This is a genomic window from Synechococcus sp. RC10B2 (genome assembly GCF_047502635.1).
In genome coordinates, this window is the sequence record NZ_JANSHO010000076.1 from 1 (window position 1) to 51,232 (window position 51,232).

Here is a 51,232-nt window from a genome sequence, read left to right on the forward strand (position 1 = left end):
GTGGGTGTTTTTTGGGGTTGTGTACGGCTGCGAGGGGGGCTTGGTGGTGGTGGTTCTTGTGTTGATTTGTGTGCGGATAGGTTTTGTTTGTAGATTTGAGGGGTAGGTTTCCGTGCCCTCGGAAAAAAAACCTACCCCTTTAAGGAACCTTAAGGAGGGGGTCTTCAACTGCTGTTTTTTTGATAACTTTGGCTTTGCGATTGGTATAAAACTTACCCCAGCGTCAGGCGTCCGCCTTGCACGACGACTTCGTAGCGTTGGGGCGCGCCGCCTGTGGCGTGAATCATCGCGGGCACATGCGGCGCAAGCAGCAACAGTAGGCTCCGCTCCACAACGCGCTCCAACTCGCGTGCGCCGTACTGCTCGTTGAAGCCTTGCTCCACCAGCCACTCGACCGCCTCGTCGCTGACGACGAGTTCGATATTGCGCTTGCGGTACACCTCGATGATTTGCTTGAGCAGGCGGTCGCGCACGATTTGGCGCACCGTCTCGCGCTGCAGCGGGCGGAACACGCAAATCGCGTCCACACGGTTGATAAACTCGGGCGCGAAGCGCTGCGCGAACGCCTTGCGCCAGTCTTCGAGGCTTGGCTGCTCGCGCAAAAAACCGACCTCCGTTTCGGGCTGCAGGTTCGAAGTCATCACAATCACGGTGTCAGCGAACGACACGCGCCTGCCCTGCGCATCGATGATGTAGCCGTCGTCGAAGATTTGCAGGAACAGCTTGTGAATCTCGGCGTGTGCCTTCTCGATTTCGTCCAGCAGCACAACGCAGAAGGGGTTCTCGGCGACGAAATCGAGCAGGGGCGCGCCGCGCTCGAAGCCGATGTAGCCGAACTCCGCGCCCAGCAGCCGCGCGGCGGTGTGCGCCTCGTAAAACTGGTTCATGTCCAGGCGCAGCATCTTGTCGCGCGAGCCGAAAAAGTATTCTGCCAGCGCACGCGCCGTCTCAGTCTTGCCGACGCCTGTGGGTCCCGCGAACAGGAACACCCCGTTGGGACGCTCAGGACGCAGGTCTAAGCGGCGGATTTTGAGGCTGAACACGCGCACCAGCGTCTCGATGGCGTCGTCCTGCCCCATCACGCGCGACTTGAGGAACGATTCCAGCCCTTGCAGCGATTCGAGCATCGCCGCCTCGCCCCCGCCAATCGGCAGCCCCGTGACGACGCCCGCCGTTTCCCACACCATGCGCGGCTCGATATACGCAACGCCCTGCGCCCGCGCCCTGCCCGCGATGTGATCCATCAGCAGAATCGCCTTGTCGGGGAACGGGCGGTGCTGGATATGCTCGTCGGCGACCTGCACAATCAACTGTAGCGTCTCGTTGGGGAATGCCAGCCTGTGCTGCTGCTCGAACAGGCTCGCCAGTTGCACAAGCACCTGGAGGGTCTCCTCGCGCGTCATCGGGCGCACCTCGATGGGCTGGAAGCGTTTCAGCAGGTCGGGCGCGCGATGCACATAGCGGCGGAACATCTCCAGGCTGCTCACCGCGCCGATGATGGGCACGCGCCGCGCAATCAGCGCGGAGAGGAACTCCATGCGCAGCATCTCAATCGGCGGCGTGGGCGCGCTCAAAAAGCTCTCGAACGCCTCGATATACAAAATCGCGTTCAGTTGCGTTGCCTCGTCGATGAGTTTGCCCATCAGTTCGGGGTTATCGAACAGCTGCGGCAGCATGACAAGGGGGCGTTTGCGCAGCGGGTCAGGCGCGGTGTCGTCAGCGATATGCTCGGCGACGCCCTGCACGACCGCGCGCCGTCCGACGCCCTCCAGCCCGACCAGCACGGCATAGGGGTTCACAGGGCGACACAGCGTCTCGGTCAGCAGCGCGATCTCCGCCTCGCGCCCGACCACGCGCGGCAGCGCGCCCTGACGCGCCTGCTCGGTCAGGTTCGCGCCGATTTGTAAAATCGCAGGCGGCGCAGGGAACACACTCTCGCGCGGGATCAGCCCCGACAGCAGCGCAATCGCCTTCAGCAAGTGCATCTCGTCTACCTGCGGACGCTGCTCCCGCTCCGCAATCCGAATTGCCAGCTCGATGACCGACTCGTAGGGTACGGCAATCGACGAGTTGGAGTTCTGCAACTCTCGCTGGACAGCCTCCGTGAGGGCATCGAGGTCGATTTTCGGCAGCAGTTGCTGTACGATAGGGGCGTGCGTTTTGAGAATCGCCAGCAGCAGGTGGCGTGCGTCGGGCGCGTGTCCGCCTGCCAGCAGCACCGCCTCTTCCACGAGGTGGTGGACGGCTTCCGTCAGGTGGTCGTCGGGCAGCAGTTGGCGTTCCATCGTCTACTCCCAGCGGTGGTAGGCGGGGTGTCCAGGCTTGACGGCGACGAATGTGCCGCGACAGGTCGCGCACACCTCGCCTTGGGCAATCAGTTCGCCTTCCACGACGACCTTGCTGCCCTGCGTCTCTATGGGGCGCGCGCGCAGATGCACAGGCGCGTCCACGGGCGTCGGACGCAGCATGCGAATTGTGTACTCTGCCGTGACGGTCGCAGGCGGACGCTCCAGCCCCTGCACAGTCATCAGGTGGTACGCCGCCGTCCAGTTGCAGTGGCAGTCCAGCAGCGTACCGATGACCCCGCCGTTGAGCGCGCCTTCGAACGCTTGGTGGTGCGGTTGCGGCTGCCACTCGGCGACCAGTTCGCCGCCCTCGCCCACGAAACTGCGGATGTGCAGCCCGTGCGGGTTCGCGGGACCGCAGCCGTAGCAGATGCTGTTCGGCGCGTAGGTCTCTTGCAGGCTCTTGTCCACGCGCGTAGAGTTCGGCGGGCGGCGCGCGACTCCTGCTGCCTCACTGCTTGCGTATTGCCCACAGCCGCGCGGTGTGGCGTCCGCTCGTGCGCCAGCCCTCCGAGTACGCCACGACGCGCATGCCGTCTGGCAGCAGGCTGGGCAGTTCGTCGGGTTGCGCCACGCGCGTGTCCGACGCAGGCTTGCCGAAGCGGGCGCGATGCGTCGCGGTGAACGCCTCCACCAGCAGCGCGCCGCCTGGCTTCAGCCACGCGCAGGCGCGGGCTATCAACGCGCGCGCGTAGAAGTAAAACAACAAAATGCAGTCAAACTTCCCGTCGGGCTGCCAGTCGCTCTTTTCCAAGTCGGCGCAGACCCACTGAATGGGCGGGCTGTCGGGCGCATAGCGATGCTGCAGGTCGCGCCCGCGCTGCAGGGCTTCGGGCAGGCGGTCTACCGCGACCACCTGCCAGCCCTGCGCCGCCAGATAGACCGCCTCGCGCCCGCTGCCGCAGCCCAAGTCGAGGGCGCGAAGGTGCTGTGAGAGCGACCCCCTCCGTTGGTTCCCCCTGCCCGCAGGGGGAACCGACCCCCCGCGCGGTTCCCCTCGCGAAGCGGGATTAGCCACGCCCGCACTCGGTTCCCCTCGCGAAGTGGGGGGAACCTGAAGGAGGGGGGCAATCCTGAACTCTGCCTGCGTAGCCGTTTCCCAAGCATACAGAACGGTCTCCAACCACTCATTCGGTTCCCACAGCCGATAGCGCGCCGTTGGGTCGGCGTCTGGCGGCGGCGCAGGTACAAGCCGCGCGCGCCTGCCTCGCGCGTGCAGCCACCCCAGCGCGTAGTACGCCTCCTGCGAGTCAGCGACCACCCACACCTCGCGCACAGGCGGGGGTAACTCATGCGTGCGCCGTTCCAGTTCCGCCAGCGGGATATGCACCGCGCCTGCGTATTCGCCCGCCACACTCAAGTAGCGCGTCGGCAGCAGTTCCATCGTCGATAGAGTACCCCCGCAGGTATACTTGCGTCGATGCGAATCGCGCACCTCAGCGATGTGCATTTGGGCTATCGCGCCTACAGCCGCACGAACGAACACGGCATGAACCAGCGCGAATACGATGTGTTGCAGGCGTTCCGACGCGCCCTGCGCGCCGTCCGCGACGCCGAACCCGACCTCGTGCTAATCACGGGCGACCTGTTCCACGCCGTGCGCCCGCCCAACAGCAGCCTTCTCGCTGCCTATAGCTACCTGTCCGACTTTCAGAAGAGTCGCCGCAACGCGCCGCTGGTGATTATCGCGGGCAACCACGAGACGCCGCGCGTTGCAGGCAGCGGCTGTATCCTCGCGCTGCTGAAACACCTCGACGGCGTACAGGTCGTCTACGACCAGATTGATGGGCTGGAGATTCCCGCGCTGAACGCGACCCTGCTATGCATTCCCGCGCGGGGTGTGCCCGACATCGAGCGGCGCATCCTGCAGCCGAACCCAAACACGCGCTACAACCTGTTGCTGCTGCACGGCTTGCTGGAGGGCGTCACCCAGCTCACGCTGGAGCGACCGATTGACCGACAGAAAATCGTGCGCGACGAATGGGACTACATCGCGCTGGGCGACTGGCACATCTATCAACAGGTTGCGCCGAACGCGATTTACGCAGGCGCGACCGAGTTCACCAGCACCAACATCTGGGAGGAGGCAGGCGAGCCGAAGGGATGGGTGCTGTACGACGCCGACACGCGCACGCACGAGTTTCACAAGATTCGCACCCGCCAGGTGTACGACCTGCTGCCGATAGACGCTGCGGATATGACCGCCGTGGAGTTGAACCAAGCCATCGAGTCGCGGGCGGACGCGCTGGGCGACGCGCTGAATGGGGCAATCGTGCGACAGCGCGTGTGGAACCTGCATCCCGACCTGCGCCGCCAGATTGATGGCGAGCTGCTGCGCGAACTCAAGGCGCGCGCGTTGCACTACCTGTTAGACCCGCGCCCGCCGCGCCCCAGCACAGGCGGACGCGCCTACGGACAGACCTCCGAAACCGACGGCGAGAGCCGACTCACCCTCGCCGACGAATGGCGCCTGTTCGCCGCCGCCTACGACCTGCCCGCCGACATCGACCGCGCGGCGTTTATTGAACTCGGCGCACGCTACCTGCAAGAGGCGGACGCAACAGAGCGCGGCTAACCGAATTTGCCCCCGAACTGGCATATTTACAGCAGGAGTGGGGTATAATTCGGCGTATAATTCTCACGAGGAGGTATGACGATGCAACGACGCGGATTTACGCTGATCGAGCTACTGGTCGTTATCGCGATCATCGCCATTTTGGCGGCGATCTTGTTCCCTGTGTTCGCTCAGGCGCGCGAGAAAGCGCGTCAGACCCAGTGTCTAAGCAACACCAAGCAGATCACGCTTGGCGGACTGCAGTATATCCAGGACTACGACGAGGCGTTCCCGTTCAGCTTGTATATGACCTCGAACGGCGCGGGCGGCTTCTGCGCGTTTACGGTCTACCATGCCATCTTCCCCTACATGAAAAACGCCGACCTATCGGGGTGTCCGTCCGATCGGCAAGCATGGGATGTGCGCACCGCGTTCTCGCCGTTGGAGCTGTGTCCCAACAACCAGCGCTCTGACTTCAAGACGACCGCCTACATCGGCAACTGGTGTCTGTTTGAGCGGGGCAGCATGCCGCTACCGCAGTGGCCGTGGCCTGGCGGTCCGCGCTCGATTCGGCTCGCCGAAATCGACGATGTGGTGCGCACGCCCGTATTGTATGACGGCGTGTTAGGCGACCATCAGGGGAGTCAGGATGGGCTTGGCTCCTACATTCAGGGGCGGCACAATCTGGTGGCGTCTGTGGGCTATGTCGACGGGCATTCGGGGAATGTCAAGACGCGGCAGGTTCAAGGCGGGCAGGTCACCGTGCGCGAGGCTGGGCGCAAGACCAAGCCGCTCTACGCCGTGATTGACACGAGCCTACCGTTCCACACCCCTGCAGGCTCCAACTACATCTACTACGGTCTGTCGGGCATCGTCTCGCAGTACCCGTCGGGGCACCCACGCGGCGGACGCCCGTGCCACACTTGTCCAGGGCAAGCGGGGCGCACGGATCAGCCGTTCGGCGACGACGGCGCGCCCAACCACTGCCGACGCACCAACTAAGCCAATAGGGGGGCGCATTCACTGTGCCCCCCTTGACAAAACGGGATTTCTATTGTATAATTACCGTACCCGACCACGGGAAAGGAGGTATCGATGATGATGCAGATGGCACGCTTCTTCGGGCTTTTGGTCTTTGCTGCGCTTCTCAGCGCAAGCCACGCGCAATTTCTGGCTGCCCGCCTGCGCGATGCAGGCAGCGTCTCGTTCAAAATCAACAACGCCGACTACGCCGTGAACATTGACTTGGGACAAGGGTGCGTCCAGTCCTTTTCCAGCGGCACAACAGGCGCACAAAACGCCTTCGTCATCAACTTTGACCCAGGCACCCTCAACTTCACCACGACGCTGAACCAGATTGTTAACTCGATTCAGTCCACCCAGACGGTGCGCTTTGTCGCCAGCGTCAGCGGCAACCGCATCACATGGACGGCGCAGAATATTTCCCAGCCTGTCTGCACAATCATCACCATCGGGGGGACAGGCTACCCCTTCCGCATCGATAGCATCTACGGAACCATCGCGGTAGACTTGGAGGAGATTCAATGCACGAGCGACCCGCTGGGGCTGCTGAACCGTGTAGTTACAATCCAGCTGAACAATGTGACGGCGATCTCTGAGGTGGGCTTCACAGGCTTCGTGACGGATGCAGTGTGTACCCCGTTGATTCCCGCCTGTGCGCGTGCGTTCAACATCCAGTTGGCTTCCTATGGCGGCGCGCGGCTGGAGGGCGATGTGGACTGCAACGGCTGCGTCGATGACGCCGACTTGTTGGCAGTGCTGTTCGCCTTCGGCGGTTCGGGCGGCGCGGAAGACCTCAACGGCGACGGCACAGTGGACGACGCCGACCTGCTGACGGTGCTGTTCGCCTTCGGTAGCGGGTGCTAAGCCCTCACCCCCAGCCCCTCTCCCGCGTGGCGGGGGAGGGGTGTCGTGCGCTTTTTGCCCTCACCCCCAGCCCCTCTCCCCTAAAGGGGTAGTTTTTTTGCGGGCGTGCCTGCTCGCGGCGTTGCCGAACAGGGCATTTTTACCGCCGTGCGAGCGAGACGCTCGCGCTCCCAGCACGCGCGACGCTGGGAACGCGGGCGTCCCGCCCGCAATGCCAACCGCGCGAGAAAAAACCTACCCCCTTTAGGGCGGCGGGAGAGGGGTGTCCCGCGCTGAAACCTTTGGAGTGCTGAAGCGAAGCTTCAGCGTCGGGCGGAAGCTGTGCTTCCGCACTCCATAATACTAATCGCTGAGCCAGAGTTCACAAAAGTACGGATAAACGAGAACCCCCTCCTTAAGGTTCCCCCTGCGAGCAGGGGGAACCGAACCCGTGCGCGGTTCCCCTCGCGAAGCGGGGGGAACCTGCAGGAGGGGGGCAATTCAATTCATGAACTTTGGACACGCGATTGGCATAATACGGAGAGGGGATTACTTGTGTCGCCCACCCCCAGCCGCTTGGGGTATACTCTCCTCTAAGGGTGATGATACGGATGCACAAACTGCGGATTGTGATTGCCGACGATGAGCCGATCATTCTGTTAGACCTGCGGCAGATGCTGGAGGAGCTGGGCATGTCGGTGGTCGGCGAGGCGAGCGACGGCGCGCAGGCGGTCGAAAAAGTGCGCGCCCTCAAACCCGACCTCGCGATTCTGGATGTCAAGATGCCCGAAATGGACGGCATCGAGGCGGCGCGCATTTTGCACGAGGAGCGGCTCGCGCCCGTGATTCTGCTGACCGCCTACAGCGACAGCGAGCTGATCCAACGCGCGAAGCAGGCGGGCGTGTACGGCTACCTCGTCAAGCCGTTCAAGCAGGCGGATCTGACCCCCGCCATCGAGGTCGCCCTCGCCCGCTATCAAGAGGCGCGCGAACTCGAACAGCAGGTGGACGACCTCAAAGAGACGCTGGAAACGCGCAAAATCATCGAACGCGCCAAGGGCATCTTGATGGACACCTACGGACTGCGCGAGCAGGAAGCCTACCGACGCATTCAGGTGCAGAGCATGAACACGCGCAAGAGCATGCGCGAAATCGCCGAGGCGATTATCATCGCGCACACCTTGCAGAACCCCTCCCAATGAAACTCTCCGTGATCACCGACGAAATCGCCGACGACCTGCAGACCGCCCTGCAGGTCGCGCGTGAGTTCGGGATCGAGCGCGTGGAGCTGCGCACGCTGTGGGGCGTCAACATTGCGCAGGCGGACGAGGCGACCCTGCGCCGCGCAAAGTCGCTACTCCAGGACTACGGGATGGGCGTCTGTGCGCTGGCGACGCCCGTGTTCAAGACCGATTTGTTCGGCGCGTCCGAACGGGGACCCATGCACGCCGCGCAGGAAGCAGATCTCGCGGCGCAGCTGCCGTTGCTCCAGCACTGCTTGGAGGTCGCCGCGTTTTTCGATGCGCCGCTGGTGCGCATTTTTGCGTTTTGGCGGGCGGGTGCGCTGATCCCCGAACGCGAGACGCAGATTCTGGGCTGGCTGGAGCGGGCGATTCCCTACGCCGAGCGCGCGGGCGTCGTGCTGGGGCTGGAGAACGAACATAGCTGTCAGGTCGGCACGGGCGCGGAGCTGGCGCAGGTGTTGGGCAAACTGAACTCACCGTACTTGGTGGGCGTGTGGGATCCCGGCAATGCTTTTGTGCTGGGCGAATCGGCGCAGGCGGGCTTCGACGCCGCGCAGCCCTATGTGCGCCATATCCACATCAAAGACGCTGTGCGCCAACCCGACGGCAGCGTGCGCTGGGTCGTCGTTGGGCAAGGGGACATCGGCTACCGCGACCACTTCCAGCAAATCGCCCGCAGCGGCTACACGGGCTACCTCTCGCTGGAGACACACGCCCGAATTGAGGGGTTACCGCAGGCGGAGGTCTCGCGCCAGTGCCTGCAGGCGATGCAACACCTTATCGAACAAGCAACAGGAGGCAAATAGATGGCTGGCATTACAGTACGCACATTTCGCGAGCTACTGAAGCGCAAGTTGGTCAAGGGCGTCGGGCTTATCGTGCTGCTGCTGATTGCGGGCAGCATGGTGATTTTCTTTGCGATACCGCCAGGCGCGCCGATGCAACGCGGCGGTGGAGAAGGCTTGAATCAGCCCGTGCTGAAGGTCGGCAATGAGGTCATCACGGAGGCGGATCTGACACGCTTTATCAACCTGCAGACGCAGGGGAACCCTCCCAGCGAGTACGGCGCGCAGATTCAGACGCGCTACCAGACGGCGCAGAACCTCGCCAACCAGCTGGCGATGACGCTGGAGCTGGAGAAGCAAGGCTACGCCGCCTCCCGCGCCGAAATCGAAGCCGCGAAGGAAGAGTATATCAAGTCGCAGCTGGATATGCTGCGCCAGCAACTGCTGCCTGAAGGCAAGGGCGACGACCGCGCGCTCGACAAGGCGCTCAAAGAGCGCGGCGCGTCGCTCAGGCGCGTGCGCGAGCAAATCGCCGCCGAAACGCCCGAACTGCTGTTCCGCATGCGCGTCGTGCAGGACAAGTTCCTCAAAAGCCAGCGCGAGAAGTATAACCCGACCGACGAGCAGGTGCGCCTGATGTTCGAGCAGGTCTACCCCGCGCGCGTGTTCGTCTCCATCGAGAAGCACACGGACAAGGCGCAGGCGCGTATCAACGAGGCGTACGCCGCGCTCAAAGCGGGCAAGCCCTTCGCCGAAGTCGTGCAGCAATACTCCGACGACCCCGACGCCATCAAAAAGCAGGGCGGGCGCGTCACGGGCAGCGGCTACTACGAAATCCAAGAGCAACTGAGCAACCTGTTCGGCACAGAGGTTGCTAACCAAGTCATGGCATTCAAGCCGAACAAAGACTTTACCGAGCCGCTGCAAGATAAGGAGAAAAAGGGCTATTACATCTACGCCATCGCCGAGCGCAAGATGGAACCACCCTCCGACTTCGACAAAAACAAAGAGGGCTACCGACAGGCGTTTATCAACATGCGTATCGGCAACGAGCAGCAGCGCGTGATGAATGCTGCCCAACAGAACTTCAAGCCTGAATTCGTAGACCCCATCCTTGCGCAGTACGACGCGCTCACCAAGACCTTCGGCACGCCGACCCCAGAGCGGCTCAAGACCCTTAAGGCAATCAACGACGCGCTGACGCCCATCGTCAACTCGGCAAACCCGAATGTGCGCCTCGCGCAGTGGATGCAAATCCTGGTGCTGAACCAACTGGTGCAGATCTCCAAAGAGGTCAAGGACAAGGAGGGCGAGAAGACCTACCGCGAGCAGCTGACCGCCGCGATTAATCGCTTCTTCAACGAGGGCGGGGAAGACCTGAACATCCGCCTGCTGCGCGCAGAGATGCTCATCGAGGCAGGACAGAAGCAAAAGGCGCTGGACGACCTCGAAATCGCCGCGGGGATGGTCGTGCGCCCGAACGAGTTCCCGTTCCTGTTCGGCATAGCGGAGCTGTACGAGAAGGCGGGACGCAAAGACCTCGCGCAGCAGACCCGCAAACGCGCCACAGACCTGCAGAAAGAGATGGCGCGCCGCCAAGAAGAGCAGCAGGAGATGATCCGCCGCCAGCTGGAGGAACTGCGCAAGCAACAGGAAGCGGAGCGGAAGAAGCAGCAAGAGGCGCAACAGCAACCGCAGAGCAACCAGCAACCTGCCGCGAACGCGCCCCAGGGGGACAACCCGCAGGGGCAGGCTGCGCCTCAGCAAGGGAAGTAGTATGCGCGTCGCGGTCGTCGGGCTGGGCGCAGTCGGCGGCGCGGCGCTGCGCTTCCTCGCCCAGCAGGGGCACGAGGCGGTCGGCTACGAGCAGTTCATCCGCGGGCACACTCGCGGCAGCTCGCACGGCGAGAGCCGTATCTACCGCCTCACCTACGCCGACCCGCACTACACTCGCCTGATGCGCGAGGCGTTCCCCCTCTGGCAGGCGTTGCAAGCGGAGGCAGGCGAGGAACTCATCGTGCCCTGCGGGGTGCTGTGGCTTGGCGACGCCGACGACCCCGAACTGAACGCGATTGCGCACGCCCTGCAGTCCGAGAGCGTCCCCTACGAGTGGCTGGATAGCGCGTCGCTGACCGCACGGTTCCCCGCACTTTGCATCGAGGCGCACGAGCGCGCGCTGTTCCAGCGCGAGGGCGGCTTCCTGCGGGCGAGCGCGTGTGTGCTGGCGAACCTGCGCCTTGCGGAAACGCACGGCGCGGCTATTCATGAGCAGACGCGCATTATGCGCATAGACCCCCAGCCCAGCGGCGTATGGCTGGAGACCGATTCGGGCGCGCGCGAGCGGTTCGACCGCGTGCTGCTGACGGCGGGCGCGTGGCTGCCGAAGCTGCTACCGTCGCTGAGCCTGCCGCTGACCGTCACGCGCCAGACCTACGCCTACTTCGCCGTGCGCCCCGACGCCGAGCCGCGCTTCGCCCCAGAGCGGATGCCTGTGTGGATTGAGGCGACGCGCCACTTCTACGGCTTCCCCAGCGACGGCAGGCAGGCGGGCGTGAAGGTCGCATGGCATCGGCTGGGCGAGGTGCAAGACCCCGACGCGCCCGCGCACCCTGTGGACGAGGCAGACCTTGCGCCGCTGCGCGCGTGCCTCGCGCGTCGCCTGCCCGATGCGCTACCCGAAACCCTCGCGACTGCGACCTGCCTCTACACCAACACCCCCGACGAGCGGTTCATCCTGCAGCCTCTGCCCGACGAGCCGCGCGTGTGGCTGGTGAGCGCGTGTTCGGGGCACGGGTTCAAGTTCTCCATCCTGAACGCTTGGCGGGCGGTGCAGCACCTGACCGCCTAACGCAACCACACGGGCGGGCTGGACAGGCGCGTTTGGCTGGGGCGTTGTCCTTCGGGGAGCGCGCCTTCGGTAATCGGCAACAGGTCGCCCTGTTGTCGGTTCGCACTCAGTCGCCCGCCGTCGTCTGTGAGGTTCTCGCCCACCGAGTAGAGCTGAAAGCCGCGCTTGGGGTGGGTGCGGTACACGAACGGCTTGCCCGTGAATGGGTCGATAATCATCTCGCCCAGTTCGGGGCGCAACGCCTCCAGCGAGGGGGGATACGCCCCGCGCTGCTGCTGATACCGCTTGACAGCGGCGTAGCAGGCTAACAGGCGGATTGTAGCAACTTCGCGTAACTCCGCGTTAGCTGATAAATCGACATGGAGCATCCACACCTGACCGAGTATCTCGTTTGTCCTTTGCTTAAAGTTAGGGGCAGGAACCTTGCGCTCCCAAAGTGGCTTTTCCAACTCGGTAAAGACGCGCTTGTAGTATTCCTGAAGCTCCGCCAACGAGCGTCCCCATGTAAGGCGCAGCCCAAAGCCGCTTTCGTAGAGCCATCGTTCGAAATTGTTACTAAAATTTATTTTAGACATAAGCGGCTCAATGTCGCGCATCTCAATCCTTCGCAACGCTATATCGCGGTATGTCCCTAACCCACAGTAGTACTCGTTCTGGATGGCGTCTTTCAGAGGGGCACGCGACTGATCATATTTCTGTGCTAATTCGACAAGCGCACTAAACACTTTAGGCGACTGAAACTGCGTCAGCCGCTGGCGTATCGGTTGTAGCCCAGTCTCTATCATACGGCTACCTACAAGGTAGTGTGTTAGCGTGCCGTCCGTGCGTATCTGTTCACTGAAGCGCATGAGGTCGTGGAAGCGTTGTATTGCCTCTGCTTCGCGCCCTGCCGCGAGAGCATCGCCAATCAGCAGCGCTTCTATTCGAGCGATTGTGCGAAACCCCGCCAGCTCAGGCATAAGCCAAAGGATGTCGTACTCAAAGACCGCCTTGCACGGTTGGTCAAGGTACTGGCGATAGGCTTCCAGAAAGGGGCGTCGACGCTGGAGGTAGTACTGCTTATCGGCTTCAGGGACAGTCAGGTGAATGCTATGCTTGCTAAACAGTTGTGATTCTATCCTACGCAGGCGATCGTCCTGCTTCCACTGGTCGTGCATTTCTTGCGCAATCTGCTTGTAGGCGTCGTAGGCGTTGTTGGGCGGGTACTGGCGCGGCGGAATGACAATGCTTGGCGGTCGCTGCGACGCCCACCACCACAACGCGCCGCCAAGCAACAGCAACGCCAGCGCGCCCAGCACCCACACCGTTTTCCGTCGGCGCATGTAGCGGAATTCTACCCCAGCGCATGCTATACTTATAGGCGTGTTTCAAGGAGGTTCCAACCGTTGGCACTCGAGATCATCCCGCTGGGCGGTACAGGCGAAATCGGCAAGAATCTGAACTTAGTCCGCTGCGACGGCGAAACACTGATTGTGGATTGCGGGATTTCGTTTCCGGGCGAAGACCTGCCCGGCGTAGACTTGGTCATCCCTGACCCAGAGTATCTGCTTGGCATCCGCGACGAGCTGCAGGCGATTCTGCTGACGCACGGGCACGAAGACCATGTGGGCGCGTTGCCGTATCTGTTGCCCCGCTTGGGCAAGTTGCCGATTTACGGCACGCCGCTGACGCTCGCCTTGATTGAGCAGAAACTCCGCGAGCGACGCCTGGACGCCCCGCTGAACCCTGTCAAGCCCGGAACGCCGCTTCAGGTGGGGAGCATCACCGTCGAGCCGATTCGCGTGACGCACAGCATCCCCGACTGCGTGGCGTATGCGCTGCGCACCGCCGAGGGGATTGTCGTCTTCACGGGCGACTTCAAGTTCGACCACACGCCTGTGGACGGCGAGCGTACCGACTTCAACCATTTGGCGCGGCTGGGGGACGAGGGCGTGCTGCTGCTGCTGAGCGACTGCACGAACGCCGAGCGCACGGGCTGGACGCCTTCCGAAAGCACGGTGAGCGACGCCTACTACACGCTGTTTGCCAACGCGCAGGGGCGCATCCTCGTCACAACCTTTGCCTCCAACCTCCACCGCCTGCAGCAAGCGATTGACATGGCGCAGCTGTACGGGCGCAAGGTCGCCGTGCTGGGCAGGCGCATGGAGCAGAATGTGGACATCGCCGTGCAGCGGGGCTACCTGCGGGTGGAGCCAGGCGTACTCATCAGCGCGCGGCAGATCGACGACTACCCCCCAGAGCGGATTCTGGTGCTAACCACAGGCAGTCAGGGCGAGCCGCTTTCCGCGCTGAGCCAAATCGCCGCCGACGAGTATCCCCGCCTGAAAATCAATCCTGGCGACACGGTGATTCTGTCCGCCACGCCCATTCCGGGCAACGAGAGCCTCGTGTGGCGCACGGTGAATCGCTTGGTGCGTCTCGGCGCGAAGGTCTACCACGACGGGATTGCCCCCGTGCATGTGTCGGGGCACGCGAGCCAAGAGGAGCTGAAGCTGATGATTAGCCTGCTGAAGCCACGCTACCTTGCGCCTGTGCATGGCGAGCCGCGCCACCAAGCGGCGTATTTTGAGCTGGCGCGGCAGATGGGCTACCGCGACGACCAGATGTTCATGCTGGAAAACGGCGCCGTGCTGCGCATCGAGAACGGGGTTGCCACGCTGGGCGAGAAAGTGCCTGCAGGCAGGCTGCTGATAGAGGAGGGCGTGGAGGGCGGCGTGCCCGAATCGCTGATTCGCGACCGACGGGTTATCGCCGAGGAGGGCATCCTCGTCGCGCTGATTACCGTGCGCGCCCAGACGGGCGAGCTGGTGGACGACCCGCAGTTTATTCTGCGCGGCTTCGAGTGGCAAAACGAGGCGCAGCCCGAGCTGGCGCGTGAGGCGATTCTGCAGACGCTGGGCAAGATGTCGCCCCCTGAAATCAGCGACTGGGACAACATCCGTGAGGAGCTGACGCAGGTGCTGCGCCGATTCTGTCGCAAGCATCTCAGCCGTCGCCCGATGATTGTGCCCGTCGTTACAGAGGTGTGATGGCGCTGGGCGTCTACACTGAGGTCAGCCTCATCCTGCTGGCGGCGGCGGTGCTGGGCGCGATTGGGCTGCTGTTGCGCCAGCCGCTGATCATCGTCTATATCCTGCTGGGCATCGCGCTGGGTCCGTCGGGTATCAAGCTGGTGCAATCGCAGGATGTGGTCGACTTGCTGGCGCAGGTCGGCGTCGCAATCTTGCTGTTTCTGGTCGGGCTGGAGTTGAATCCCGACTATGTGCGGCGGATTGGCGCGGTCGCTGTCGCCACGGGGCTGGGGCAGCTGAGCTTCACCATCATCATCGGCTTCCTGCTGACGCTGCTGCTGGGCAAGGATTGGCTGACCGCGCTCTATATCGCGATTGCGCTGACCTTCTCCAGCACGATTATCATCGTGAAGTTGCTCTCGGACAAGCGCGAGTTGGATACGCTGCATGGGCGGATTGCCGTTGGCTTCCTGATTGTGCAGGATATTGCCGTGATTGTGGCGTTGGTGGCGATGAGCGTGCTGGGCGGCGGTCAGGCGGGCGAGCAGGGACTGGCGCAGGTGCTGGGCGCGATTGCGCTCAAGTTGGCGGCGCTGGGCGCGGGGATGTACCTCGCGATACGCTACCTGCTGGGACGGCTGCTGCGCTTTCTGGCGCGCTCGCTGGAGTTGCTGCTGATTTTCGCGGTGGCGTGGGCGGTCGGGCTGGCAGCGCTGGGCGATTGGCTCGGCTTCTCTAAGGAGCTGGGCGCGTTCCTGGCGGGCTTCGCGCTCTCGCCGACCCACTTCCGCGACGCCATCAGCACACGGCTGATTCCCCTGCGCGACTTCCTGCTGCTGTTTTTCTTTATCGACTTGGGCACGAAGTTCGACCTCGCGACCGCGCAACAGGAGTGGCTGACCGCGCTGATTCTCGCGCTGTTCGTGCTGATTGGCAACCCGCTGATTGTGATGGCGATTATGGGCACGATGGGCTACCGCCGTAAGACGGGCTTCCTCGCGGGGCTGACCGTCGCGCAAATCAGCGAGTTCTCGATTATCTTTATCGCGATGGGACTGTCGCTGGGGCATGTGCGCCAAGACGCGCTCAGCATCACAACGATGGTCGGACTGATTACCATCGCGCTCTCCACCTATATGATTCTCTACTCGCAGCCGTTGTATAAGCGACTGGAACGGTTCCTCAAGCCGTTCGAGCGCAAGGAGCCGTTCGCCGAGAAGCGGTTCGAGGCGCAAGAGTTGGACGACGCGCCGTATGAAGTGATTGTGTTCGGGCTGGGGCGTACAGGACGGCTGGTGCTGGATCATTACCACGCGCTGGGCATTCGCGCGATCGGGGTAGATTACGACCCCGAGGCGGTCGCCGCAATGCAGGCAAGCGGCATCCCCGCGCTGTTCGGCACGGCGGAAGACCAAGAGTTCATTCGGGGACTGCCGCTCGCAACGGCGAAACTGCTGGTGATTACGCTGCCCCACATGGACGATGTGCAAGACCTGATGCGCATCGTGGACGCGACAGACTTTGACGGGCGCATTATCGCCGTCGCGCGCTCGGAAGCGGACGCCAACGCGCTCAAAGCCATGGGCGTCGACGAGGTAATCAACCCCTTCGAGCTGGCGTTCGACGCGATTCGCAAGCTGACCCTGCAAGAGTAGTGCGGGGCTAAAAGTAGTCAATCGCCAAAATTGCCAACAAATCGCCAGCTATTCGCCAAATCGCTTTGGGATATACGTGACATTCCTCCCTCTGCCCTGCTGTTGGAAGATTCCCAACTCTACCAGTTGCCTTAAGTCCAAACGCGCGCCTTCGTCCGAAACTCCAGTAATCCGCCTGTATTCTCGGTTAGTGATTTTACCGTGCTCTTTTGCATAATTCACAGCCTGCACTTGTCTTTCATTCAGCCCCATCTTGCGCAGTCGCTCTGGCGTGTACGGGTCTTTGAGGAAGCGCACGCGGAACTGAAGCGCGTCGGCGTTGAATTCAGGTTCGGGTAGTCCCTGTTCGCGGCAGAGGGCAATTATACGCGCGGTTCCTGTGCCCCAGCGTTCAATCAAGCCTGCAAAGTAGAACGCTTGCGCCAGCAGTGGATTGCGCAGTACCGATAGATGCTGTGGCTCGCGAAGCTGCTCTACGGTGAGTTCCGATGGAAGCCCGCCAGGGTTCCAGATGCTCAGCTCGTTGTCGTAGAGGCGGATTTGGATGTCGGTGGCGACCGTGTAGTCGCGGTGGATAAGCGCGTTGATGACCGCCTCGCGTAAAGCCTCCAGCGGGTACTCCCAAATATCGGTACGCGCAAGTCCTTCGAGGCTCAGGTCAGAGACTTTGACCTCGAAGCGCACCTGCAAAATGCGCCGAAACCGCTCCATCGCGCCGTTCAACTGCTCCCAAAGCGTGCCATCGAACTCATGCGTATCCACAACCTCTGTCGGGCTGCGGAAGACACCGATTCGCACACGCGCCTGGACAAATCGCTCTTGCGGACGACGCCCGAACAGAAGTAGACCTGCGTTGGTGAGGCGTCCTTCCCGCAGCAGCCCCAGGTTCTCAAGGATGAGCTGTGGCTGGTCTGGGGCGATGTAAGGCAAGCGCGGGCGCGCCAGTTGCACGAAGGTCGTTAGCATCTCTGGGTGCACGCGCTCAATGTCGTAAGGCGTGAGCAGTGAGTCCCAGGTTTGCCCTGAGCGAGTCAGGAACTGGCGCGCCAGTTCTTCGGGTGTAAAATCGCGGTTCGTTGTGCCCACGCGCTTGAGATAACGCCCACCACACGGCACGATTGCCGACGATATGCCCACTTGAACGACCAGCAGAGGCTTTCCCGCACGGGTTTCCACGCGAATAGACGGCGTTATCCCCAAGCGCGAAGTGATGATATTCGCCAGCCGCTGTATCGCGTGGTCGCTGGCGTCTGTACCGACAATCGTCCCATCTTTCTCAACGCCGAGGTAGAGCGTCCCGCCGCGTGTGTTGGCAAAAGCGGCAAGGTCTTCCAACGCGCGGTCTGTCCACTCACGCTTGAACTCTACCGTCTCGCTCTCGCGCCAGTCTATGGGGTTCATACGCCACCGCTGCTAAGTGATTATATCCCATGCCTATATCCTAAAAATAATCAATCGGCGTGAGCGCGGGGCGGCGTTCGGGGAAGAGCATCTCCAGCGCGTGTAGCACGGCGTCGGGCGCGTGCAGCATCCGACGCGCGTGCAACTCGGAGACGCTGAATGTGCCGAACGCCAGCAGCGCAAGCGTCTGGGGCGTCAGCGCGAGCGTGAATAGGTCGGGCTGCGCATCGCCGACGAGAAGCGCGCCCCCCTGCGCCGTAAGGCTGAGCGTCTCGCCGTCGCCTGAGTTGCCGTTGCGCACGGCGAGCGTGAACGGTTGGAACCCATCGGGCGCGGGCATCTCGGCAAGCAGCGTCTCCAGCAGGGCGCGACACGACACAGGGCGCGCCATCAGCTGCGGCAGCACCTGAATGGTGTAGATGGGCGTGTGCGGGTCGCTGGGGGGCGATTGCCAACCACTGATGCCCAGCTGCTGCCACGCCTCCAACGGCAGATTGAACTCGATGGTCTTCACTGCCTCCTCGTTCACGGCGAGCGTGCCGATAATCGCGCGGCGCGCCTGTTCGGTGCGCCAGACCATCTCGCGCACGCGCAGCGTCCAGCCCGAATCCACGAAGTCATAGAACAGGTAGCCCTCGATGCCGTCCTGCCCGTCCGCCAGCCACAGGTTCGGGATGTTCCAGAACAGGTACTGCCAGCGGCGTTCGTCGCGCACGAGGCTGCCTGTGTAGCGTGCGCCGCAGGCGTCGTACAGGCGAATCACCGCTTCGTAGTCGTCGGGGTAGGCGCGTCGGAGCGGGGGCGCATCATAGCGGGGCAGCTGCGCAGGCGCAAGGCGTATCTGCGGCAGATAGCCGACCGTCTCCCAGCCGTGCTTGCGGTAGAACTTGTGGTCGAACGCCTGCAGAATCGCCAGCGGCGCGCCCTCTGCCTGAAGCGCGTCTACCACTGCCCGCAGCAACGCCGACGCCAGCCCACGCCTGCGATACTCAGGCAGCGTCGTCACCCCAGAAATCCCGTAGCACGGCACAGCGCGCGACCCGATGCGAATCGTCAGCGGCACGGCGGTCAGCACGGAGACCAGCTTCCACTCTGACCAGTGGCGCAGCCACAGCCCCCACCGCTGGTTCACCTCGAAGTAGGGGTCGTCGTAGAAGAAGCGTCGCGCCGTGCGCCTATCGAGATTGAAGCCCGCACAGATGACCTGCAGGAACTCCTCCGACTCGTCCAAGCGCGCCTGTCGCGTCTCTGTTGCGTCCCGCCGCCGAAACATAGGGCTGCCGTAAGGCGCAATCACATCGCTGCGCCTGCGCTGAAGATAGTACCTGAAGGCGAGATTTCAGCAGCGCAGTCCCTTCACCCGATAGGGTATACTCTCCCCGCAACACGGAGGGCGACGATGCGCAGGAGTGCTTGGCTGGTGTGGCTGGGCTTAGTCATGTGCGGCTATTCGCAAGCGAAACTGACCCTTACGCCGTTGGACACGAACCCCAATCCCAATCTCATCCGCAACGCCAGTTTCGAGGCGGTCGAGAGCGACCTACCTGTCGGCTGGACTTGGGACAAGCGCAACACCGATTCAGCCGTGCAAGTCGTCTCGGAGGCGGGCGCGACGGGGCAACGCTGCCTGAAGTTCACCAACACGACGCCCTTCGGCGCGGACATCTACGGGCTGCTGCGCTACGCAGGCGGCGTACCCGTGCAGCCAGGCGCGGTCTACACCCTCAGTTGCCGCTACAAGACGCGCGAGGGCTATGTGGGCTTCGTCGGCGGGGGCGAGAACTGGCGCGTGCGCCTGCCGCTGGAAGACACGCGCGGGCTGTGGCGACGCGCCGAAATCACCTTCGCTACGCGCGAGAACGAGACCAGCTTCGACCTCGTGATTGTCATCGAAGCGCCAACGGACGGCGTGTGGATCGACGCCATCAAGTTGGAACCTGGCAACCGCGCCACGCCGTTCGTGCCCGCCGAGACGCCTGAGCGTCCCATCCTGACGCTGGACGACCTCGGCGAGGAGGTGTACCTCAGCGAGCCGCGCGGGCGCGTCGAGTTCGAACTCTACACCCCGCAGCCTGTGCGCAACGCCGAAATCGAAGCGCAGTTAGGCGAGCAGCGGGCGCGCCAGCAGCGCGTGAATCTCGCGGCAGGGTATACCCGTATCGCTTTCGAGTACGACGCCCCCAGCGCCCCCGAACAGACCCTGCGCCTGCAGATTCGGCAGGGCAGGCAGACGCTTGCCGAGACCGAGCGCGCCCTGCGCTTCTTCACGCCCGCTCTTGCGCAGCAACGCCTACAAGCGCTCGCCGCGCAGCTGCCCAACTGGGAGTCGCAACTCCAGCGCGTGCGCGAGAGCGGACAAGACATCGCCTACCCGCAAGCGAGCCTGACCATCCTGCAGGAGTTCGTGCGCTATGTCGGCGAGGACTTGCAGAAAGGGCAACTGCAACGCGCCTACGCCCAACTGGACGAGATGGAGCGCGTCGCCGCGCGGCTGAACCAGCGGCTGGCGGAAGCCCTAAGCGGCGCGAAACCCCTGCCGACCGTGCCCCGCTATGTGACCTCGCCCGTTGAGATTCGCGGCGCGTCGCTGATTGCCGACACGGTGAACCCCCTCACGGGCGAGCGGGAACGCCGCCCCGTGTTTTTCGTCGGCTTCGGACATTTCGGGCAGGTGCGCGCTGACATCGAAAAACTCGCGCAGATGGGCTTCAACCTCATCCAAATCGATCGCGGCGTGTGGGACATCCTGCCCGAAGAGGGGCAAGTAAACCTGAAACCCATCGAGGAGGATGTGCTGCCCGTGCTGCGCCGCGCCGCCGCCGCGAATGTGAAGGTGGACTACCTCATCAGCCCGCACTACATGCCCGAATGGGTCTACCGCAAGTATCCGCACCTGCGCCAGCCGCGCGACGGGTTCATCCAATACAGCCTGTTCGCCCCAGAGAGCCTGACCGTGCTGCGCGAATACATCGGGCACTTCGCGCCGCTGCTGAAAGACCAGCCCGCGCTGCTGAGTATCTGCCTCTCCAACGAGCCGATCAACAAGGAGTCGCCCGATTCGCCTCCCCATCAGCAGGCGTGGCGAGCGTGGCTACAGAATCGGCACAAAAACCTCATCACCCTCAACACACGCTGGAAGACGAGCTACAAAAGCTGGGATGAGATCCCTATCCCTGCCGAAGGTGCAGGCGCGCCCTACGCCGAGTGGCAGCAGTTCAACGCCGAGACGCTGGCGAACTGGCATCGCGAGCTGGCAGCCGCAATTGAACAGCACCTGCCTGGCGTGCCCAAGCACGCGAAACTGATGAGCTGGACTTTCACCAACGACCGCGAGCTGCCGCGCGGGGTAGACCCAGAGCGCTTCGCCGAGTTCTGCGAGCTGAACGGCAACGACGCCTACACTCTACCGCTATGGGACAAGGACGCGCCGTGGGCGTTCGACTGGGTGACCACGATGCTGGCGCACGAGATTCAGCGGTCGATGCGCGACGCGCCCGTGTTCAACTCGGAGAACCACATCATTCGCGATCGCGAGACGCGCTATGTGCCGCCGCAGCACGCGCGCGCCGCGCTGTGGGAGGCGGCGATTCGCGGGCTGTCGGCGACCACTTTTTGGGTCTGGGAGCGCACCGACGACCCAAAAAGCGACTTCGCGGGCAGCCTGCTGCACCGCCCCGAAATCGTCGAAGCGCTGGCGCACACCACGCTGGACTTGAACCGCCTCGCGCCCTACATCGCCGCGTTGCAGAACCAGCCGCCTGATGTGTATATCCTCTACTCGCAATACGACATGATGATGCAGGGCGCGGACGCCGTCGTGCCGCGCGACAGCCTCTACATCGCCCTTACGATGCTGGGCGTGCGTGTGGGGTTCATCACCGAGCGGCAACTGGAGGCGCGCCGCCTGCCCCCAAACGCCTCGCGCCTGATTGTCGCCAACACGCAGTTCATCTCCGACGAGGCGTTCGCGGGGCTGGACTTCCTGCGCCAGCAGCGCGGGCTGCTGGTGCTGGGCTTTGGCGAGCCTTCGCTGGAGTTCGACCGCTACGGCAGGAAGCGTATCTCGCGCCCTGGCACGACCACTTTTGAGCGCAACCCGCTGATGGACGCGCGACGACTGCTGACCCGCCTGCAACCGCTGCTGGGCAACTGGGGGATTGCGCGCCCGCTGCGCCTGCTGAACCCAGAGAGCGATCAGCCTGTCTGGGGCGTCGGCTACCGCGTCGCGCCCTACGAGGACGGCTATGTCGCCAGCCTGTGCAACTACACCCGCGCGCCGATTACCGTGCGCCTCGTCAGCGACGCGAACCAGCCCATCACGGCGACCAACCTCCTCGACGGCGCAACTGTGGAAGGCACGATCACCCTGCAACCGCTGGAGCCTGTGCTGCTGCGCTGGACACGCTGACCGCTGAAGCCTGCCCCGACACTGAAGCGGTTGGGGGGTCTGCAAGGCGCATTTGGCAGAGGATTGTTGAGCCAGTCGGGTATACTGCAACCTGATAGGCTATGGTACAGCGACTGCGCTTGCGGAATTTCCGGAGCTTCAAGGACGCTACGATCGAGCTGCGTCCGCTAAACATTCTCGTGGGGGCGAACGCTTCGGGCAAGACGAACTTGGTGCATGCGTTCCGCTTCCTGCGCGACTTGGCGCGTTCAGGGCTGGAGAACGCCGTCGCACTTCAGGGTGGGGCGGAGTACCTCACGAATCTGCAGTCCCGTGAACGGGAATTGACCATAGAACTTGCGATGGCGCCGAAAATGTTGGTTCGCTCGGAAGGCGCAGACCGCGAAGGGCTGCAAGTAGAAACGATACGCTACGAATTGACTATTCAAACCATTCGCACCAAAAACTCTGCCCGTATCGTTCGAGAAACCTTTGAGGTGTGGCACGCAGCGTCTAAAAGCAAGGCGACAGTCTTGGAAATGACGCGCGAGGGTAAAGTTGTCCGCGTGCGACCAGCCGACTCGCCTCTCCTGCGCGTGCGCTTCCGCAAGGGTGAACGATTTGAACTGGAGACAGGCACCTCGTTGTTTGGGATTGCCCCACTTATGCTGGGGTTACCGCCCTTTCTGTTTGGGGAGAATATCACGATTTATGATTTCTCTCCAAAACAAGCTAAGCAGGCGATTCCCGTGGCGTCCGCGCATATGCTGAGTGAAGACGGCTCGAACCTGCCGCTGGTGGTTCAACAACTGCTGCGCAATCCTCGCCAACGGGAGCGGTTGCTACGCTTGGTGCAAAGCGTGCTGCCCTACATCCAACACCTGCATACGACGATGGTGGGCGGGCAGCATGTGCAGCTGCAGGTTCAGGAGACCTATCACGGCAAGCGCGCGCTCCCAGCAATGCTGCTCTCAGACGGCACAGTAGAGATTGTCGCGCTGGTGGTCGCGCTCTTCTTCTCGCGTCTGTCTAATGGGCTTGTGGTTCTGGAGGAGCCAGACCGCAACCTACACCCAGGCTTGATGGGCGCGCTGATGGAACTCTTTCGCGACGCGGCTGAAACAAGCCAGATTCTTGTCACGACCCATAATCCCGAGCTTGTCCGACGCGCCGACTTAGAAGACCTAATCCTTATTGAACGCAATCGTGAAGGCAATTCGGTGATTAAGCGACCCGCCAATCAAGAGGGCGTAAAAATCTTTCTGGAAGAGAATTTGGAATTAGACTATCTACACACTCAACAACTTCTTGGCGTATGAGTATCACACAGTGGCGGCGAATTGCCTTGTTTGTAGAAGGCGAGGAGGATAGAATATTCGCCGAGCGTATTTTAGTACCGCGCTTGCAAGTCGGGTACGATGAAGTGAGTCTCCATACATACGCCGAAACTTCTGACGACAAGCTACGAAACCACTTTCGATCGCTTGTGCGCATGGGCAGCGACTTTTTTCTCCTCGTCGACTACGACCGAGGTCCGTGTATTACTGCAATTCGGCAAAAGTATGCCCAGCGATACGAACGCTATTTGGACGAGGCGCAGGTTTTAGTCGCACGCCCGATGATAGAGGCATGGTATGCTGCAGGCGTTCCATCCGAAAACCCATTCAAGATAACTATTCCAAGCCTGGTAGACGGCTTAGACAAGCAGGAATTCGCGCGGATTTTCGGTGAACGCGCAGAGCGGCGTCGTGGGAAACGCCGCGAGCTGCTCCAGCAGATACTTGCCGTCTACGATTGGGGCTTAGCTCTCCAGCGCAGTGCGTCGCTCCGCTACTGCGCGCTCAAGCTGGGAATTGCCGAATAGCGGACAGCGCGGGTATACTACCCACGGAGGTTGGTTATGAGCACCATCAAGGAGCAACTGATTGCGGGTCTGAACACGGACTTGGCGAACGAGTATCAGGCGATTATCACCTACATCACCTACGGCGCGACCGTGACCGGCATCTACCGCGAGGAGATGAAGGAGTTCTTCATGCGCGAAGTACCCGACGAGCTGCGCCATGCCGAGTATCTGGCGAACAAAATCGCCGCACTGGGCGGGACGCCCACCACGACGCCCGTCGCGGTGCCCCCCGCCAGCGACCTGAAGCAGATGCTGCTGAATGTCCACCGCGCCGAAGAAGAGACCATCGCCCGCTACCTGGAGCGACGCCACCAAGCCGAGCAACTCGGCGACTTCGGGCTGGTGAACGACCTCGAGGAAATCATTTCCGATGAGACCAAGCACAAAGAGTCCATCGAGATGATCCTGCGTGGACTATGACAGTGGAGGGACAAAGTTGGAACGACGCGAAGTAGATCGCTTGTGGAAAGACATCCCGTACACTGAACGACGCGGGATGCTTGGGCGAGGCGCGTCCTCACGCTCTGTCGGCAAAGACGACGCGCCGCCGCCCCGATTCGCTACAGACTTCGCTCCAGACCCCATCGACTTTGCGCTCTCGGAGCTCGGCGAAACGGGGCGGACAATCTGTGCGCTCATCGAAAGCCAACAAATCGAGCCAGCAGTGAAAGCCACCATAGAGCATTTCGAGCCCTTGCTTACTCGACTCCGAGACATAGACATTATCGAAAATCCGTTCTCACTGGTCGAGCAGCAGTTGAACGGTCTGGCGCACCTTTTAGCATATGCTCTCCTTTCACAAGCAGAAGCCGACCGCTCACTGCTCAGAACGCTCTCGTGGCAATTCAAGCGGTGGGTCAACCGCGGGTTGGATGACACCGACGCCTATCTGATATGCGCGTTTGCCCTCAGCCTCTACGACGAATCCCTCAGCCGCGACTTGGAGCCGCGTGTGGAACTGTCCCCCACTGAGCTCAAGGTGCTTCTCATGCGCCCCGACGAGATAGACAAAAGTCTTGAGGAAAAGTTAGACCCATGGTTCGTTATTCCCGATGGTGATTTGATGGAAGGCGAGTCATCGGAACATGACATCATCGACGAGTTTCCAGAAGACGACATGATTGAGCTGGGACCACTGCCCGCCTTAGATATCGTCCACGATCTCGTGGCTATCCGACTGCGCCTGTTAGAGCGTCGGGGTCAAGTCTCGGACTACCTGAAGTTAGCTCGAATAGCCAAGCAACATCATCGCTACGCAATTATGCTGGCGCTGCAAGGCGATTTAGAGGGCGCAATCGAGACGGCGCGTCGGGAATTTAAGGAGACTTACCAATGGCTGCCATTCGCAAAAGCGTTAGATGCGCTGGGGCATACGGAGACCGCCTTGGACATGGCAGTTGGTTGGCTTCGTGAGGAATTCCCAATTACGGACGCGCTTGATGTGGGACCATTGACTGCGTTTGCCGAATGGCTGGCGGCGCGCGCCGCCGCGCTGGGCAAACACGAGGTCGCGATGGAGTTTATCCAAAAAGTCTACTTCCAAGAACCCACCCTCGCGCGCTACCAGCTGTTCCAGCAAATCGCAGACGAGCAGTGGGAGCAGCTGCGCCCGCGCGCGCTCGAACACCTCCAAGAGGTGGGCGAAGTCGAGGAGGTTGTAGAAATCTACTTCTACGAAGGCATGTACGAAGACGCACTCAAGATCCTTATCGAGGAAGACTCGCTTGTGCCCGAATATGCGCACCGACTCGTGGAGCATTTTCCCGAACAGATCCGCAACGCCTGCCGTGAACAAGCGGAGCATTTTCTGCGCATGACAAATCCTGACCTGTACCCCATCGCCGTTGAATACTTGGCTGTGGTCAAGCGGTCGTATCAAGTGGAGAATAAACTGCACGAGTGGGACGCGCTCCTTCAGAAGTTGCTTGAGCAATACAAGCGCAAGCCAGGCGTGCCCCCTCTCCTGCAGAAACTCGCCCAAGACGATGCGTCGACGCCCTAAGCGACGCCCTATCGAGTAGAATTGCAGGGTATGAGCCTCATCCAGACCTACTTCGAACGGCTACACGCGCAGTTGCAGGCGCTGGAGCAGCGTTCGAGCGCGGCGATTGCGCAAGCCGCCGAACGCTGCGCCCAGTGCCTACTGCAGGGCGGGGTGATCCATGTGTACGACACGGGGCACCTCGTCTCGCGCGAGCTGATTAACCGCGCGGGCGGGCTGGCGGCGTTCGCCCCACTGAGCTTCGACCTGCAGGTGACGAACACGAACGCCTACCGCGAGGCGCACGGCGTCGGCGCGCAGACCACCCCCGAAACCGTGCGCTGCATCGTGCGCGCCGCGCTGGATCGCAGCCGTATCGCCCCGAACGATGTGCTGATTATTGGCAGCGTGTCGGGCAAGACGCCGTTCCCCGTGGAGCTGGCGTTGCAGGCGCGGGCGCGCGGCGTGTTCACCATCGGGCTGACCGCCATCGACTACTCGTCGCAGCTGCAGTCGGAACACGAATCGGGCAAGCGGCTGTACGAGGTGGTGGACTTGGTCATCGACAACGCCGCGCCCTACGGCGACGCGATGCTGACGCTGGAGGGCGTGGAGACCGCGTTTTGCCCCGCGTCGGGCATCGGCGCAGCGGCTGCGCTGTGGGCAGTGGTCGCAGGCATCGTGGAGCGGATGACCGCCGCAGGCAAACCGCCCACCATCCTCGCCAGCATCAACAAACCCGACGGCATGGAACGCTACCGCGCGACTATCGAGCAATACAAGCAAAGGGGGTACTGACATGGAGCGCACGCCGAAGATGGTGCTGTTTGTATGTGTGGGCAACTCGTGTCGCAGCCAGATGGCGGAGGGCTTCGGCAACCAGTACGGGCAGGGCAAAGTGGTCGCCTTCAGCGCAGGTACGATGCCGTCGGGTAGAGTCCATCCATTAGCCATCGAAGCCATGCGCGAGGTCGGCATCGACATCACGCGTCAGACCTCCAAAGGCGTATGGGAGTTCGACATCACGCAGTTCGATGCCGTGGTGAGCCTGTGCGACGCCCGCACCGATGAGTTGTGCCCCGCGACCTACATGGGCGTGCAGGAACACTGGGACATCCCCGACCCTGTGGGGCTGCCGATGGAGGAGTTTCGGCGCGTGCGGGCGATGATCGAAGCGCGTGTCAAAGACCTGATTGAGCGACTGAGCCGCGATGCGTGAGCCGCGCCTGGTGGTGATTGCGAGCCACAACCGTTCGAAGTCGCGCGAGATCGAGCAGCTACTTCGGGCGGGGCTTGCCGACCTGCCCGTCGAGATACGGCTGCTGGCGGACTATGCCGACGCGCCGCCTCCGCCCGACGAGAACGCCGACAGCTATGTGGGCAACGCGGTCATCAAGGCGCGCGCGTGCGCCGCGTTCACCCGAGCCATCAGCTTCGCCGACGACGCGGGGCTGGAGATCGACGCGCTGGGCGGCAAGCCGGGCATGTATTCGCGTCGGTTCGCGGGCGAGCAGACGCCCTTCCCCGTCAAGATGAGCCTGCTGCTGGAGATGCTCAAGGATGTGCCCGCTGAACGGCGCACGGCGCGCTTCCGTTGTGCGGTGGCAATCGCCACGCCCGACGGCGCGTGCCACACCTTCGAGGACACGCTGGAGGGACGCATCGCCGACGCGCCGCGCGGACAGGCAGGCTTCGGCTACGACCCCATCTTCTATGTGCCGTCGCTGGGTTGCACGCTTGCTGAACTGCCCGCCGAGTTCAAGAATCGCATCAGCCACCGCGCGAAAGTGATGCGCCAAGCGATACCCTGCCTGCGCGCCCTGCAGCAGTACGCTGATAACTGAGCCTCATACCAACTGCGCAGTCAGCGTTCATAATACCCCCCTCCTTAAGGTTCCCCCCGCTTCGCGAGGGGAACCGCGCAGGGCTTCGGTTCCCCCTGCCCGCAGGGGGAACCTGCAGGAGGGGGTGTCAATTGTCCTTGCTTTTGTGGAGTCTGCCCTACAGCAGGAATCGCCCCACATACAGCGAAACTCGCCCGCTTAGGAGGCGAACGATGCTGGTCACAACACTCTCTGAAGTGCCAGGCTATCGGATTGCGAAAGTGCTGGGCGTTGTGAAGGGGAACACCGTGCGGGCGACGCACTTCGGCAAGGATTTTCTGGCAGGACTACGGCAGATTGTCGGCGGTGAGCTGAAAGAGTATACCGAGATGCTTGCCAACGCGCGTGCGGAAGCCGAGCGGCGCATGCTGGAAGAGGCGGCGCGGCTGGGCGCGAACGCCATCGTGAATGTGCGCTTCGTGTCGGGCAACATCACCGCCAACGCCGCCGAGATTCTGGTTTACGGCACAGCGGTCGTCGTGGAGCCTGACTCGCACGGGGGCTAACGGATGCGCTTACAGGGACGAGTCGCATGGATTACGGGCGCGGCGCAGGGGCTGGGCGAAGCGTTAGCGTACCGACTCGCGCAGGAAGGCTGCACAGGGCTGGCGCTGAGCGATATCCAGACGGAGCAGTTGACCGCCGTTGCGGATGCCATTCACGCCCAGCACCCGCACTGCCAAGCGATTGCCATCCCCTGCGACATTCGCCGCGAAGAGGAGGTTGTGCGCGCCGCCGAGCAAATCGCCCAGCAGTTCGGCAGGCTGGACATCTTGATTGCCAACGCTGGGGTCATTCACTCCGCTGAGCTGACCGAGATGAGCCTCGAACAGTGGCAGTGGCAGATTGATGTGAACCTCACGGGCTACTTCCTGTGCGCCCGTGAAGCCGCCAAGCTGATGAAACCGCAGGGCGCGGGCGTCATCCTCCAGATTAACTCCAAGTCGGGCTTGAAAGGGAGCTACAAGAACTGCGCCTACGCCGCCAGCAAGTTCGGCGGCATCGGCTTGACGCAAAGCATCGCGATGGATCTCGCGCCCTACGGCATCCGCGTGAACGCGGTGTGCCCTGGCAACCTGCTCGATTCGCCGATGTGGCAGGGGACGCTGTTCGAGCAGTACGCCCGCAAATGGGGCTTGCCCGAAGACGCCATCCGCCGCTACTACGAGGCGCAGGTTCCGCTGGGGCGCGGCTGCGCCTACGACGATGTGGCGAATCTGGTGGTGTTCCTCGCCTCCGACGAGGCGAGCTACATCACGGGCGAGGCGTACCGCGTCGCAGGGGGGCAGCTGTAGCCCTTGCATTCCCAATACACACTGGGGTATACTGAATCTGCGATGCAACGCTGGGCGATTCGCGTGGCGCAGTTGTTGAGTTTGCTGTGGGCAACCCTGTTCCTCACAGTGAATCTGCTGCATCCGCTGACGCACAACCCGCTGCAGCACGACGGAAGCGACTGTCTCGTGTGCGTGCTGCACAAAACGGCGTCCGCAGAGCCGACGACGGCGCACGATGCCATCCACGCGACGCCCCTACAAATAGGCGAGCCGATACTCCTTCCCTTTGAGCCGACGGCGTCCTTCGAGCGAATAGCCTCTCGTCCCCAAATCCCCCGCGCACCCCCTGCCTAACCTGCCTGTAAGTTTCACCACGCGCGCGGCTTCCGCGCGCACGCCGTTCACGCTTTGACACACGCACGCCTTCACGGGCGTTCAGGAGGTTCAGGTTATGAGACATGCTATCGTGGCGCTTGTAGCAGCAACAGTCCTATCGTTTGGATGGGCGCACGACGACGATCTGCTGTTCGGTAGGGACGGCAATCGGGTGGAGGTACTCCAGCCGCAGCCGCACCCGATTCGGCAGATGTCGAGCGTGCTGGGACGCTTCATCTTGGATGTCGGGCTGGACTTCTACTTCGATTACGATACGGGGCAACCACACCTGCAGTTCTGCCGTGTGCAGCAGGTGTGGATTACCCCAGGACTGGTCGGCTCGAAGTCGGGCTTCGGCAACCGTTTCTGCGCGTCGGGTTGCGCGAACTTCTTCGATCTCCCGACAAACGGCACGCCGCACCACCATTTTATCTTCGCGGCGAGCGCGCCAGGCGTCTATGTGTGGGATGTGCGGGGCGTAAGCGCGATTGCGCGGGACGGCACAGCCCTTCAGGATATGCCCTACGCCTACCGCGTCTACATGGTGGCGGGCAACCCGCTGCGCCTGTTTGGGAGCGTCGCGCCTGCAACGGGCTATCAGGGCGACCTGTACGGGCTGATGTTGACCGTGCAACTGCGTCAGGGCGGGACGACCGTCGCCGAGGCGAGCCTGCCGCCCAACCCAACGGCAATCTACCCCTACATGGTGGGCTTCAACCAGCCTGCGGGAACCTATACTGTCGTCGCCAAGCTGGGCAAGCACCTCTCGCGGCGTGTGGATAACCTGTCGCTGAGCGGTAGCCACGCCCGCAACTGGAGCTTCACCACGCTGGGCGACCTGAACAACGACGATGTCATCGACGACGCCGACCTGCTGATGGTGCTGTTCGCGTTCGGTTCGGGCAACTCCGACGCCGATGTGAACGGCGACGGTATCGTCGATGACGCAGACCTACTCATCATCCTGTTCAACTTCGGCGCCGTCGGGGAGGGCGCCCAATAAATGCCCCCGAAAGGAGGACACACCATGAAACGCTGGATGACATTCGGACTGACAATCGCGCTAAGCGCGCTGTTGAGCGTATCGTTCGCAGACGGTGAACACGAGGACATTCACTTGGGCGCGATGGACGGCGCAGCGGCGGTGATTGAACCCGAAGAACTTGCGGAGCCGCCCTACCGCCTCCGCTACACGCTGACCGAGCTACTGCCTGGGCTGTTCGGCGCCGATGTCGGCTGGGATTTCCACACCGAAGAGGGCGACGACCACCCGCAACTGCGCCAAGTGACGATTCAGCAGGTCTTCATCTCGCCGCGCTTGGTGGGCGTGGTTGAGGGTGAGGAAGACCCCATCTTCGGCGAGGGGCTGCCCGGCACTTGGACGCTGATCTACGACCCGAACGACCCCGAAGCGGTGCATCAGCACATCATCTTCGCGACCGACTTCCTGCCCAGCGAGGACAACCCGCTGATTTTCCAGTTCCGCTTGGTGAACGCCATCGCGTGGGACGGCGCGCCGCTGAACGACTCTGGGGTTTACACGCTGGAGTTCGTGCCAGAGCCTGCGAGCCTGCTGGCGCTGGGCGCGGGTCTGGCGGGGCTGGTCGCGCTGCGCCGCCGAGGAGGCAAGCGATGAAGGTCGCCTATGTGTTTATCACGCCGCGCGCCGCGATCTACAAGCTGGGGCAGATGATTCTGCCTCAGCTGGAGGCGGGCACGCACGGCGTGGAGGTCGTCGGGATGTTCTTCTTCGACGATAACGCCTTCGTACTGCGCAAAGGCGACCCGATTGGCGAGCGACTGGCGAAACTCGCGAAGGAGAAGGGTATCTTGCTGATGATTTGCGACGCCTGCGCGCTGGAGCGCAACTTAGCCAAGGGCGAGCCGCGCTGGTGCACCCCCGACGGCACAGGACGCGCCACGCCAGGCGACTGTGTGCCTTACAACACTGTCGAGGGCGTGCAGGTGGGCTGCTTCCCCGACCTGTACGCCGCGCTGGCAGGCAACCCGCCTGACCAAGTCATCTCGCTGTAGCGCGGGGGGGGGGTAGAGCCACTCGTGTGGGTGATGCCCTCACCCCCAGCCCCTCTCCCACTGCGTGGGAGAGGGGGGCTTTGGAGTGCTGAAGCGACGCTTCAGCGATTGGGCGGAAGCTCCGCTTCCGCACTCCAAAATAGGAGGTGGTCTCTATGCGACGCAACGGCTTCACACTGATTGAACTGCTGGTCGTGATTGCGATTATCGCGATTCTGGCGGCGATTTTGTTCCCTGTGTTTGCGCAGGCGCGCGAGAAGGCGCGTCAGACGCAGTGTCTGAGCAACATGCGCCAGATGGGGCTGGCGGTACAGATGTACCTGCAGGATTTTGACGAGCGGTTCCCGCTGGACAGCCACACAGGGTCAGGCGCGAGCTGGACTTGGCTGTTCACGCTGGAGCCGTACACCAAGACGCGCCTGCTGTACCGCTGTCCCAGCGACCCCAGCACAAACTGGGAGCGCCCGCGACCAGGACAACGCACGCCGCGCCGAGTCTCGTATGGCACCAACTTCTGGATGCTGCCCGCGCTGTGGGGCGAGCAGGACTGCCTGGGCTACAACAGCCTCGCCTCCATCGTCTCGCCTGCCAGCACCATCTACATCGCGGAGGTCAAAGAGGATACCACCACCGACCACTACCACCCTGGCGCGTGGCGGTTCCCGAACGAGTGCAGCAGCGTCTACTATGCCGAGCCGCAGCGCGAGTTGGCGCTGACCTGGCACAGCGGTGGGGCAAACTACACCTATGTGGACGGGCACGCGAAGTGGCACCGCTTTGAGCAGACCTGGACGCCCGACGGCAGCGTCGATCGCTACGACCCGCGCCGTTGACTGTAGGGGCAGCCCTGTGTGGCTGCCCGCTGCCCACCGATTAGGCGAACGGCGCGCACAATGGATCGCCGACCACGAGGTCTTTCCACATAATGAACGGGCTGGCTGCCCACAGGCTTTCGGCAATCGTGCGCCCGCGCGTGTAGCAGTCGAACATCACCTCCGCGCGGCACAGCGCCGCCGTGTACGGCTCCGACACATAGCCCTTGACGCCCGTCGCGCCCTGCGCAATCAGGTCGGCAATCAGCGACTGCCCCTTGTCCGTAAAACGAAAAGTGCGCGCGCTGGTGGACACAGCGGTCTCGGCAATCGAGCCGGGGCGGAAGCGCAGGCTGCGATAACTCAGCACATTGAACTTGTGGTCGTTGCTGCCCCACGAGTAGTAGCCCATGATGTCGCGCACTGCACCCACGAACGCCTCCTCCTCGTCCAAAATCACCTCGAAGCCGCGTTGCCTAAGCAGTCGCGCTGCCGCGCGCATGCTCTCGTTGATGGCGCGATAGCCGCCGCTGTTGCGCTTGGGGTCTAAGTCCAGCAAAAACACGCCATTCGCCCGCTTGGCTTTGAGCGCGTTGTCGATCAAGTCGCGAATGTGTTGCATCGTGTAGCCGTCCAAGCGCGTCGCCAAGTAGAATCCGTACTTGCGTCGGCTGAACCGCTCGTTTTTGCCGAAATACGGGTTTAGGTTCGCCTCGGTCGGCCGGGTGCTGAACGGTCGCTTGAGTGGAGCGCACATCAGCGCGCAGTCCACCGAGAAGCCCCCTTCGCGAATGCGCAGCGGTATCCCGCGTGTCAGCACCAGAAAGTCCACACTCTGCTCCAGCCTGCGCTGGCGCAACAGATCCATCACAGGCTTCTCGATCGTGTCCCGATACTCCACCAGCGGCACTTCCTCTTGGGGCACGCAGTCGATGGTGAAGATGTGCGTGCTGGGCAACTTGCGCTTCTCGGCGTAATACTGCGCAATGGAGACCGAATCGGGACTGCGCCGCGTGGCTATCACCACCACATTACTCACCCGCTGCATACCTGAAGTATACCTCGATGGGGTATACTCTTAGCCACGCTAAATATTGGCGCAGGAGACCGACCATGCCAACCGTAACGCGCGAGCAGATTTTGGACGCCTTGAGGAACATCGTCGACCCCGATTTGCACCGCGATATTGTGTCGCTGGGGTTTGTGAAGGAGGTCGCGGTGTGCGACGGTGCGGTCAAGGCAGTAATTGAACTCACTACGCCCGCCTGCCCTGTGAAAGACCAGATGAAGGCGGAGGCAGAGCGGCTAATTGCGCAACTGCCGGGCGTGTCGGCGGTGCATGTGGAGATGACGGCGCAGGTGCGCGGGCGCAGCCTTGACCCCGAAGACATCTTGCCCGAAGTCAAGCATGTGATTGCGATTGCCAGCGGCAAGGGTGGGGTTGGCAAGTCCACCGTGGCAGTGAACCTCGCGGTCGCGCTGGCGCAGTCGGGCGCACGGGTCGGGCTGCTTGATGCCGACATTTATGGTCCCAGCATCCCTAAGATGATGGGCTGTCAGGGCGAGCATCCGCTGGTAGAGTCGGGGCAGATTATCCCGATACGCCGCTACGGGGTGTCGATAATGTCCATCGGCTTCCTGCTGGAGGAGGAGCAGGCGGCGATGTGGCGCGGTCCGATTGTGGCGGGCACGGTGCGCCAACTCTTTGTGGATGTGCGCTGGGGCGCGCTGGACTACCTGCTGGTGGATTTGCCCCCTGGCACGGGCGACGCGCCGATGACCACCGCGCAACTCGTGCCGCTGACGGGCGTGGTGATTGTGATGACGCCGCAGGCGGTCGCGGCGTCGATTGCAGGCAAGTCGGTCGCGCTGTTTCGCAGGCTGAACGCGCCGATTCTGGGCGTGGTGGAGAACATGGCGGAGTTCGTGTGCCCCAGTTGCGGGGCGCGCACGGCGATTTTCCCAGGTCCGGGCGCACGCGCCTTCGCCGAGAAGTTAGGCGCGCCGTTTCTGGGGTCTGTGCCGTTGGATCCGGCGGTGAGCGTCGCCAGCGACGCGGGTCAGCCCGCCGTGATTGCCGCGCCCGATTCGGCGCAGGCGCAGGCGTTCCGCGAAATCGCGGGCAAACTCGCCGCGCAGGTCAGTGTTGCCAGCATGGCGGGCTAAAACCCGTCGTCGTGCTGGTGCGTATACACCCCCACAGGGTGTCCGTAGAGTTCCTCCAGTACGGGCATCTGCAGCACCTCGTCGGGCGCGCCCGTGCAAATCAGGCGGTGGTGGATGCACACCACGCGCGTGGCGTAACGGCTGACCACACTCAGGTCGTGCGACACAATCAGAATGCCCATGCCCTGCTCGGCGCGCAGCCGCTCGATGAGTGCGTAGAACTGCACGCGCACGCCGACATCGATGCCCGTGGCGGGTTCGTCCAGCAGCAGGAGTTTCGGCTGCTGCGCGAGCGCGGCGGCGATAATGATGCGCTGCAACTCGCCTCCTGAGAGCGTGCGGATGGGCTTGTCCAGCAGGTGCGCGGCGTCCACCGCTGCCAGCACGCCCTCCATCGCCGCGCGATTGTGGAACCACTCGCCCAGCATCGCCCACAGCAACTCGCGCGTGAGCAGGGGCATCGTGCGGTCGAACTGCAACGCTTGGGGCACATACCCAATCTGTTGGCGGTCAGCGCGGGTGAGCCGTTCGGGCGACTTGCCCAGCACCTGCACGCGCCCCTGATACGGCAGCAGCCCCAGCAGCACGCGCAGCAGGGTCGTCTTGCCCGCGCCGTTGGGACCAATCAGCGCGACCGTCTCGCCCGATTGAACCTCCAGCGAGACGCCTTCCAAGATTGCCCGCCCGCCCAGCACGACCGACACATCGGCGGCGTCGATGAGCGGCATATGCACCTCACTTGCGCTTCGGCGACTCGTACATCGCGAAAGCGTTGTGGTTGTGGATAGATTCGATAGACTCGCACTCCACGCGATACCAGATAAGCTCCTCACGCTCGCTTAGGTGCAGGGCTAACTCGCGGGCGACATCTTCCACGAAGCGCGGGTTCTCGTAGCTGTATTCCGTCACAAACTTCTCGTCGGGGCGCTTCAGCACGGGGTAGACCAGCGAGCTGGCAGACCTTTGCACCAGCGGCAGGTACTCGTCGGGCAGGCGCGGCAGGTGGTCGCGGGTCTGCACCCAGATGCGGGCGAGCGCGCGCTGGTTGTGCGCCCCATACTTCGAAATCGCCTTACTGCACGGGCAGAGCGTCATCGCGGGGAACACGAACGCGCTGACGGCACAGGGCGCGCCGTTGTTGAGCCGACAATCCCACTCCACCTCCACATCCAGCAAGCCGGGCGTGCCCGTGACAGGCGCGGGCACTTGCAGAAAGTAAGGGAACTGCATCTGCAGGCGCGCCGAGCGGCTGTTGAGGCGGTCGCGCGTGGTCTGCAACAGAGCCTTCACCTCTGCTGGGGCGCGCGGCTCCGACGCCCATTCGTACAGCGTCTCCACCAAGCGGCTCATGTGCGCGCCGCGCTGTTCGGCGTCGATGTCCACGCTGAGGTCGGCGACGGCGATCACCTGCTGGGTGGTCTCGGCGGGCGTGCGCAGCAGCACGGGCAAGCGCAGACCGCGAATGCCGACCGCATGCAGCGCGACCCCGCGTTGATCGGTCTCCGCCGCGACATCGGGTAGCGATACAGGCGTTTTCATATCCGCTGAATCATACCCTATCGTTCAGGGGTTTCTAATACCAATCGCGTGGACACAGTTTACAAAAACAAGCGCGTTTGAAGACCCCCTCCTTAAGGTTCCCCCTGCTCACAGGGGGAACCGAACTCGTGCGCGGTTCCCCTCGCGAAGCGGGGGGAACCTCACGGAGGGGGGCAATTGTAAACTCCGCCCACGCGGTTGGTGTGAGACACTTCTGGCAGGAGTCGCGCACTATGCGCCGAATCGGGGTAGTATGTTCGGACAGCGCAGACCACGGAACCCCTATGCGCCGTTTCGAATGGGCGTGCAGAGCTACTCGATGCGCAAGATGGGGCTGGAGGCGATGCTGCAGGCGACCCGCGCGTTGGGGCTGGATGCGATCGAGGCATTTATGGCGCACCTGCCGTATTTCAGCCCGCGCGAGCAGTGGGACGGTCTCAAGCGCACGGTCGCCCAGTCAGGCGTAGAGGTGTTGGCGTATGGGGTGGTGAGTTTTGGCGCGGACGAGCAGGCGGCGCGCACCATCTTCGAGTTCGCCAAAGCGATGGGCATCCCCGTGATTACCGCCGACCCCGCGCCTGAAAGCTTTGCATACCTGGCGCGGCTGTGTCAGGAGTACCGTATCCGCGTCGCCATTCACAATCACGGACCCAACACGCGCTACGACACCATTCGCACGGTGGAGGACGCGATGCGCGGGCAGCCCGACTGGATTGGCGCGTGCATTGACACGGCGCATTTCCTGCGGTCGGGCGAAGACCCTGTAGCGGCGGCGCGGCGGTTCGGCAAGCGCGTGCATGCGGTGCATCTGAAGGATGTGAAAGACCGCACGCGCTACACCCTGCTGGGCGAGGGCGACTTGGACTTGGTAGGCTTCTTGCGTGTGCTGCGGCGCATCGGCTTCAAAGGCTGCCTTGCGCTGGAGTACGAGGAGAAGCCCGACGACCCGCTGCCCGATCTGCGCGCGTGCCTGCAGGCGATTCAGGGCGCGCTACGGAAGGTTTGAGGGCTCACTCCTCAAACTCGGCAAGACGCTGGCTTATGCGTGCCTTCACGCGCTTGCGCCACTGGTCTACCAGTCGGTCGTTCGGGTACTCCTTGCTGGCGCGTTCCAAGCAGCGCAGGGCGTCTGTGTAGCGGTCGTTCTCGTATAAGACCGCAGCACTCAAGAGCGGGTACTGTTGGGCGTTCTCGCGCGCCCAGCGCAGTGCGCGCTGCTGCTCCGCGTTTAGCACATAAAACTCGCGCCGAAAGGTTTGCGATTCCTCGCCTTGCAGCACGGTAATCGTTAGGGTGTATTCGCCGGGGCGCAGGGGCTTGTCAAGCGTGAGACGGGTCTGTGCTGGGTTCAGCGTCGCCTCTGCGATAGGCTCCTGCTGGTCGGCGCGGGTCAGGCGCACTTGGTAGCCTGTCGCGTTTGCCACAGGCGCCCACTGGAAGAACACCGTCCCTGGCTCGATAGCGCTGTTCGATTCGATGTCGGGGTTGCTTAGGCGCAGCCACGGCGTTTTGGGTTGCTCGCCGGAACGCACCGCGAGTTGCGCCACCGATTGCTGCATCCAAGCAACGGCGCTGCCGACGAATGCAGGCAATTGGCGTGCGCGGCGAAGTTCCTCTTGCGTGTTGAGTGGGGGCGCACTGGGCGCGGTTAGGCGCGATTCGGCAATTTGGGGCTGGGCGCGGCTTGAGAGGGTTTCCGCTCCAGCGGGTAAATCGGGTGTCGCTGCGATGACCGTCGGCTCGCCGAGCGTTTGTGGCGTGCGTGCTTGCCACAGCATCACTGCAAACACCACCGCGGCGACCGCCGTTGCGGGCGCGAAGGTCAGCGTAATCGGCAGCCGAAACCGCTTGAACCAGCGTACAAGGCTGGGGCGCTGCGCCTCGATAATCTGGCGCGCCTGCAAGTAGGCGCGTCGGCACGACGGACACGAAATCACATGTGCCATTCGCGCGTAGTAATCGGTGGCGCGTCGCCCCCGACGCGCTAACTCGACAATCTGCTCAAAGTCTAAGCATGCCCCTGAGGGAGCGTGCCGCAGCCGCCGCGATAGGCGTCGCTCCAGCGGCGTATGCGCCTGCCTAATCTCACGCATCTTGATCTTCATAGCTCATATCCCCTGCGGGAATTCTGTAGGTTCCCGCGCTTGTTCGCTTCGCCGACTATTATACAGTCTGCGATTGCCCGTTTGTGACAGGGTTTCGAGCGGTTATGCAGGTGATTTAGCGACAATCGCCGACGAGTATGAACCCTGCCCAATAGTAGGGCGGCTCATTGTTGCGTGCCATCGCGTGCTGTACCTTTTGTAGGGCACGATCCTTGGGCAGCTTGTCGTTGACATATGCCGTGTAAAACGCACTGACCAGCTGGGCGGTCTTTTCGTCGTCCACTTGCCAGAGCGTTGCGCCGACCGTTTTCGCGCCGACCGACAGGAAGGCGCGTGCCAAACCCATCACGCCTTCGTAACGGTACGCTTTACCTGTCCCTGTCTCGCATGCGCTCAGCATAACCAAGTCCGCTTGCAGTCGCCACTGGGCGAGAATCTGCGCAGCGGTCAGTTGGCGGTTTTCGTCCGTGCCGAACAGGAGCCTCGAATTGAGGGGCGCATTACTATCGGCGTCTGCGTGGCAGGCAAAGTGGACGATACGCGCCATCCGCGCACGCTCGCGCACCACATCTGGCTGAACCGCCTCTTCGCGCAGCACGCTTGCCCCTAAGAACAGCCGTTCGAGGTTGGCGACCTCCTGCGAGACATATGCCAGGTTGCCCAGAGCGCGTCTTTGTAGCGCGATTTCTTCGCGAGCATCCGCTGCGTACTGAGACACAGCGACGATGAGAACTCCTTGCGACGCGGGTTCCGTCAGCCGTGCGTAGCGATAGACCCCCATAGAAGGCGTTGTGTGGAGGGCGACGCGCTCGACCCAGTAGGTCGGTTGGTTATTGCGCACTTCGGCAACCAGGGCTGCCCACGGCAGCAGGTTCAGCACACCCTCCGAGCAGAGCAGCACGCGCTCATAGCCCGTCAACGCCGTTGCGACGGGCGCAATCAGCGTCTCGTAGAGCCACGCACCCAACTCGACGACGCGCGAGTGGTTCCTTTGCTGAATTGCTTCGCGGAACCGCTCCACCGCGCGGGTCAACCGTTCGGCGTTGACCGCGCCATAATGCGCTTGCACGCCTTGACGCGTGACCACGAGGATGAGCAGGTTGTTTTCCACCAGCGCGTGATAAATCAGGGCGACATCTGGCTCTAACTGTTGTTGGATGAGCGCGAGCGTCAGTTGGGGCGGCGCAAGCAGGCGCGCCACTTCGGGGAAGCGTGCGCGCAGTTCCGCATCCAGTTGCTGCAGCTCGCGCTCGATGGTCGTCAGCGCGTCGTAGAGGGGGCGCGCCTCGCGCTCGGCGTCTTCGGGCGACTTTCGCAGTGCCTCGTCGGGGGGCGACTCCACCAGCGCGTAGAGTTGGCTAATCTGGCGGCGTAGCTCCAGCCGCTGGGCTTCCAAGCGTTGCTGTTGGCGCAGCAGCTCCGCCAGCGCAGGGGAGGTGTCCGCAAACTCCACTCGGTTGCGCTGAATCTGCTCGACGAGCGTGCGCGCACGGCTCTGCTCCAGCAGTTCGACCGCGCGTCCGTACTGACCACGCTCCGTCTCCAGCAGGGCGAGCAGACTGTACGCTTCGTAGTAGTCCTCGCTGAAGGCGACTTGGCTCTCAGGGTCGGGGATGAAACTGCGTTGCTGCTCGATGATTTGGATGGCGCGCTGGAGTCGCTCGCGGGCTTGGGGGGCATTCCCACTGCGATAGTCGAGCTTGGCGAGGTTTAGCTCCGCCAGCGCCACGAACAGCGAGTTGGGCGCGAGTTGCTGATAGCGTCGCAGGGCGGCTTCGAGGTCGCTGTATGCGGCGTCGCTGGTTTCCGTGCGCATAGAGATGACCCCGCGATAGTAGAGCGCGTGCGCCAGCAGCAGCGGGTTGCCGCCGGGGCGCTGCAGGGCAGCGATTGCCTGCTGGAGCGTCTCGCGTGCTGTGTCTTGACGCCCCGCACGGATTGCAGCGATTGCCAAGCTTAGGTTCACCCGCGTGAGCAGGTTAGCTTGTGCGAGCCGCTCGGCGGCAGCGCGAGCGTTCCCAAAGAGGGTCTCGGCGCGCTCCGCGTCGCCAAGCTCCAGCGCGAGCGCACCGCGATTGAGCCTGATTTGCACTGCAAGGGGCGACTCAGGCGCGAACTGATCCAGTATTTGTTGGGCTTGGGCATAGTAGCTTTCGGCGCGTTGGAGGTCGCGTTGGCGCAGGGCGAGGTTGCCCAGCCCGCTTAGGGACTGGACTTTCAGCAGCGGGGGTGTTGGCAGTTCTTGGACGAGCGCGTGCGCCTGAGTATAGTAGCGGAAGGCGGCGTCGAGTGCGCCCTGACGCAGAGCAAGATTGCCTAAGCCAATCAGTGTTTGCGCGTGGAGCGCAGTTTTCCGCGCGTTGTGTTTCAGCTGCGCTTGGAGCGCGTTCTGGAGGTGGGTCTCGGCTTCACTGAACGCGCCTAACTCGGTCGCTACGAAGCCCAGCCCCATCCAGGCGCGGCTGCGTCCCAGCGGCTCGGCGTTCGCCGCGTCGTAAGCCGCCAGCGCCTGATCGAAGTAGCGGCGCGCCTGCACGAAGTCGCGGCTGTAGAACTCGGCGAAGCCCAGCGCGACCAGCGTATGCGCAACCGCAACGGGCTGGGCATTCTCCTGTTGGCGGATTTCCAGCGATTGGCGACAGAATTCGCGTGCCTGCGCGACCTCACCCCTCTCCAGGGCGCACACGCCCAAGTTGTAAAGCGTGCGTGCGATATTCAAAGGCGTATCGGCGAGCGCCCGCTGACGCTCTAAGGCGCGTGTGAACTGCTCTGTAGCGGTTTTGAAATCGCCGCGTCGGAGCGCAAGGCGTCCCAACTCGTGGCTCGCCTGAATCTGCTCACTCGGCTCCAGATTCGGGTTCTGGGCGGCTTTTAGGAGCCACTGTTCGGCGTCCTGCAATCGGTCGGTTTCGAGGGCGACCGTGCCCAACCCAAGGGACACCTGCCCCACTTCGCGCGATTCGGGCGCGACCGATTCGGCAATCTGCTGCGCACGCTCGTAGAAGTTTCTCGCGTCGTCCCAGCGCTGCTGGCGGAGCGCGATTGTGCCCAGCCCGATGAGCGTTTGCGCGTGTTCAAGAGTGCCTTCGCCACTCTGCGCGTAGATTTGCAACGCGCGTTGATAGAACCGCTCGGCTTCCTCGAGGTTGCCCCGTCGGTAGATTAGTTCGCCGAGCGCTTTGAGCGTCGACGCGAGGGCGGGCGTGTTGGGGAGCAGTTGCTCTTGACTGTTGAGCGCGGCGCGCAGATAGATTTGCGCCGTGTCCAGTTGGTTTTGTCGGAGGGCGACCACCCCGAGGTTATAGCGCGTCTGTGCCAGAAGCGTTTCGTCTGCTCCCAACGCTTGTCGGAGGGTGAGGGCGCGCTCCCACAAACGCTGACAGATTGCCCATTCGTTCGCCTCGAACCAATCTTCGGCGCAGAAGCCCAGCGCCTGCGCGAGTTCAAGGGAGATGTTCTGCTCGGTGCGTAGCCGTTGCCAGACCTCTTCGAGCAGTTGTTCGGCGCGGGCGCGGTCGCTTTGCCAGTAGCAGAACGCTAACGAGAGGGTCGCCTCCAGTTCAAGCGGGGGGTTGCCCAGCTCTTGGTAGGTGCGGCGCGATTGTTCCCAGAGGGCGATGCATTCCTTGTGGAGGTCTTCACGGCGCAAGCGGTGGAGCGTCCGTGCGCGCAGGTGGGTCAGGTACGCTTGTTCCAGCCGCGACATACGCCTATGCGCGTCGCGTTGCTGCAGCGCGCCGATACGCTGCAGGGCTTCGCGGTACTGTCGCTGTTCGATGGCTTGCTCTACGATACGCAGCTGCTCCTGCAAGGTTTGTGCAGGCGATCTCGGCTGCTGCGCGCCGCCGAGGCACACGCTCGCCACAACCAACGCTATCAACAGCTCGATTCGTGTGCGCATGCTCTCCCCTACCCTTTCGTTCAGCATGAAAACTCGCCCAAGTCGAGGACGAACGCCTCGTGTCTATCGGTGTCTGGGCAGTAGCCCTCGCCGACGATGTAGCGTCCGTTGGGTGAGACGGCGTAGGCGCGTTCCAACACTTCACCCGTCGCGCGTAGATGCGCGAAAAGCATGTTCAAGTCTTGCATACCGTCTTCAGGTGTCCATAGGAAGGCGAAGAGACCGCTGGTTTCGTCCAGCGCTTCGCCGACAATGCGTGTGCCATCGTAGGAAATGCTATGCGCGTGGCTGATGTCGTCGTCGACTTGGCGCAGGGCGCACATCCCTTCGTGAGGCGTCCATCGGAAGGCGCGTCCGTCGCTTTTGCCCACGACCACATTCCCGTCGCGCGAAACGGCGCGCGCCTCGCTTTGTCCGCCATCCAGCGCGCCCAGTCGCTGGATTACCCCTGAAGCGTCCCAGCGTACCGCCTGGTAGTGGATATGCCCCACGCGGTACTTGCCGTCGGCGGAGACGCCATACGCGGCGCTGGGATTGTCCTGTGCAAGCACCTCAAGGGTGTCGTGGCGCCACTGCACGGCGCGACCTTCCAGTTCGCCTACCCATACTTTGCCGTCGGCATTCACCGCGTGGATGTACCCGTCCTTGAGGTCGCGCTGTACCCCATACTCTGGTGTCCAACGGAGCGAGCATTCGGTGCTGGAAACGAACACGGCGCTACCGTCTGCATTCGTGATGCAACGCGGCTGGCAGTTCTCCCCTAACTCGCCCAGCAGCTCAAACTGGTAGGGGTGCCATCGAAAGGCGCATGCAATGTAGACGGGGTAGTTGCCGCGGGCGTCGCTGTAGCGATACTCTTCGGCAAAGGCGACGCCAACAACGGTTCCATCGTCGGCGACGCCCTGAGCGACGCTACTATGCGAGTACGATTTCGGCGTCCCGAGCCAAGTCAGCCGCTGCCCGAATACATCCACGCGCGTCCGAAGCGTCGCGTCGACGGCAGTTGTTTCCCAAAGCTTGTGCCGTGCGCGCTGGAGAGTCTCCTCCACAGTGGACACGCGCTCCTGATGAAGCGCGGCGATTTCGACAGGCGCGTAGCCGTTGATTACATAGTCGTACCAGATGAGAAACTCTTCTGGAGACAACGCCTGACGCACGCGCTCAATAAGTTCTCGCTCTTCTGCACTCAGCGGGCTGCGCGGCTGCAACTCCGAAAGTTCCTGCAGAACGCGCGCCTCCTGTTCACTCAGCGATTCGCGCGGCAGGGCGGCAGTATGGTAAATAAATCCGATAAGCACAGCCCCTATCCAACGCTCGCACTCGAACTCGGTGTCTGCGTGGATGGGTAGAATCAGCGGGAGTCGCTCGAGGAAAGCGTTGGTGAGCCGCTCCGCTTCACGCCCGTCTCGAATCAACATGCACACCATCTCGGACACGATTGGACGCAGCGCGCTACTGAGCCGTTCGTAGGCGGCGGACAGCGACGCCTCTGTCGTACCAACGCCTTCGCGAGCGGCGCGCTCTAACGCAAAGATTTCCAAGCACTGTCGGTTAATCTCGCTCCACTCATGCTGTTTCATCCTGTTCACCTCCTGGTGCCGTTGAGGAGATTACTGTCGTGTGCGGGCGCGCAGGTTATTCACGGCGCGCGTGATTGCCTCGTCGTTAGGATACTTCTGCTGGGCGCGTTGCAGGGCGTCGAGGGCTTCTGGATAACGCTCCAGTTGGTAGAAGACGAGCCCTGCCACTAAGGGCGCTTCGGAAGCGTTTTGACGCGCCCAGCGCAACTGCGCTCGCTGCGCCTCGGACATCACGCGGAATCGAATCTCGGTTTTGAGTGTAGCGCGTTCGCCACGCGGCGCACTCAGAATCAGCTCGTATTCGTCCCCTGACGCAAGAGAGCGGAGTTGAAACTGGGTTTGCGTCGCGGGCAGTTCCTCTTCCAGTAGCGTTTCGCCCGTATCGCTGTGGCGGAGGGTGAGCCTGTACCGCACGGCGTCCTCCACGGGACTCCATCGGAGGGTCAGCGTCGTGTCCTCCAGTAGGTCGGTCTCACTCAGGTCGGGTTGCAGGATGCGAATCTGCTGAATGCTACGCCCGTCCTGCCCGCTACGCGCTGTTCTGCCCTGCGCCAGCGAGGCGAGGGTACGGCTCAACGACTCCGCACCCTGTGAAAGGAGTCGTCCGACAGATGCCAGCTCTCGCTCAAGGGGTGAGCCTTGCGCCTGCGCTGTCCCCGAAGAAGGTGGGGGCGATGGTGTCCCTGACACTTCCCGCGCAGTCTGGAATCGGTCGGAACGCTCCTGCTTCGTCTGGCTATTCTGCCCTGAAAAACTGTTCCCATCATCTCCAGTGGGCTGCTTCTTCGCAACTACAATTCTTTTTTCACGGTTTCCTGTCCCCTTGGGTGTAGAGGTCTCTGGCTTAGGCTCTTGTTCGGACTTAGTGCGCAGATTTTTCTCCTGCTTGGGGGCTGTTGAATTCTGCGGCGATTGGGCAACTTGCGGGTTTTGAGGCGTAGTGGGGGTGTCGTTCTGTATGCCTGAATTGTTGGGCGCGGGCGTGTTCGAAGCGATGAGCGTGCTGCTCGCGGGCTTTGGGTACAACGCCCACACCGCGAACGCGAAGACCACCCCTGCGAACCCCGTTGCCAGCGCCCACTGGGGCAGGCGCGGGGTTGCGAGGCGGCTGAGCCAGCGGGCGAGGCTGGGACGCTGCGCCTGAAGAATCACGCGCAGTTCCAAGTAGGCGCGTCGGCACGCGGGGCACGAGATGATGTGTGTCATCTGCTCGTAGTAGCCTGCGGCGCGTCGCCCACGCTTGGCTAACTCCAGAAACTGCTCGAAGGTGAGGCACGCGCCGAGGGGCGCATAGCGCAGGCGCTGCATCAGACGCCGCTCCACGGGCGTCCTACCACTTGCGATTTGTGGCATCTGCTTTTGGTTTTTCATGCTGATCACCTCTTGGCTTCAAAGACTGCTGACAATCAAGAGAAGGCAGCCCAACAAGTGCGCAAGGATTTTAACGCACGCTTGGCGGAACAAGTTCAGTTGCCGCCAACCAGGGGGTTTCCGACTGCCGTCGTGCTGCAGAGTTTCTTGCAGGAGCGCGAGCTCCTTTTGCGTGAGCGGTTCTGTAGATTGCATGCATCGCGCGATGGCAGCGCGCACCTCGTCCTCGCTCAGGATACTGGGGTGCAGGATAATCGCGGCGGCGACCTTTTGCCGTGCGCGGAGCATGGTCTGCCGCGCCCAGTTCTCGGTGCGATCCAGTAGTTCGGCAATCTGGCGATACGACGAGCCGTTCACGATTTGCTCAAGCCAGACCAGGTACTCCTCGTCGTTGAGTGCGTCGCGGGCGCAGACGAGGATCAACTCCAGCCGTTCGCGCTCGCTAACCTGTTCGGTAGGGTCAGGGTCGGACGACGCTGCCCACTCGGAGGCTGAGGGCGTCTCTTCGTCAGCGTCGGGAGGCAGCCATTCCGATTCGCGCACTTCGTGGCGTGTAATGCGCAGGTGGCGTTCCAGCATGTTGTACGCATAGTTGATAACCACGCGCCCTGCCCAGTGCTTGAATGGGGCAATCTTTGGGTTGTATTGAGGAATTTTTGCCCAGAGATGCAGCAGCGCTTCCTGCACGAGGTCTTCTACCAAGTGGTGGTCGCGTGTGAGCGCGCGGAGCATGGCGTGTACCTGAGGGCGTAGCAAATCGATGAGGCGATCTCGTATCGCTTCAAGCTCGTGTCCTCCATCGCCTGCGCACTCTGCTTCCAGCACTCGTTCCACCACAAGCTGAATCTCATCCCAAGCGTTCGCACTCACGGCTCTCTCCGCCTGCGCTTCTCCCGCTGACCCATTATACCTCGAAATTGTGCCGTAAGTGCTGGAGCCGCCAGATTTTTTAGTACACAATCGTCCACAGAGCACGCTAACTGCCGCTTGGGCAGGCAGCGTAGGGATTGCTTCACTGTGAAGACATAGCCCCTGTGTATGCCACAGCGTTCCGTGTGTGCGTCGCAAGTTGCGCCCTGCCATTATAGTTCCCTCTACCTCTACTACAAAACTTAGCCGCTCTTTGTGACAGGTTTCTGGTCGGCGCAGAGTCGGCAGGAAACGCGCCCTGCACACAGAAATCGTATGCCGTATGTCCATCAAGCCTGTGATGCAGGAGCCTGCGCAGGCGCAGTCCGACGGGCTATTTACTACGCCGACAATTGAGCGGGCGCGCGGTCTGCGCCTACGCGGGCTAATCATCGGGTTCGCCCTGCTGCCGTTCACGACCTACTGGGCAGTAGAGATTGTGCTGAGCGTGATTTTCTCGCTCATGATTCCGCCCGTGGCGACGCTGATGGTCGTGGCGCTGCTGAACGCGATTGGGCGGCTGGTGTTCCGACGCTGGCTGCTGGAGACGCCCGACCTCGTGGTGATTTTCACGATTCTGTTCGTGGGCACGGCGATGGCGGCGGAGTGGATGAATGTGTGCGCCCCGCTGTGGCACTCGTTCGGGCTGTACGCCGAGAACAGCGAGACCTACCGCAACCGCGTGATTCCGCACCTGACCTCTTGGCTGTTCCACACGGACGCCGAGCCGATTCGCGAGTACGGCATTGGCGGCTACAAGTTCCCCTACGCGCTGACCAAGCTGGGGGTGTGGCTGCCGATTTTCCTGGGCTGGATGGGGCTGTTCGGCTTCGCGACGCTGGCGATGCTGTGCATTAATGCGCTGATGCGCCGCCTGTGGACGCAGCAGGAGCGGCTGGCGTTCCCGATTATCCAAGTGCCCATGCTGTTGTGCCAACCGCAGTCCCCGCTGTGGCGCAGTCGCTACCTGTGGGGCGCGTTCGTGGTGACCTTCGCCATCGGCGTCATCAACGGGCTGCATGTGTTCTTCCCGTGGATCCCGCGCATCAATGTGCGATTCCTCGCCGCGCTGAACGACTACTTCACCACCCCGCCGTGGAATCAGGTGGGCTGGATTCCCGTCGGACTGTTTCCCTACATGGCGGCGATTGGGGTGTTCGTGCCGAACGACTTGCTGTTTTCGAGCGTGCTGTTTTACTTCGTGCGCAAGGGCATGCAGGTGATTACGGCGGCGATGGGCTACGAGCAGGGCGTGTTCGGTGGGGGGTACTTGGTGCCGCAGCCGCCGTATTTCAGCGAGCAGTCGTGGGGCGCGTTTTTGGGGCTGTTCGTGAGCGTGATCTACGCCTCGCGGGGCTACCTGAAGGAGGTCTGGCGCGAGATCAAAACGGGCGAGAACCCCGAAGCGGGCTACGCGCTCTCGGCGCGCGCGGCGTTCATCGGACTAATCGTGAGCCTGATGGGGCTAATCGGGCTGGGCGTCGCCGTCGGGCTGCCGTGGTGGCTGGTGACGATTTATGTCGCGCTGTTTATGGCGTTCAGCGTGGTGGTGACGCGCCTGCGGGCGCAACTGGGCGCGCCCATCCACGAGATGGCGTTCATGGGACCGCACCAACTGATGATCGCCTTCACGGGCACGCAGAATCTGACCGAATCGACGATTGCGAAGCTGATGACCACCTTCCACTTCATGAACCGCCTGCACCGCACGCACCCGATGCCGTATCAGCTGGAATCGATGAAGATGGGCGAGATTGCGCGGCTGAACCAGCGCGCGCTGTTTTTCGTGATAGCGGCGGCGATTCTGCTGGGCATCTTTTTAGGCGAGGTGTTCAGCATCAACCGCTACTATCGCGACGGCGCGGGCGACATGGGCGGCGGGATGGCGGGCGTGATTACCCAACTCGCCGACAACCGCTACCCGCCGAATGTCACGGCAATCGCCTTCTTCACGGGCGCGTTCTGCTTCGTGCTACTGCTCGACTTCATCCGCTACCGCATCCCAGGCTTCCCCATCCACCCTGCAGGGTACGCCCTGTCGATGAACTTCGGCATCGACTATGTGTGGTTCGGACTGGGGATTGTGCTGCTAATCAAACTGTTTGTGAACCGCTACTTCGGCTTGACGGGCTACGAGAAGCTGCGCGCAGTCGCCATCGGCGTTATCTTAGGCGAGTTCGCCATCGATATGCCGTTGGCGGTGTACCACCTGATTACGGGTCAGGCGGTCTACACGATTTCCATCAACGGGCACTTGGGGTGGAATCAGTAATAAGTGTCTTTGCGATATGATTGCAACATGCGAATCGGGCAGGCACAAGACCTGCCCCTACAAGGTTGGTGTCGCCGCGCCTCCGTAGGGGCAACCCTTGTGGTTGCCCGCTGTGTCGAAAATACAGCGCATGGGCACTTACCAATCGCGTGGGCAGAGTTCACAAAAATTACCCCCCTCCTTTAGGTTCCCCCCGCTTCGCGAGGGGAACCGCGTGGGGCGCGTGGGTTCGGTTCCCCCTGCTTGCAGGGGGAACCTTAAGGAGGGGGTTATCGGGCATACTCGTTTTTGTGAACTTTGGCTGCGCGATTGGTATTAGCACCCGCTGCCGAAGTTGAACAGCACGAGCAGCAGGTCGCTGTCGTCGACGATGCCGTCGCGGTTCAGGTCTGCCTGCGCGTTGTTCGACCCGAAGGCGAACAGCACGAGCAGCAGGTCGCTGTCGTCCACGCACCCATCGCCGTTGGCGTCGCCCGTAGGCGTCAGCGGCAGTCGGATGCGCCACATCCCGCGCCCGTAGGTCGCCGCCATCAGGTAGCCTGTGGCGGGCACAACGCGCACGGTGTTGACCTGCACATTCGGCAGTCCCAGTGGCTGCGTGCCGTTGCGCCAAGTGGCGCCGCCGTCCAGCGTGTAGAAGAAGCCGACATCGTTGCCGACATAAATCACCGTGTCGGGCGCGGCGGGATCCAGCGCAATCGAGTTCGTATGCACATCGGGCAGCCCCGTCAGCCCTGACCCGCTGATGTTGACCCACACGGGCGTGGTCGCCAGCGTGTTGTCGCAGCGGTAGACATGGGGCGTGCCCGTGCCGCCCAGCGCGACATAGACCTTGTAGGGGTTCGTCGGGTGAACCGCGATGTCGCTGATGGAGCGGTTGGGCAGGTTCGCGTTGATCTGCCGCCATGTTGCGCCGCCGTTCGTGGTCATCCACACTTGCCCGTCGTCGCCGCCTGTGTAAATCACATTCGCGTTGCTGGGCGCGCCTGCAATCGCGCGGAGCCTGCCGTTGGTGAGCGACTGGTTACCCAACCGCGCCTCCCATGTGCCCGTCGCCTCGTTCCAGCGCCACAGGTAGTTCGTGCCTGCCAGCAGCCAGTTCGGTTGCGCGGGATGGAGAGTTAGCGGCGCAATAAACGCCACGCGGTCGGAGCCGTAGTTGGGCGTGATGTTAGACGCATTGCTCCAGTTGTTGGTGGTACGCAGGATGTTGAGGTACTGATAGCTACCGTATTGGATGTTCGGATTAATAGGGTTGAAAGCGCAGTAGCCGCCGTCGCCGCCGATGATGCACCGCCAAGCGTTCAGGTTGCCGTTCGCGCGTGGGGTGGCGTTGTCCTGTGCGCCGCCCATCATACGGGTCGGGTCGGTCGGGTGGAACGCCGCGGCGTAGAACTGCGTGATGCCCAGCGTCGCGTTCAAGCCGACGATGGTCACCGCGCCCGTGCTGGGCGTGTAGGTCAGCCGATAGACGCCGCCGTCCGTGCCGACCAGCAGCTCGTTCGGGTTGCGCGGGTTGATTGCCATGCTGTGGATGTCCACATGGATGTTCGCCTGATTGGTGAAGCCCAGTCCGATGGAGCGCCAGCCGTAGGCGGGCGTCCACTGCACCAGATCCACCAGCCCCAGATACAGCACATCGTTGCCCGCGCTGTCGCGCGAGATGTGCATCGTCGCGTCGTACCATGCCTGATAGAAGCCGCCGTCCACGCTGGGGTTCATCGCTGTCCATGTGTTGCCTGCGTCGTTGCTAACCCACACTTGGGCGTTATTGCCCGACATCAGGTACACGCGCTCAGGGTTAGTCGGTGAGGTCGCTATGCGCAGCGCGCGCTGGTTGCCGCTAAACGGCGGGGTAAGGGCTGTCCAAGTCTGCCCGCGATTGGTGGAGCGCAGCAGGCGTCCGGGGTTTCCGTGCCCGACGGCGTAGTAGTAGCGGATGCCTGTGTTAGGGTTGCGTGCGCTGACGGCGAGGTCGCTCCAAATCGCGCTGACGCTGCTGACTCGCGTCCAAGTCTCCCCGCCGTCGGTGCTGCGCCAGAGGTCGCCTGGGACATTCTGATAGGGTCCCCAGCCCGTGCAGGCGGTGATGATGTTGGGGTTTTCGGGGTCAATCACGATGTCTGACACGCACAGATTACGAAATACCGTCGCGCCGAGTTGCTGCCAGGTCTGCCCGCCGTCGGTGGAGCGCATAATCCCCTGCGAAAACGGGCGCATCCAGCCCTGAAAGTCGCCCGTGCCCACATAGAGGATGCTGGGGTTCGTCGGATGCACGGCGATGCAAGCGACCTGCAGGAACTGCCAGTGGTCGGTGAGCGGCTGCCAAGTCAGCCCGCCGTCGGTGGTCTTCCACACGCCCCCCTGCGGCGCGCCGATGTAGTAGACATTCTCGTTGACGGGGTCGTAGGCGACGGCGTTCACGCGCCCTGACACCGCCGCCGTGCCGAAGTAGGTGCGGTAGGGCGGGTTGGTGTTGCGCGGACCGACGAACTCCCAGCGTGCGCCTGACGCGGGGAAAAACGCGCCCGCCATCAGGTCGCGCTGCTCCGCCGCGCGGATATACGCCAGCCAGTCCACCGAATCGTTCGGGTAGGCACGCACATACAGGTAGTCCCACAGCGCCTCTAAGTATTCGGGTCCCTCTTCCAGTTTGTGGCGTTTGGCGGGGTCTAACGGCGCGCCCGATTCTTCGAGGGCTTTGACACGAGCCTTCGCCTGTTGCTTCTCGCGTTCAATCCACTGCTTGAGTTGCTTGAGCGAGTAGTAGGGCGGGTCGGCGGTGATTTGCGTCTCGGTTTCCGATGGGCGCGCGTCTGTGGGCGACGCGCTTGAATTAACCTCTTGGGCTGCGCCTGCGACAAATAGCGCGAGCAGCCCCAACAGCCAAAAGGTGCGCATGCCTGTATTATACCAACTGCACTGCCAAAGTTCGTGGATGCACAGGACTCGAATCCCCCCTCACCCCGACCCTCTCCCCCCTTGACAAGGGGGGAGAGGGCAGCTGATAAGGGTACATCGCTTG

General features: G+C 62.5%; 43 protein-coding genes. 28 read left to right on the top strand and 15 right to left on the bottom strand.

The features are described from left to right. Positions 1-212 precede the first annotated feature (212 nt). Genes NW855_RS11340 through NW855_RS11350 form a run of 3 tightly spaced genes read right to left on the bottom strand, consistent with a single transcriptional unit; the run spans position 213 to position 3,729 of the window. Entirely contained in the window at positions 213-2,285 is a 2,073-nt protein-coding gene (locus tag NW855_RS11340) for an AAA family ATPase (protein ID WP_414508761.1), read from the bottom strand. 3 nt (positions 2,286-2,288) lie between these two features. After that, complete coding sequence (locus tag NW855_RS11345; RefSeq protein ID WP_414508762.1) at positions 2,289-2,756, bottom strand: PaaI family thioesterase; 468 nt, start codon at positions 2,754-2,756, stop codon at positions 2,289-2,291. A 40-nt stretch (positions 2,757-2,796) separates the two neighbouring features. After that, complete coding sequence (locus NW855_RS11350; protein WP_414508763.1) at positions 2,797-3,729, bottom strand: methyltransferase domain-containing protein; 933 nt, start codon at positions 3,727-3,729, stop codon at positions 2,797-2,799. Positions 3,730-3,765: 36 nt separating this feature from the next. On the opposite strand from NW855_RS11350, the gene NW855_RS11355 reads away from it, so the two are divergent. From NW855_RS11355 to solA, 7 genes are all read left to right on the top strand, one after another. Continuing rightward, positions 3,766-4,920, top strand: coding sequence for a metallophosphoesterase family protein (locus NW855_RS11355; RefSeq protein ID WP_414508764.1), 1,155 nt, complete (start codon positions 3,766-3,768; stop codon positions 4,918-4,920). A 75-nt stretch (positions 4,921-4,995) separates the two neighbouring features. Continuing rightward, positions 4,996-5,901: a prepilin-type N-terminal cleavage/methylation domain-containing protein gene (locus tag NW855_RS11360; RefSeq protein ID WP_414508765.1), complete on the top strand. Its 906-nt coding sequence runs from the start codon at positions 4,996-4,998 to the stop codon at positions 5,899-5,901. Between the two features lie 93 nt (positions 5,902-5,994). Further along, positions 5,995-6,786, top strand: a complete 792-nt coding sequence (locus NW855_RS11365; RefSeq protein WP_414508766.1) for a hypothetical protein — start codon at positions 5,995-5,997, stop codon at positions 6,784-6,786. 590 nt (positions 6,787-7,376) lie between these two features. After that, the gene (locus NW855_RS11370; protein ID WP_414508767.1) at positions 7,377-7,967 is read left to right on the top strand and encodes an ANTAR domain-containing response regulator; all 591 of its coding nucleotides are present in this window, start codon (positions 7,377-7,379) and stop codon (positions 7,965-7,967) included. Further along, positions 7,964-8,815, top strand: coding sequence for a sugar phosphate isomerase/epimerase family protein (locus tag NW855_RS11375; protein ID WP_414508768.1), 852 nt, complete (start codon positions 7,964-7,966; stop codon positions 8,813-8,815). Before NW855_RS11370 ends, NW855_RS11375 begins: the two co-directional genes overlap by 4 nt. Then, a complete protein-coding gene (locus tag NW855_RS11380; RefSeq protein ID WP_414508769.1) occupies positions 8,816-10,570 on the top strand; it encodes a peptidylprolyl isomerase in 1,755 nt (584 codons plus the stop codon). It abuts the gene before it with no gap. Between the two features lies 1 nt (position 10,571). Then, a complete protein-coding gene (gene solA, locus NW855_RS11385) occupies positions 10,572-11,642 on the top strand; it encodes an N-methyl-L-tryptophan oxidase (RefSeq protein WP_414508770.1) in 1,071 nt (356 codons plus the stop codon). Here solA and NW855_RS11390 read toward each other — a convergent pair. Continuing rightward, entirely contained in the window at positions 11,639-12,964 is a 1,326-nt protein-coding gene (locus tag NW855_RS11390; RefSeq protein WP_414508771.1) for a hypothetical protein, read from the bottom strand. The two genes, solA and NW855_RS11390, sit on opposite strands and share 4 nt — an antisense overlap. Before the next feature lie 63 nt (positions 12,965-13,027). Here NW855_RS11390 and NW855_RS11395 point away from each other — a divergent pair, with 63 nt between their 5' ends. Together NW855_RS11395 and NW855_RS11400 are read left to right on the top strand one after the other, a co-directional pair. Next, positions 13,028-14,671, top strand: a complete 1,644-nt coding sequence (locus NW855_RS11395; RefSeq protein ID WP_414508772.1) for a ribonuclease J — start codon at positions 13,028-13,030, stop codon at positions 14,669-14,671. After that, positions 14,671-16,308 (top strand): cation:proton antiporter, encoded by a 1,638-nt coding sequence (locus NW855_RS11400; RefSeq protein ID WP_414508773.1) that lies wholly within the window; start codon positions 14,671-14,673, stop codon positions 16,306-16,308. Before NW855_RS11395 ends, NW855_RS11400 begins: the two co-directional genes overlap by 1 nt. Before the next feature lie 48 nt (positions 16,309-16,356). On the opposite strand, the gene NW855_RS11405 is transcribed toward NW855_RS11400, so the two are convergent. Beyond that, on the bottom strand, positions 16,357-17,709 hold the full coding sequence (locus NW855_RS11405; protein ID WP_414508774.1) for an ATP-binding protein: 1,353 nt from the start codon (positions 17,707-17,709) through the stop codon (positions 16,357-16,359). A gap of 40 nt (positions 17,710-17,749) precedes the next feature. Then, positions 17,750-19,006, bottom strand: a complete 1,257-nt coding sequence (eis, locus tag NW855_RS11410) for an enhanced intracellular survival protein Eis (protein ID WP_414508775.1) — start codon at positions 19,004-19,006, stop codon at positions 17,750-17,752. Positions 19,007-19,108: 102 nt separating this feature from the next. On the opposite strand from eis, the gene NW855_RS11415 reads away from it, so the two are divergent. The 15 genes from NW855_RS11415 to NW855_RS11485 all read left to right on the top strand — a co-directional run bounded on the left by NW855_RS11415 (position 19,109) and on the right by NW855_RS11485 (position 32,385). Beyond that, on the top strand, positions 19,109-22,117 hold the full coding sequence (locus tag NW855_RS11415) for a beta-galactosidase (RefSeq protein WP_414508776.1): 3,009 nt from the start codon (positions 19,109-19,111) through the stop codon (positions 22,115-22,117). A 101-nt stretch (positions 22,118-22,218) separates the two neighbouring features. Next, on the top strand, positions 22,219-23,415 hold the full coding sequence (locus NW855_RS11420; RefSeq protein ID WP_414508777.1) for an AAA family ATPase: 1,197 nt from the start codon (positions 22,219-22,221) through the stop codon (positions 23,413-23,415). Next, a complete protein-coding gene (locus NW855_RS11425; RefSeq protein WP_414508778.1) occupies positions 23,412-23,960 on the top strand; it encodes a hypothetical protein in 549 nt (182 codons plus the stop codon). The genes NW855_RS11420 and NW855_RS11425 overlap by 4 nt, the downstream gene beginning before the upstream one ends. A 36-nt stretch (positions 23,961-23,996) precedes the next feature. Continuing rightward, a complete protein-coding gene (locus NW855_RS11430; protein ID WP_414508779.1) occupies positions 23,997-24,422 on the top strand; it encodes a ferritin-like domain-containing protein in 426 nt (141 codons plus the stop codon). A 16-nt stretch (positions 24,423-24,438) separates the two neighbouring features. Beyond that, a complete protein-coding gene (locus NW855_RS11435) occupies positions 24,439-26,004 on the top strand; it encodes a hypothetical protein (protein ID WP_414508780.1) in 1,566 nt (521 codons plus the stop codon). Positions 26,005-26,034: 30 nt separating this feature from the next. Next, positions 26,035-26,781 carry a sugar isomerase domain-containing protein gene (locus NW855_RS11440; protein WP_414508781.1) on the top strand — a complete coding sequence of 249 codons (747 nt, stop codon included), beginning with the start codon at positions 26,035-26,037 and terminating at the stop codon, positions 26,779-26,781. A gap of 22 nt (positions 26,782-26,803) precedes the next feature. Then, a complete protein-coding gene (locus tag NW855_RS11445; RefSeq protein WP_414508782.1) occupies positions 26,804-27,202 on the top strand; it encodes an arsenate reductase ArsC in 399 nt (132 codons plus the stop codon). After that, positions 27,195-27,827: a non-canonical purine NTP pyrophosphatase gene (locus NW855_RS11450; protein WP_414508783.1), complete on the top strand. Its 633-nt coding sequence runs from the start codon at positions 27,195-27,197 to the stop codon at positions 27,825-27,827. The genes NW855_RS11445 and NW855_RS11450 overlap by 8 nt, the downstream gene beginning before the upstream one ends. Before the next feature lie 212 nt (positions 27,828-28,039). After that, positions 28,040-28,372, top strand: coding sequence for a YbjQ family protein (locus tag NW855_RS11455; RefSeq protein WP_414508784.1), 333 nt, complete (start codon positions 28,040-28,042; stop codon positions 28,370-28,372). A gap of 3 nt (positions 28,373-28,375) precedes the next feature. Beyond that, positions 28,376-29,161, top strand: coding sequence for a sorbitol-6-phosphate dehydrogenase (gene srlD / locus NW855_RS11460; protein ID WP_414508785.1), 786 nt, complete (start codon positions 28,376-28,378; stop codon positions 29,159-29,161). A 42-nt stretch (positions 29,162-29,203) separates the two neighbouring features. After that, positions 29,204-29,497: a hypothetical protein gene (locus NW855_RS11465; RefSeq protein ID WP_414508786.1), complete on the top strand. Its 294-nt coding sequence runs from the start codon at positions 29,204-29,206 to the stop codon at positions 29,495-29,497. A gap of 97 nt (positions 29,498-29,594) precedes the next feature. Next, positions 29,595-30,521 carry a hypothetical protein gene (locus tag NW855_RS11470; protein WP_414508787.1) on the top strand — a complete coding sequence of 309 codons (927 nt, stop codon included), beginning with the start codon at positions 29,595-29,597 and terminating at the stop codon, positions 30,519-30,521. Positions 30,522-30,545: 24 nt separating this feature from the next. Then, positions 30,546-31,154 carry a PEP-CTERM sorting domain-containing protein gene (locus tag NW855_RS11475; protein ID WP_414508788.1) on the top strand — a complete coding sequence of 203 codons (609 nt, stop codon included), beginning with the start codon at positions 30,546-30,548 and terminating at the stop codon, positions 31,152-31,154. After that, complete coding sequence (locus NW855_RS11480; RefSeq protein ID WP_414508789.1) at positions 31,151-31,552, top strand: SaoD/DsrE family protein; 402 nt, start codon at positions 31,151-31,153, stop codon at positions 31,550-31,552. Before NW855_RS11475 ends, NW855_RS11480 begins: the two co-directional genes overlap by 4 nt. Positions 31,553-31,707: 155 nt before the next feature. Continuing rightward, positions 31,708-32,385: a DUF1559 domain-containing protein gene (locus tag NW855_RS11485; RefSeq protein ID WP_414508790.1), complete on the top strand. Its 678-nt coding sequence runs from the start codon at positions 31,708-31,710 to the stop codon at positions 32,383-32,385. Positions 32,386-32,425: 40 nt separating this feature from the next. Here the strand turns inward: NW855_RS11485 and NW855_RS11490 are convergent, their stop codons facing one another. Continuing rightward, positions 32,426-33,412, bottom strand: a complete 987-nt coding sequence (locus NW855_RS11490; RefSeq protein ID WP_414508791.1) for a TIGR03790 family protein — start codon at positions 33,410-33,412, stop codon at positions 32,426-32,428. Between the two features lie 65 nt (positions 33,413-33,477). On the opposite strand from NW855_RS11490, the gene NW855_RS11495 reads away from it, so the two are divergent. Next, complete coding sequence (locus NW855_RS11495; protein ID WP_414508792.1) at positions 33,478-34,530, top strand: Mrp/NBP35 family ATP-binding protein; 1,053 nt, start codon at positions 33,478-33,480, stop codon at positions 34,528-34,530. Here the strand turns inward: NW855_RS11495 and NW855_RS11500 are convergent. After that, positions 34,527-35,258 (bottom strand): metal ABC transporter ATP-binding protein, encoded by a 732-nt coding sequence (locus NW855_RS11500; RefSeq protein ID WP_414508793.1) that lies wholly within the window; start codon positions 35,256-35,258, stop codon positions 34,527-34,529. The two genes, NW855_RS11495 and NW855_RS11500, sit on opposite strands and share 4 nt — an antisense overlap. Before the next feature lie 7 nt (positions 35,259-35,265). Beyond that, entirely contained in the window at positions 35,266-36,069 is an 804-nt protein-coding gene (gene folE2 / locus NW855_RS11505; protein WP_414508794.1) for a GTP cyclohydrolase FolE2, read from the bottom strand. Positions 36,070-36,373: 304 nt separating this feature from the next. Here folE2 and NW855_RS11510 point away from each other — a divergent pair, with 304 nt between their 5' ends. Next, positions 36,374-37,075, top strand: a complete 702-nt coding sequence (locus tag NW855_RS11510; RefSeq protein WP_414508795.1) for a sugar phosphate isomerase/epimerase family protein — start codon at positions 36,374-36,376, stop codon at positions 37,073-37,075. Between the two features lie 4 nt (positions 37,076-37,079). On the opposite strand, the gene NW855_RS11515 is transcribed toward NW855_RS11510, so the two are convergent. The 4 genes from NW855_RS11515 to NW855_RS11530 form a co-directional block, all read right to left on the bottom strand. After that, the gene (locus tag NW855_RS11515; protein WP_414508796.1) at positions 37,080-38,174 is read right to left on the bottom strand and encodes a hypothetical protein; all 1,095 of its coding nucleotides are present in this window, start codon (positions 38,172-38,174) and stop codon (positions 37,080-37,082) included. 115 nt (positions 38,175-38,289) lie between these two features. Continuing rightward, positions 38,290-42,075: a tetratricopeptide repeat protein gene (locus NW855_RS11520; protein ID WP_414508797.1), complete on the bottom strand. Its 3,786-nt coding sequence runs from the start codon at positions 42,073-42,075 to the stop codon at positions 38,290-38,292. Positions 42,076-42,095: 20 nt separating this feature from the next. Further along, positions 42,096-43,655: a hypothetical protein gene (locus NW855_RS11525; protein ID WP_414508798.1), complete on the bottom strand. Its 1,560-nt coding sequence runs from the start codon at positions 43,653-43,655 to the stop codon at positions 42,096-42,098. Between the two features lie 30 nt (positions 43,656-43,685). Beyond that, the gene (locus NW855_RS11530) at positions 43,686-44,231 is read right to left on the bottom strand and encodes a hypothetical protein (RefSeq protein WP_414508799.1); all 546 of its coding nucleotides are present in this window, start codon (positions 44,229-44,231) and stop codon (positions 43,686-43,688) included. A gap of 382 nt (positions 44,232-44,613) precedes the next feature. Between NW855_RS11530 and NW855_RS11535 the strand changes: the two genes are divergently transcribed. Beyond that, positions 44,614-44,799, top strand: a complete 186-nt coding sequence (locus NW855_RS11535; RefSeq protein WP_414508800.1) for a hypothetical protein — start codon at positions 44,614-44,616, stop codon at positions 44,797-44,799. A gap of 245 nt (positions 44,800-45,044) precedes the next feature. Here NW855_RS11535 and NW855_RS11540 read toward each other — a convergent pair whose 3' ends face one another. Beyond that, positions 45,045-45,896, bottom strand: coding sequence for an RNA polymerase sigma factor (locus NW855_RS11540; RefSeq protein WP_414508801.1), 852 nt, complete (start codon positions 45,894-45,896; stop codon positions 45,045-45,047). Between the two features lie 322 nt (positions 45,897-46,218). On the opposite strand from NW855_RS11540, the gene NW855_RS11545 reads away from it, so the two are divergent. Continuing rightward, positions 46,219-48,207 carry a DUF6785 family protein gene (locus NW855_RS11545; protein WP_414508802.1) on the top strand — a complete coding sequence of 663 codons (1,989 nt, stop codon included), beginning with the start codon at positions 46,219-46,221 and terminating at the stop codon, positions 48,205-48,207. Between the two features lie 315 nt (positions 48,208-48,522). On the opposite strand, the gene NW855_RS11550 is transcribed toward NW855_RS11545, so the two are convergent. Beyond that, on the bottom strand, positions 48,523-51,108 hold the full coding sequence (locus NW855_RS11550) for a VPS10 domain-containing protein (protein WP_414508803.1): 2,586 nt from the start codon (positions 51,106-51,108) through the stop codon (positions 48,523-48,525). Positions 51,109-51,232 lie beyond the last annotated feature (124 nt).

What these genes read in the sequence shown, in the direction of transcription:
- NW855_RS11375 (WP_414508768.1), top strand. Translation starts at nt 7,964, where the DNA reads ATGAAACTCTCCGTGATCACCGACGAAATCGCCGACGACCTGCAGACC.
- NW855_RS11425 (WP_414508778.1), top strand. Translation starts at nt 23,412, where the DNA reads ATGAGTATCACACAGTGGCGGCGAATTGCCTTGTTTGTAGAAGGCGAG.
- NW855_RS11420 (WP_414508777.1), top strand. Translation starts at nt 22,219, where the DNA reads ATGGTACAGCGACTGCGCTTGCGGAATTTCCGGAGCTTCAAGGACGCT.
- NW855_RS11355 (WP_414508764.1), top strand. Translation starts at nt 3,766, where the DNA reads ATGCGAATCGCGCACCTCAGCGATGTGCATTTGGGCTATCGCGCCTAC.
- solA (WP_414508770.1), top strand. Translation starts at nt 10,572, where the DNA reads ATGCGCGTCGCGGTCGTCGGGCTGGGCGCAGTCGGCGGCGCGGCGCTG.
- srlD (WP_414508785.1), top strand. Translation starts at nt 28,376, where the DNA reads ATGCGCTTACAGGGACGAGTCGCATGGATTACGGGCGCGGCGCAGGGG.
- NW855_RS11475 (WP_414508788.1), top strand. Translation starts at nt 30,546, where the DNA reads ATGAAACGCTGGATGACATTCGGACTGACAATCGCGCTAAGCGCGCTG.
- NW855_RS11490 (WP_414508791.1), bottom strand. Translation starts at nt 33,412, where the DNA reads ATGCAGCGGGTGAGTAATGTGGTGGTGATAGCCACGCGGCGCAGTCCC.
- NW855_RS11380 (WP_414508769.1), top strand. Translation starts at nt 8,816, where the DNA reads ATGGCTGGCATTACAGTACGCACATTTCGCGAGCTACTGAAGCGCAAG.
- NW855_RS11485 (WP_414508790.1), top strand. Translation starts at nt 31,708, where the DNA reads ATGCGACGCAACGGCTTCACACTGATTGAACTGCTGGTCGTGATTGCG.
- NW855_RS11520 (WP_414508797.1), bottom strand. Translation starts at nt 42,075, where the DNA reads ATGCGCACACGAATCGAGCTGTTGATAGCGTTGGTTGTGGCGAGCGTG.
- NW855_RS11340 (WP_414508761.1), bottom strand. Translation starts at nt 2,285, where the DNA reads ATGGAACGCCAACTGCTGCCCGACGACCACCTGACGGAAGCCGTCCAC.
- NW855_RS11400 (WP_414508773.1), top strand. Translation starts at nt 14,671, where the DNA reads ATGGCGCTGGGCGTCTACACTGAGGTCAGCCTCATCCTGCTGGCGGCG.
- NW855_RS11480 (WP_414508789.1), top strand. Translation starts at nt 31,151, where the DNA reads ATGAAGGTCGCCTATGTGTTTATCACGCCGCGCGCCGCGATCTACAAG.
- folE2 (WP_414508794.1), bottom strand. Translation starts at nt 36,069, where the DNA reads ATGAAAACGCCTGTATCGCTACCCGATGTCGCGGCGGAGACCGATCAA.
- NW855_RS11465 (WP_414508786.1), top strand. Translation starts at nt 29,204, where the DNA reads ATGCAACGCTGGGCGATTCGCGTGGCGCAGTTGTTGAGTTTGCTGTGG.
- NW855_RS11455 (WP_414508784.1), top strand. Translation starts at nt 28,040, where the DNA reads ATGCTGGTCACAACACTCTCTGAAGTGCCAGGCTATCGGATTGCGAAA.
- NW855_RS11545 (WP_414508802.1), top strand. Translation starts at nt 46,219, where the DNA reads ATGTCCATCAAGCCTGTGATGCAGGAGCCTGCGCAGGCGCAGTCCGAC.
- NW855_RS11515 (WP_414508796.1), bottom strand. Translation starts at nt 38,174, where the DNA reads ATGAAGATCAAGATGCGTGAGATTAGGCAGGCGCATACGCCGCTGGAG.
- NW855_RS11430 (WP_414508779.1), top strand. Translation starts at nt 23,997, where the DNA reads ATGAGCACCATCAAGGAGCAACTGATTGCGGGTCTGAACACGGACTTG.
- NW855_RS11535 (WP_414508800.1), top strand. Translation starts at nt 44,614, where the DNA reads ATGCCTGAATTGTTGGGCGCGGGCGTGTTCGAAGCGATGAGCGTGCTG.
- NW855_RS11390 (WP_414508771.1), bottom strand. Translation starts at nt 12,964, where the DNA reads ATGCGCCGACGGAAAACGGTGTGGGTGCTGGGCGCGCTGGCGTTGCTG.
- NW855_RS11360 (WP_414508765.1), top strand. Translation starts at nt 4,996, where the DNA reads ATGACGATGCAACGACGCGGATTTACGCTGATCGAGCTACTGGTCGTT.
- NW855_RS11415 (WP_414508776.1), top strand. Translation starts at nt 19,109, where the DNA reads ATGCGCAGGAGTGCTTGGCTGGTGTGGCTGGGCTTAGTCATGTGCGGC.
- NW855_RS11500 (WP_414508793.1), bottom strand. Translation starts at nt 35,258, where the DNA reads ATGCCGCTCATCGACGCCGCCGATGTGTCGGTCGTGCTGGGCGGGCGG.
- NW855_RS11495 (WP_414508792.1), top strand. Translation starts at nt 33,478, where the DNA reads ATGCCAACCGTAACGCGCGAGCAGATTTTGGACGCCTTGAGGAACATC.
- NW855_RS11350 (WP_414508763.1), bottom strand. Translation starts at nt 3,729, where the DNA reads ATGGAACTGCTGCCGACGCGCTACTTGAGTGTGGCGGGCGAATACGCA.
- NW855_RS11450 (WP_414508783.1), top strand. Translation starts at nt 27,195, where the DNA reads ATGCGTGAGCCGCGCCTGGTGGTGATTGCGAGCCACAACCGTTCGAAG.
- NW855_RS11440 (WP_414508781.1), top strand. Translation starts at nt 26,035, where the DNA reads ATGAGCCTCATCCAGACCTACTTCGAACGGCTACACGCGCAGTTGCAG.
- NW855_RS11470 (WP_414508787.1), top strand. Translation starts at nt 29,595, where the DNA reads ATGAGACATGCTATCGTGGCGCTTGTAGCAGCAACAGTCCTATCGTTT.
- NW855_RS11370 (WP_414508767.1), top strand. Translation starts at nt 7,377, where the DNA reads ATGCACAAACTGCGGATTGTGATTGCCGACGATGAGCCGATCATTCTG.
- NW855_RS11550 (WP_414508803.1), bottom strand. Translation starts at nt 51,108, where the DNA reads ATGCGCACCTTTTGGCTGTTGGGGCTGCTCGCGCTATTTGTCGCAGGC.
- NW855_RS11365 (WP_414508766.1), top strand. Translation starts at nt 5,995, where the DNA reads ATGATGATGCAGATGGCACGCTTCTTCGGGCTTTTGGTCTTTGCTGCG.
- NW855_RS11405 (WP_414508774.1), bottom strand. Translation starts at nt 17,709, where the DNA reads ATGAACCCCATAGACTGGCGCGAGAGCGAGACGGTAGAGTTCAAGCGT.
- NW855_RS11525 (WP_414508798.1), bottom strand. Translation starts at nt 43,655, where the DNA reads ATGAAACAGCATGAGTGGAGCGAGATTAACCGACAGTGCTTGGAAATC.